The organism is Phormidium tenue FACHB-1052 (assembly GCF_014696675.1).
Classification (GTDB): domain Bacteria; phylum Cyanobacteriota; class Cyanobacteriia; order Phormidesmidales; family Phormidesmidaceae; genus Nodosilinea; species Nodosilinea tenuis_A.
This window is the reverse complement of record NZ_JACJQN010000008.1, coordinates 170887-228557: the sequence shown is the minus strand read 5'-3', so window position 1 is coordinate 228557 and position 57671 is coordinate 170887. Positions and strand designations below refer to the sequence as shown.

At 51.6% G+C, this 57671-nt stretch carries 33 protein-coding genes (2 of these 33 only partly in view); 16 read left to right on the top strand and 17 right to left on the bottom strand.

Annotation, left to right across the window (positions count from 1 at the left end; translation table 11 throughout):
• From H6G07_RS13140 to H6G07_RS13115, 6 genes are all read left to right on the top strand, one after another.
• Nucleotides 1-3020: the 3' portion of a helicase-related protein gene (locus H6G07_RS13140; protein ID WP_073608456.1), read on the top strand. It extends 145 nt beyond the left edge of the window; only the last 3020 of its 3165 coding nucleotides appear in the window; its start codon lies off the left edge, out of view; its stop codon occupies nt 3018-3020.
• Nucleotides 3021-4165: 1145 nt separating this feature from the next.
• The gene (locus H6G07_RS13135) at nt 4166-5767 is read left to right on the top strand and encodes a site-specific integrase (protein WP_073608458.1); all 1602 of its coding nucleotides are present in this window, start codon (nt 4166-4168) and stop codon (nt 5765-5767) included.
• On the top strand, nt 5760-7766 hold the full coding sequence (locus H6G07_RS13130; RefSeq protein WP_073608459.1) for an integrase: 2007 nt from the start codon (nt 5760-5762) through the stop codon (nt 7764-7766). Before H6G07_RS13135 ends, H6G07_RS13130 begins: the two co-directional genes overlap by 8 nt.
• Nucleotides 7747-8223: a bMERB family protein gene (locus H6G07_RS13125; RefSeq protein ID WP_073608460.1), complete on the top strand. Its 477-nt coding sequence runs from the start codon at nt 7747-7749 to the stop codon at nt 8221-8223. Before H6G07_RS13130 ends, H6G07_RS13125 begins: the two co-directional genes overlap by 20 nt.
• 481 nt (nt 8224-8704) lie before the next feature.
• Nucleotides 8705-10588 (top strand): AAA family ATPase, encoded by a 1884-nt coding sequence (locus tag H6G07_RS13120; RefSeq protein WP_073608462.1) that lies wholly within the window; start codon nt 8705-8707, stop codon nt 10586-10588.
• 301 nt (nt 10589-10889) lie between these two features.
• Nucleotides 10890-11753, top strand: coding sequence for a DUF3991 domain-containing protein (locus H6G07_RS13115; protein WP_073608463.1), 864 nt, complete (start codon nt 10890-10892; stop codon nt 11751-11753).
• A gap of 62 nt (nt 11754-11815) precedes the next feature.
• On the opposite strand, the gene H6G07_RS13110 is transcribed toward H6G07_RS13115, so the two are convergent.
• The 4 genes from H6G07_RS13110 to H6G07_RS13095 all read right to left on the bottom strand — a co-directional run bounded on the left by H6G07_RS13110 (nt 11816) and on the right by H6G07_RS13095 (nt 22501).
• Nucleotides 11816-15691, bottom strand: a complete 3876-nt coding sequence (locus H6G07_RS13110; protein WP_073608464.1) for an NACHT and WD repeat domain-containing protein — start codon at nt 15689-15691, stop codon at nt 11816-11818.
• Complete coding sequence (locus H6G07_RS13105; protein WP_190740712.1) at nt 15688-19419, bottom strand: nSTAND1 domain-containing NTPase; 3732 nt, start codon at nt 19417-19419, stop codon at nt 15688-15690. The genes H6G07_RS13110 and H6G07_RS13105 overlap by 4 nt, the downstream gene beginning before the upstream one ends.
• Complete coding sequence (locus H6G07_RS13100; protein WP_073608466.1) at nt 19416-20465, bottom strand: CHAT domain-containing protein; 1050 nt, start codon at nt 20463-20465, stop codon at nt 19416-19418. The genes H6G07_RS13105 and H6G07_RS13100 overlap by 4 nt, the downstream gene beginning before the upstream one ends.
• A gap of 482 nt (nt 20466-20947) precedes the next feature.
• Entirely contained in the window at nt 20948-22501 is a 1554-nt protein-coding gene (locus tag H6G07_RS13095) for a hypothetical protein (RefSeq protein WP_139297028.1), read from the bottom strand.
• Nucleotides 22502-22700: 199 nt separating this feature from the next.
• Here H6G07_RS13095 and H6G07_RS13090 point away from each other — a divergent pair, with 199 nt between their 5' ends.
• The 5 genes from H6G07_RS13090 (at nt 22701) to H6G07_RS13070 (ending at nt 36629) form a co-directional block, all read left to right on the top strand.
• The gene (locus H6G07_RS13090) at nt 22701-26429 is read left to right on the top strand and encodes a WD40 domain-containing protein (protein WP_084173124.1); all 3729 of its coding nucleotides are present in this window, start codon (nt 22701-22703) and stop codon (nt 26427-26429) included.
• A 103-nt stretch (nt 26430-26532) separates the two neighbouring features.
• Entirely contained in the window at nt 26533-30234 is a 3702-nt protein-coding gene (locus tag H6G07_RS13085) for an AAA-like domain-containing protein (RefSeq protein WP_073608469.1), read from the top strand.
• Nucleotides 30235-30418: 184 nt separating this feature from the next.
• Nucleotides 30419-30691, top strand: a complete 273-nt coding sequence (locus H6G07_RS13080; protein WP_139297029.1) for a hypothetical protein — start codon at nt 30419-30421, stop codon at nt 30689-30691.
• Between the two features lie 82 nt (nt 30692-30773).
• Nucleotides 30774-32930: an AAA-like domain-containing protein gene (locus H6G07_RS13075; RefSeq protein ID WP_073608470.1), complete on the top strand. Its 2157-nt coding sequence runs from the start codon at nt 30774-30776 to the stop codon at nt 32928-32930.
• Nucleotides 32931-36629 (top strand): AAA-like domain-containing protein, encoded by a 3699-nt coding sequence (locus tag H6G07_RS13070; protein ID WP_073608471.1) that lies wholly within the window; start codon nt 32931-32933, stop codon nt 36627-36629.
• Nucleotides 36630-36771: 142 nt separating this feature from the next.
• Here H6G07_RS13070 and H6G07_RS13065 read toward each other — a convergent pair whose 3' ends face one another.
• Nucleotides 36772-37290, bottom strand: a complete 519-nt coding sequence (locus H6G07_RS13065; RefSeq protein ID WP_073608620.1) for a helix-turn-helix transcriptional regulator — start codon at nt 37288-37290, stop codon at nt 36772-36774.
• A 551-nt stretch (nt 37291-37841) separates the two neighbouring features.
• Between H6G07_RS13065 and H6G07_RS13060 the strand changes: the two genes are divergently transcribed.
• On the top strand, nt 37842-39701 hold the full coding sequence (locus tag H6G07_RS13060) for an RICIN domain-containing protein (RefSeq protein WP_073608472.1): 1860 nt from the start codon (nt 37842-37844) through the stop codon (nt 39699-39701).
• Nucleotides 39702-39827: 126 nt separating this feature from the next.
• Here the strand turns inward: H6G07_RS13060 and H6G07_RS13055 are convergent, their stop codons facing one another.
• Nucleotides 39828-40223 carry a CU044_2847 family protein gene (locus H6G07_RS13055; RefSeq protein WP_073608473.1) on the bottom strand — a complete coding sequence of 132 codons (396 nt, stop codon included), beginning with the start codon at nt 40221-40223 and terminating at the stop codon, nt 39828-39830.
• Between the two features lie 1603 nt (nt 40224-41826).
• Between H6G07_RS13055 and H6G07_RS13050 the strand changes: the two genes are divergently transcribed.
• The gene (locus tag H6G07_RS13050) at nt 41827-43113 is read left to right on the top strand and encodes a DUF3095 domain-containing protein (RefSeq protein ID WP_073608474.1); all 1287 of its coding nucleotides are present in this window, start codon (nt 41827-41829) and stop codon (nt 43111-43113) included.
• A gap of 83 nt (nt 43114-43196) precedes the next feature.
• Here H6G07_RS13050 and H6G07_RS13045 read toward each other — a convergent pair whose 3' ends face one another.
• The 3 genes from H6G07_RS13045 to H6G07_RS13035 are packed head-to-tail and all read right to left on the bottom strand — an operon-like array spanning nt 43197 to nt 45013.
• Entirely contained in the window at nt 43197-43856 is a 660-nt protein-coding gene (locus H6G07_RS13045; RefSeq protein ID WP_073608475.1) for a pyridoxamine 5'-phosphate oxidase family protein, read from the bottom strand.
• Nucleotides 43857-43903: 47 nt separating this feature from the next.
• Nucleotides 43904-44518, bottom strand: coding sequence for a transglutaminase-like domain-containing protein (locus H6G07_RS13040; protein ID WP_199312063.1), 615 nt, complete (start codon nt 44516-44518; stop codon nt 43904-43906).
• A gap of 3 nt (nt 44519-44521) precedes the next feature.
• On the bottom strand, nt 44522-45013 hold the full coding sequence (locus H6G07_RS13035; RefSeq protein WP_073608477.1) for a GNAT family N-acetyltransferase: 492 nt from the start codon (nt 45011-45013) through the stop codon (nt 44522-44524).
• Between the two features lie 137 nt (nt 45014-45150).
• On the opposite strand from H6G07_RS13035, the gene pdxR reads away from it, so the two are divergent.
• Nucleotides 45151-46608 (top strand): MocR-like pyridoxine biosynthesis transcription factor PdxR, encoded by a 1458-nt coding sequence (gene pdxR, locus H6G07_RS13030; RefSeq protein ID WP_073608478.1) that lies wholly within the window; start codon nt 45151-45153, stop codon nt 46606-46608.
• Nucleotides 46609-46615: 7 nt separating this feature from the next.
• Here pdxR and H6G07_RS13025 read toward each other — a convergent pair whose 3' ends face one another.
• The gene (locus tag H6G07_RS13025) at nt 46616-47386 is read right to left on the bottom strand and encodes an SDR family oxidoreductase (protein WP_073608479.1); all 771 of its coding nucleotides are present in this window, start codon (nt 47384-47386) and stop codon (nt 46616-46618) included.
• Between the two features lie 111 nt (nt 47387-47497).
• Here H6G07_RS13025 and H6G07_RS13020 point away from each other — a divergent pair, with 111 nt between their 5' ends.
• Nucleotides 47498-47827, top strand: a complete 330-nt coding sequence (locus tag H6G07_RS13020) for a hypothetical protein (protein ID WP_073608480.1) — start codon at nt 47498-47500, stop codon at nt 47825-47827.
• Between the two features lie 21 nt (nt 47828-47848).
• Here the strand turns inward: H6G07_RS13020 and H6G07_RS13015 are convergent, their stop codons facing one another.
• From H6G07_RS13015 to H6G07_RS12990, 6 genes are all read right to left on the bottom strand, one after another.
• Nucleotides 47849-49621: an ABC transporter ATP-binding protein gene (locus tag H6G07_RS13015; protein ID WP_073608481.1), complete on the bottom strand. Its 1773-nt coding sequence runs from the start codon at nt 49619-49621 to the stop codon at nt 47849-47851.
• Between the two features lie 66 nt (nt 49622-49687).
• Nucleotides 49688-49879 carry a type II toxin-antitoxin system HicA family toxin gene (locus H6G07_RS27085; RefSeq protein WP_242026752.1) on the bottom strand — a complete coding sequence of 64 codons (192 nt, stop codon included), beginning with the start codon at nt 49877-49879 and terminating at the stop codon, nt 49688-49690.
• Nucleotides 49879-50079 (bottom strand): type II toxin-antitoxin system HicB family antitoxin, encoded by a 201-nt coding sequence (locus tag H6G07_RS13005; RefSeq protein ID WP_073608482.1) that lies wholly within the window; start codon nt 50077-50079, stop codon nt 49879-49881. Before H6G07_RS13005 ends, H6G07_RS27085 begins: the two co-directional genes overlap by 1 nt.
• Nucleotides 50080-50278: 199 nt before the next feature.
• Nucleotides 50279-51118 carry a hypothetical protein gene (locus H6G07_RS13000; RefSeq protein WP_139297030.1) on the bottom strand — a complete coding sequence of 280 codons (840 nt, stop codon included), beginning with the start codon at nt 51116-51118 and terminating at the stop codon, nt 50279-50281.
• 280 nt (nt 51119-51398) lie between these two features.
• The gene (locus H6G07_RS12995; RefSeq protein WP_171973009.1) at nt 51399-53294 is read right to left on the bottom strand and encodes a M10 family metallopeptidase; all 1896 of its coding nucleotides are present in this window, start codon (nt 53292-53294) and stop codon (nt 51399-51401) included.
• A 1138-nt stretch (nt 53295-54432) separates the two neighbouring features.
• Entirely contained in the window at nt 54433-56214 is a 1782-nt protein-coding gene (locus tag H6G07_RS12990; RefSeq protein WP_073608485.1) for an ABC transporter ATP-binding protein, read from the bottom strand.
• Nucleotides 56215-56565: 351 nt separating this feature from the next.
• On the opposite strand from H6G07_RS12990, the gene H6G07_RS12985 reads away from it, so the two are divergent.
• Nucleotides 56566-57024: a hypothetical protein gene (locus H6G07_RS12985; protein ID WP_073608486.1), complete on the top strand. Its 459-nt coding sequence runs from the start codon at nt 56566-56568 to the stop codon at nt 57022-57024.
• A gap of 90 nt (nt 57025-57114) precedes the next feature.
• Here the strand turns inward: H6G07_RS12985 and H6G07_RS12980 are convergent, their stop codons facing one another.
• Nucleotides 57115-57671 carry the 3' end of a phosphoketolase family protein gene (locus H6G07_RS12980; RefSeq protein ID WP_073608487.1) on the bottom strand. 1843 nt of this gene lie beyond the right edge of the window, so the window shows 557 of its 2400 coding nt (coding positions 1844-2400); its start codon lies beyond the right edge, outside the window; the stop codon is at nt 57115-57117.

Genomic DNA, 57671 nt, shown 5'->3' with positions numbered 1-57671 from the left:
GCCAGGTCGCTGGGGGGCTGGGGGCCTTCCTCCACAACGAGGGCCGCATCCGCCTGATCATGAGCTGCCACCTCAGCAAAACCGACCTCCAGGCCATTCAGCAGGGCTACACCCTCCGCGATGCCGTCGCCGCCCGCCTCGACGCCAACCTCACCCCACCCCAAAACTTCGCCCAGCTCAAACGCCTCGAAATTCTCAGCTGGCTAATTCAGAGCGATCGCCTCGACATCCGCATTGCCATTCCCCTGCGCCACGACGGGCAACCCCTCGACCCCGACGAGGCCATCAACACCCATTACATCTACCACGAGAAAGTCTGCCTCTTCACCGACGCCGACGGCAACCAGATCGCCACCACCGGCTCCAACAACGAGTCCAGCGGCGGCTGGAACTTCAATGTCGAATCGTTCCATGTCTTCTGCTCCTGGGAGGGCGATCGCGACCTGGCCCGCGTACAGGAAGAAACCCTGCGCTTCGAGCAGCACTGGTATAACCAGATCCCCAGCGTCCGCGTGTTCGAGGTGCCCGAAGCCGTCAAGCGCAAGCTGATCCGCTACGCCCCACCCCAAAAGCCCCTCTGGAACGCCGACGACGAATTCAACCAGCGCCCTCTCACAAAGCAAGAGCGAGAGCAGCTAGAAATACCTGACCCAGAGCCTGTTCAGGAGGATGAGCCAGAGGCCCAGATCGATGAAGCCACCTTGGCTAGGGAACGGGAGATGTTTCGGGCGATCGCCAATATCCACCAAGACCCCGGCTGCCTGAGCGCCTGCCTTAATTCCATCCCCATCCAGCCCTGGCCCCACCAGATCAAAATCCTCAAACGCGCCGCCGCCGAATTTCCTCGCAGCTTTCTAATCGCCGATGAGGTGGGCCTAGGCAAGACCATCGAGACCGGGCTAATCCTCCGCTACCTGCTAGTGTCCCAAAAGGTGAAGCGCGTTCTCGTCCTGGCTCCCGCCAGCGTGCAGCCTCAGTGGCACGAAGAACTGCGCGAAAAGTTCAACCTCCACTTCTGGAGCTACACCCAGGGCGAGTTCAAAGATCCCTACGGTCAAACCACCCAGCCCACCGGCAACCCCTGGAATAGCCAAAACCTGATCCTCGCCTCCAGCCACCTGGTACGCCGCCGTGAGCGGATGCAAGAACTGCTCGATGCCGAACCCTGGGATCTAGTCATTCTCGATGAGGCCCACCACGCCCGCCGCAAATCGCCCCAAGCCCGCAAAGATACCCCCAACCGCCTGCTGCAACTACTGGAGCAGCTGCGCGACAAAACCAAAGCGCTGATTTTGCTGTCGGCCACGCCGATGCAAATTGACCCCATCGAAGTCTTTGACCTGCTGCATGTGCTGGGGCTAAAGGGCCACTGGGCCTATGGCGACACCTTCTGTGATTACTTCTCATCGCTAGAGAGCAAACCCGATCGCCACCTGCTCAACTTCTGGCAAACCATGTCTGCCGACTACTTTGCCCGTGGCAGCCAGCCCTGCCCCCGCCTCCAGCAGCACCTCCACCAGCAAGACCGCATGCTGGCCAGCCAAGTCGAAGATGTCTGGCGAGGCCGCATCAAGATCATCAACGAGCGCCTCTACTTGCAAGACGAGGCCTTTATTGCCGCCTCCCTGCAATTCCTCTCCACCAATACTCCCCTCAAAGACATGATGTTCCGCCACACGCGGGATACCCTGCGGGAGTACTACCGCCTTGGCCTGCTGGAAAAAGACGTGCCCCGCCGTGAGGTGTGCGACAACGCCATCACCCTCGAACCCACCCGCGAAGCCGACCTCTACCGCCAGGTGAGCGACTACGTGCGCCACTTCTATCGCCTAGCTCAAAAGGAACAGCGCAAAGCCCTGGGCTTTTTGATGACCCTGTACCGCAAGCGGCTGACCAGCTCCTTCTATGCCATCCAACAATCCCTCCAGCGACGGCTCGATTCTCTGCTTACCCAGCAGGGCAGCGGCCTCACCGCTGATGACCTAGCGGATCTGGATGATGCCGACGATGCGGTGATCGAAGGGCTAGAGGGCTATATGGAGCCCGTAGACCCCAGGGAGATCGAACACCTAGAAGCCCTGCTGCGGCAGTTTGGGAACACCGGAGAAGACACCAAGCTGGCCCACTTCATCGCCACCCTGCGGCAGGAGTTGGTGAACCGAGAAAGTGCGATCGCCTTCACCCAGTACACCGACACTATGGATTTTCTGCGCGAGCAACTGCGAGAACTCTACGGCAACCAGGTGGCCTGCTACTCGGGGCGCGGCGGGGAACTGTGGCGCGATGGCCAGTGGGCGGTGGTGCCCAAGGAGCTGATCAAAACCCGGTTTCGCGATGGTGAAATCAAAATCCTGCTCTGCACGGAATCCGCCAGCGAGGGGCTGAACCTGCAAACCTGCGGCGTGCTGTTTAACTACGACCTGCCCTGGAACCCCATGCGGGTGGAGCAGCGCATTGGCCGCATTGACCGCATTGGCCAGCGCTACCCCACCGTCACCATCCACAACTTCTACTACGACGGTACGGTGGAAGCGAAGGTGTATAAGAAATTGCGCGATCGCATTGGGGCTTTTGAATCTGTGGTTGGCAACCTCCAGCCCATCCTGGCCCAGGTGCCCACTTTCATCGAACGGGCCACCATGAGTGTCGATGCTGAAGAAGAAGACGTGCTGCTCTCTGAGTTTGACACCGTTCTATCGGCTCCACCCCAGAGGCCAGCCCTCGATGACATGGTGAAGCGCGATGTCGAAGCCGACCTGCAAGAGATTCGGCGACCGCTGCCTCCCTCTGCAATCAGCCCCGAGGTTGTAGAGGCGACGTTCACTCAGTCGAACATCCTTAAAGCAAAAGGAATTCAATTTACCCAGTTAGATCAAGGTTTCTGGGAACTGGATTACGAGAGGCAAGTCTACCGGGTGACCTTCAAGCCAACAATTTTTGAAGAAACGTCATCTCTACGACTACTGCTCTGGGGAGATCCCCTGTTTGAGGAAATACTGACAGTAGCGGTGTCTTCTTAATAAGAGTGCTGGTACCACTCAACCAATAGTGTTCTACAACAGCTACAGCATCTATCCTCCGAAGCACCGAAGTTTTGAGCTTGGATTCGCACTAAAGGTTGAAATGATACTTCTCCCAGTCGACTACCACAGTCACTATGCCAGTCATAGTTCCTAACTTACCTGGTGTTAGATGGTTTCGCCCCTTAAACCGCCCAATTAATAGCTTAGGCTTTCTCTCGTAGGGTCTACTACAAACAACCATGACTGAATAGCTGCACTAACCGTCACTTGTACTCCTTGGATACCTCTTAGAGCACAGACTTTTCAATCTTCTTCAGCCCCTAGCTCAGAGCGCGAATCGTCGACTTCTGTAGCACCTCAACCACCCGACAAATGTACAGTTGAGTGTGTACTCTAGCCCATACTTTTTCAGCGAAATAGAATGGTGCAGAGCCAGGGCCACTGCCCATCGAACCTGGGGTGGACGTCCATAATGCAACGTGAGTAAGTATCAATAATAGTTGTCAGCCAAGGCCGCCTCAGAATTTCACGATACTGGTCAACCAGCATTGCATCAGTGCGACCATAAGCGCAGATATGAGGCTGTACTCGATCGAGAGATCTTGCCCTTCGCGAGTCTTGATCAACAGTGTTGCCCCCCTGCAGCCTGGGCTGCGAATGCTCCTAGCTTTTTCCTTCCGATCAATGATGGGCTTTAGCACCTGTAGCGCGGTTTTGTAGCTGGAGGGTTAGCATCCCCAATTTCACGCGCTTTAACCTGCACTTTGACGACATTTTTCTTGGGCTTCATGCGCTCATTGCCCTTGTTGCCGACCTCGTAAGTCTCAACGATAAAATCTTGTCAGAACTTGAATATTCGGTGCTTACCATAGTTAGATCTACCGAAGGTCGCCAGAACTGAAACCTCTTCTGTATCCCACCGCTTCACCGCTTGTCGGCGGTCAACATTTCTTGTCAAAAAAAAAAATTACACTAAAGGAGAAGCTTGTGGTACATTTGATCCACAAGCTTCTCCTTTGGCAAACTCCGTGGTTGACAAAGGATTGGATTAATAGTGTCTTTTGAGAATCTCTTCCAATAAAGACATTAGCTAGAGAGACATTTTCTGAAATCATCAAGACTTTTTGGCAAGAGATGTAAAGATGAGTAGCGTTCCAATTTCTTTAAAACGAGATTTTGAGGATGAATGGCCAGCAATTCAGAATCCGATTATTACTCGAGAGGGATATGAAATAGACACATCTACTTTGAGTTGGTCACTGCCATTACCTGAGGAAAGAGAATATATACTGAAGTTTGATAAGGTATTGGAAACTGGCCTCAGATGGGTATTGCAACGCTTCATCCAAACTCATTTGGAACAGACTTCCACGAGCTATGGCCATAATTTATTCAATAACATTCATCATAAGATTCTTCGTTATCAAGAAAAGTATGATTTAGGAGAAGAAACCAGCAAATATCTCACCAAAGAAAAGTTGATCTCTTTGTTTGAGATGGGAATCTTAGACGCTAGGAGTAAGCATAGACTATGGGGGATGTATGGACCTTCAAGATGGTATATATGGAGTGCAGAAAATTATCCCGAACTAGGCTTTTGCAAGTTATATGCGCAACAACTTCAAGCAATTACTTACGGAGGTCAGCCCAAGGGAGAGGCGGTAAGAACCCAAGATCCTGAAAAAGGTCCTATTCACCCATCACTCGAACTCCCGCTTTTACTAAAGGCATTAAGAAGTGACAACAGTAGAGAGTTTCGCCATCTACAGCAGAAAGTAGTTCTAGCTCTATCCTTAGCGTTTGGAAGAAACCCTAAAAATCTAACATATATTAAAGAAAAGGATCTTATTGATCTTACGCCCGATAACGACCAGCCATGTTGGATTTTGCGTGTGCCAAGAATTAAAAAACGGCAGCTACATCCGCGAGATGACTTTCAAAATGAGTATTTAGAGCCAGAGTTTGTTGAATACCTTTTAGATCTAATTGAAGCCAATAGAACTGTCAGTACCGAACTTCAACCTAACAACCAAATTATTTTTGTAGAAAAACCTTTGCTGATAAATGTCAAAGGTAATAAAGCAGCACTCTATACAAGTTTATTCGATGATGCCTTTAACTTTACAAGCGAAGATATTTATGATCTTTTAAAAGAATTTGTGAAGCGGCATCAAATAATTTCTCCGCTAACTGATAAGCTTATATCCATTTCATCAAGGCGACTACGTTACACTTTAGCTACAAATCTTGCCGCAGAAGGTATCAGCAAGCGTGAGTTAGCTAAGGTGTTAGATCACTCGGACACGCAAAATGTTGGAGTGTATTTTGAAGTCTCTGGCAGAATTGTAGAACATCTAGATAAAGCAATCGCGAAGGAGTTTGCTAGTTATCTAGACCTATTCAAAGGAAAACTAATTTCCGATCCCACTAAAGCTGCTAATTACCAGCGGCAAGACAAGAGTTTATTTTTCCAAAGTGAGTCCAATCCATCTGATCAAACAGAAATTGGCATTTGTGGTGAAAGTAAAATTTGCCACCTAGACCCACCATTTTCATGTTACTTATGCCCGAAATTTCAGGCGTATAAACAGGCAGATCATGAAAAGGTTTTGGATTTGCTACTTCAGGATAGAGAACACAAGCTACAAAAATACGAACAAAAAAGGCTTGGCATCCAGCTAGACCAGGTAATCTATGCTGTCTCTCAGGTTGTGGAATTGTGCAAAGGAGAAAAAAATGGCTGATAAACGCTCTCAGAGAAAGCCAAAAGTTGTTCCATTCCTGGATCAGGTTGATCGAGATATCCAACGAAATTTACAGGATTTGATCAAACTTGCCAAACAATTGAGCCCAGAGGGTTTTGAATCTGTAATTTGGGACAAGTCCATTTGGACAGTAACTGGTGGAAAGTTAATAAAACTATCCGGCAAAAATTTAAGCAAGGCAGATTTGGTCTTCCATTTCTCTCCTAAATTAGGTGGAGAACCTATTCCGTCGCCCTGGTCAGACTATATAAAAGCTCTCTTTTTACTTCGCTTCCATCAAAAGCAGCAATCCACGCCAAACCAACGTAACTTCATTACTACCCTTGGATATGTAGCTTATGCGATGACAAAGAAGGGACTTGATATTGCTAGGTTAACGCCAGAATATCTAGACCTAGCCTGTAGACTTCTTTCAGAACACTACTCTGAGAGTCTAGCTTATAACATGCATAAAGCAGTCAACGAATTTGCAGCATATTGTGATGCTAACAGGCTATGCAAAGCCTATTTGAACTATAAGTATCACAAAATGTCGCGACCTGATACAACAGGTGGCGTAGGATATAAGCGATTAGATGATCCTGAAGCTTTGGAAATACAGCATGAAAAGATGGTCGATCCAAAGATTTATCAGATTCTTGGCGAACTTTACCAGAAGGTGCCAAAAGATCATGATTACCGTTTTTACATACTCCTGTTAACATTAATGGCTTGTACGGGCCGTAGATATAGTGAGATATCTTTATTGCCATTACAACAAGTTAATCAAGATGATGAAGGAAGATCGTTTATCGAGTATTTTCCAAGAAAGACAAATAGAGGTAGTATAACTTTACCCAAACGCCAGTTATTTCTTCCCACCAAGGTGGTCGGTATTGTTGCATCAGTTATTGATGAACTTATTGAGTCCTGTGCCAGGACACGTGAAGTGGCAGCAGAAGTGAGAAGATGTAATGGCCCAGATATTCGCTTTTTGGCACACATAAAAGACGATGACAAGTTATACAAAGAAGATTTGGGAAATCTTGGAATAACAACTAGTCTGTTTGGCAGGCAAAATAGATTCTTCCAGGAAGGATGGGTTTTGCACGACAAGAAAAATTGCCATAGTAATGGCAAAACCAAACCTTATACAAACAAACAGAATCTAATTGAATTCTGTTATTTAGATTTTCGACAAGAATTTGTTTCCCCTATAGTCACTGACTTGCAAGGGAAAGATTACTTTCTTGAGGATATGCTGGCTATTCGCCATCCTAAGAAAAAAGAGAAATTTCACTTTTGGGTTGCATCTCAGTGTACGCATGCTATGTTGACAACTTTTCTTAGGTATTTTCCGGATCTGGCAAAAGAATATGCCTCCATATCAGCTTCCACTGACTTCACTAGCCATCATTTTAGACACACTCTCAACACGCTACTAGATGAAGGTGGTTTGACAGACTTATTGCAAACCCGATGGTTTGGTCGTGCTAATAGGCATGATACGAAAGCTTATCAACATACTAGTCGTGAGAAAAAAGCACTTTTGTTTCGTGAGGCAATAAAAGATGGCCAAGCTGGTGGGTTACTTGCGCGACAAGTTGTTAATCTTCCGATAGACTTGCAAGATGCTGTTTTAGAAGCTAGAGTCCAAGCTGTGCATGATGTTGGGCCAGGATTTTGTATCCATAACTTTGTGCAGACACCCTGCGAAAGGCATCTTCAGTGTACAGCAGAGTGTAAAGATTATGTCTGGATTAAAGATGACCCTGATCGTATAGAAGAGCTAAAACGGCAGTGGGCTATGGCTTGTATCTCTCGCGATACAGCAGAAAAACAGTCAAAGAGTAAGAAGCCTAAAAAGAGTATAGACTGGCTCACTCATAGTGATAAAAAGCTGCGCACTCTCGCTCAGCAGTTGGCGGATAACGACATAGAACCCTTTGATCCGTATGAGTATTTAGGTATTTCTCATTATGGCCAAGAAGTATCTTAGAATTTCTGAAAAGGATATAGATCTAATTGTCTCGGAATTAGATCAATGGGCAGAAGGCCAATTGGGGTCTAAGTTGACCTGGGCTCTTCTGGAGGAACGTTTCGGTTTTTCACGCCAGGCACTTCAAGCAAAGCCCCAAATAAAGGCTGCATATGATATAGCGAAATTAGCCTTGTCTAGCGGTTTAGTCAAAAGCCGTCAGCAAAATGATAAGGATATTGATAATCTCATCCAAGAAAATAGAAGACTTAAAGCTCAAATCGAGGAACACCAGCGTAAAGAATATCTTTGGAAGCAACGCTGGCAAAGAATTGCTTATCATATTCGGGAAAAAGGATCACATCTAAGTACTATTGATCAACCTATTCCACCCAATAAGAAGGTTCCTAATGAACGTGAAACTTTAGTTATCCTTCGCCCCTTCGATAATGAGATTCCTCCATCAGGGCGTATTTAGATGAAAAGCACAGATCAGCGAGACATCTATGCGGAAGCCCTTGACATCTTTAAGCGTGAAGTACCGATTAATCAGTGGCCACGGTACGGACAAACTCTAAGCAAATCGGGTTTAGAGCAAGCTATGAGAAAACGGGGGTATCCACGCTTTGAGAGAAAAAGACTGGAGAGCGCTGCTTGTAAGCCCATTTATCAGGAGATGTTATCTTGTCTAGCTGAGTGGCTATCTCAGCAAAATCCAGAGAAGGAAGTGGAGAAGCCTGCAGTCGAGCTCCGGACTGATCCTACACCTCGTCTCAGGAACACTGACGTAGAACGACTTCAAAGAGAAGTTAGTCGGCTTGAAAAAGAGCTAAAGAAATTACAAAGAAGTGAAAAAGTCTATCAGCAACGCTGTGCCTTGTTGGAGGAAAAGCTAGAGGCTCTCACACAGCAACATAGTGCCTTTGAGCAGCACTGTACTAGAAGTCTGAGAACGCTTCATGTATAAACTACCTAATCTCCATAAAGTACTCACTGGTCCAGACTTTGAGGGGGTAGGAAAGAGTACTGCTGAAAAGGCTATTACTGCCTTTGGCGAAGAACTCTATGAAATTCTTACTCAGAAGGATAGGAACCGTCTAACTCAGGTTTTGACCGTTAAAAAAACAGATTTATTGCTCTTTGGCTGGCGAAAAGTGCTTGCCCAACAAGAGATAATCCAATGGTTAGATCGTAATGAAATTTCACCTTCTGCAGGCACTGTTGTATTTCGTATTTGGGGACATGCCTCTTTAGAAAAGCTTAAAGCAAATCCCTATCGTTTGCTAGCTGTTGCTCCTTGGAAAAGCGTAGACAGACTAGCCAAACAGCTCAATATCCCGCCCGACCATCCCGTTAGGTTGATTGGAGCTTCGGAACAAGCTGTCTACTCCTATATTGATGAATCGGGTTCTACCTGGATCAATCAGAAGAGACTCAGAATTTCCATCGCGGATTTGCTCAAGCCTCGGTGGAATAATTCACTACCTAGCCTAAGCCAGATAGCAGAGCAAGCCATTGAACTAGCACTGAAGACTGGAGCCTTATTTGCTGTCGAGAATGGGTTTCAGGTTCCTGGAGCCTATTTCCTGGAAAGAGAAATCGAAGATTGGGTACTCAACCATTTGACTTTACCTAGCCTAGCCAGTCAGCCTGTCGAGCTAGTGAGTGCCGTCCAGCGTATTGAACACACTAACCTAACCCAGGAACAGTATAAGGTTGTCCTGAACGCCGCCGAAAAAAACGTGAGTCTATTTTATGGGGGAGCTGGAGTTGGCAAAACCTTTGTGATCAAAGCTATCTGTACGGCGGCAGAGATGGCTAACAAGCGTCCGGTACTCCTTGCCCTGGCTGCTAAGGCAGCCAGAAAAATGACGAACAGTACAGGAAGGGAGTCGATGACAATCGCTAAGGCGCTGCTCAAATTGAAGACAAACGATTTCGTGGATACCGTTGTCATCATTGATGAGTTCTCGATGGTGGACATGTTAGATTTTCGCCATCTGCTTAAGCGATTGCCTAAAAGCGCAAGTCTGGTTCTGTGCGGGGATGAGGCCCAGTTGCCCCCAATTGGCCCCGGTAAGCTCCTGCATAGTTTTATTCGGTGTAACCAGATTCCTTCACAAGAACTCACCGTTGTCCATCGCCAAGCATACGAAACAGGCATACCTCAAACGCTATCAGCTATCAGAAATGGAGTTCTACCGGATATAGCCTCGTTTGACTGGGAAAATTCATGGAAGCAGGGCATATCATTAATTCAGGCCGAATGGAAGGCAATTCCCTCGCTGGTAACAAGAGTATTGGATGCTCTTAACTTGGAAGCGCAGGTAATATCTCCTTTATCGGAAAGTCAGTTGGGTGCCAAAGCTCTCAACAGTAGAATCCATCAGCACAGTTATGGCACCAGTGACCTCCAACTGAGTACTCCAGTTGTTTTCACAGCCAATACAACCCTCTCCTCTGGAAAACGAGTTATTAACGGTCTTCAAGGAAGGATTGTCAATATCATTAATGCTGCCCCTAGAAATCCAGATTTGGCTCATGTAGAGATTGAGGCAGAGGATGAGCGTATTGTTTGTTCGTTAAGAGAGACCGAGTCATATATAGAAATGGCGTATGCTTTGACTGTACATCGGGCTCAGGGTAGCGATTGGGATACTATCATTGCTGTCTTGCCTCCGTCTCGACTTTTGGAAAGAGCAATGGTTTACACAGCCTTGAGCCGCTGCAGACAACGGTGTGTTCTCCTCGTTCCAGATATGGAAGCTCTAAGGGAGGCCGTTCACAACCCACCTAGCTATGAAGTCAGGGAAGATCGATTGTTCTTCACTAGGAACAAGTAAGCTGTTTTTCTTCTGAGATGATTGTGCTCACGTGTGATGATAACCCTCAGAGCAGGGTTGTTGTCTTCGATATAGAGTATTTGCGAGGGCTCTGGTACGCTGAACGGGTCGGTAGCACGAAAGGATTTGCTTGGAGATAAGCTCATAGTAATGGTTAAAGAGACACTCATTACGTGGTGCTATCAACAGCCGATGCATTCACTCTGTTGACCATGCTCAAGGCATACCGAGAGCGATCGCTATCCACCCTCATCAACTACCTGCAATCGCTACTGAAGAGCGAGAACCCAGGGTGTTGGAGATGCCCGCCCCAAATGAACATCGCTGGGCGGGGGTGCATGAGTATCTGGTGGAAACCCGCAAGCTACCATCGGTGTTAGTGGATCGGCTCCATGAGCGGGGCTTGATCTTTGCCGATGACCATCAGAATGCCGTATTTTTGCGGCATAAGTTGCAGGCCCAAACCTGGAGGCGGGGTGAGGTAATTGGGGCCAGTTTAAGAGGCACTTGGGGCGAGGAGAATCATTTCCATGGCCTAGCGCCGGGGTCGGCTAGAGACCAGGGGTGGTTTTGGATTGGTACGGGGCAGGGGCCAGTGCAGCGGGTGCTGCTGGTGGAGTCGCCCATTGATGCGATGTCGCTGGCGGTGCTGGATCGGGCTCAGCGGGGGCCGGAGGGAGTGTCGATTTATCTCTCAACGGATGGCTTTGGAGGGGTGCCAACGGAAGCGTTGAAGACGGTGCTGTGGAGTGGGGAACTGGTAGCGGCGGCGTTTGATGCGGATGTGGCGGGGGAGACAATGGCCTGGCGGGTGGCGCAGCAGGTGCCGGGAATTGAGCGGCTAACGCCGAACCAGGGCAAGGGCTGGAATGAGGTGCTGGTGTGCCCGGAGAGCATGGGGAACTCGTGGCAGCAGGGTCGCCCAGAACTGGGGCAGCTTTGGCGGTGGCATGGGACTGCGGTGGTGCTGGGTAGGCCGGAGGGATATTTAGGCCGGATTACGGAGGTGGCTAGGGAAGTGGCGAAGGGGGACCCACTGTCGGAGAAGGCAACAGCGGCTATGCAGCGAGACTTGGGCAGTGGCTCAAATTCGTTGATTCAAAAAGGTAGAGCCTCTGTCTCTATCCAAACAAATCAGAAGTCTAGGTTTGATTTAGGAAGATGAGCGGACGCAATTAGACATGAGGTCCAATTAAGACCAGAGCTGACATAGTCAAAAGTCGCAAATTATCTAGACGCTTGGCTAAGCAGCTTGGTAAGGTTGGCCCATACCTGATGCAACCTCACAGCCATGGACCGGTCAGTAATCGCTGACTGGCTGGTGGGTAAGGCAGCCTGGTTCCAGACTTTTTGTTCACAGGTTGCTTTGGCCCGTTGGGCTACCTGGAGAAATTCTGGATCATCGGTAATGACTGTTTCTGGTTGGTTGAGCAGCGGGTGATATCGGAGGCGATTGCAGGCTATGGTTAGCCAATCAGCGTTAGCATCCCACAGCCGCACTGTGTTATCCTCACTGCCGCTGATAATGTGAGTGCCATCGGGGCTAAACGCTACTGAAGTGACAAAATCTTCGTGGCCTTGCAGCGGTTGACCGATGGGTTGGCCGGTCTCGGCATCCCACAGTCGCACGGTCTTGTCATCACTGCCACTGACAATGCGAGTGCCATCGGGGCTAAACGCTACTGAAGTGACAAAATCTTCGTGGCCTCGCAGGGGTTGGCCAATGGGTTGGCCGGTCTCGGCATCCCACAGTCGCACTGTTGTATCGTCACTGCCACTGACAATGCGAGTGCCATTGGGGCTAAACGCTACTGAAGTGACCCAATCATCGTGGCCTTGTAACGGTTGACCGATGGGTTGGCCGGTCTCGGCATCCCACAGTCGCACGGTCTTGTCAGTACTGCCACTGATAATGCGAGTGCCATTGGGGCTAAACGCTACTGAAATGACCGGATTGTCATGTCGCAGCGGTTGACCGATGGGTTGGCCCGTCCTGGCATCCCACAGTCGCACGGTCTTGTCGTCACTGCCACTGACAATGCGAGTGCCATCGGGGCTAAACGCTACTGAATAGACAAAATTCTCATGGCCTTGCAGCGGTTGACCGATGGGTTGGCCGGTTTCGGCATCCCACAGTCGCACGGTCTTATCAGCACTACCACTGACAATGCGAGTGCCATTGGGGCTAAACGCTACTGAAATGACCGTACTGTCGTGACCTTGTAGCGGTTGACCAATGGGTTGGCCCGTCTCGGCATCCCACAGCCGCACGGTCTTGTCAAAACTGCCACTGACAATGCGAGTGCCATCGAGGCTAAACGCTACCGAATAGACCTTATTGTCGTGACCTTGCAGCGGTTGACCAATGGGCTGACCTATTTCAGCATCCCACAGCCGCACTGTTGTATCGTCACTGCCACTGATAATGCGAGTGCCATCGGGGCTAAACGCTACTGAATGGACCTGAGCGTCATATCGCAGCGGTTGACCGATAGGTTGGCCGGTCTCGGCATCCCACAGCCGCACGGTCTTATCAGCACTACCACTGACAATGCGAGTGCCATTGGGGCTAAACGCCACTGAACGGACCCAATCGTCATGGCCTTGCAGGGGGTGACCGATGGGTTGGCCGGTCTTGGCATCCCACAACCACACTGTTTTGTCGCGACTACCACTGACAATGTGAGTGCCATCGGGGCTAAACGCTACTGAATAGACCTTCTCGTCATGACCTTGCAGCGGTTGACCGATGGGCTGGCCCGTCTCGGCATCCCACAACCGCACAGTCTTATCGTGACTACCACTGACAATGCGAGTGCCATCCGGGCTAAACGCTACTGAATGGACCACATCGTTGTGACCTTGCAGCGGTTGGCCAATGGGTTGGCCCGTCTTGGCATCCCACAGCTGCACTGTTTTGTCGCGACTACCACTGACAATGCGAGTGCCATCCGGGCTAAACGCTACTGAATGGACCACATCGTTGTGACCTTGCAGCGGTTGGCCAATGGGTTGGCCTGTCTTGGCATCCCACAGCCGCACGGTCTTGTCGCCACTGCCACTAACAATGCGAGTGCCATCCGGGCTAAACGCTACAGACCGGATCAAATCGTCGTGACCTTGCAGGGGTTGACCGATAGGTTGGCCCGTCTCGGCATTCCACAGTCGCACTGTGTTGTCTTCACTGCCACTGACAATGCGAGTGCCATCGGGGCTAAATGCAACTGAAGAGACTATATCCTCGTGGCCTTGTAACCCATTGACTTCTTGCGATAGCTGCACTGCACTTAGCAGATTAGCTTGGGTACTCATCCTCAGGGCTGGAACCGACTGGCTCCTGTCTATGGCGTCGATCGCTAAAATCAAGCCTTGAACGGCATTAGCTGTGGGTAATAGGTTCAGCACCATTGCCGCCTGCTCTCGCAACTGGGCTACGGTAGCCTGCCGCTGGGCCTGTTGCCATTGATAGAGCGCAAAGCCAGATAGCGCCAGGGCAGCCATCGAAAAACCCGATAGCCCCAGTACAACACGCCGCCGCTGGGCTTCTTTGTCGTGTTCTCGGCGATCGCGCAACCCCACACTTGCCTCAATAAACGCCGTAGCCTCTGGGCTAAAGCCCCCCAAAATCTGGTTAAAGGCAAGGTCGTTTTTGAGATCTACCACCCTGGCTAGCTTTAAGCCGCTCCAGAGCTCGTCATCGGGTTTTGTGGTTTGCCACTGCCTGACGTCGTCGTTGAGGCGGTTCCGGAGGGCGATCGCCTGGCGGTTGTCTTTAATCCACTCATTCAGAGTGGGCCAGGAGGTGAGCAAAATCTCGTGGGCAATTTCAACCGTAGACTCTGGGGAAGCGCTAGCCGCTGCGGCCACCACGTCGCTCACCAGCAAATTTTGGTTGATCAGCTGCGTCAGCACGGCTTGTTCTTGCACATCGGCAAACTCAGCACGATGGGCTCGCCGTCGCACGGGTCTCCACTCTGTACCCGACTCGACATCGCCACCAATCTCTACCAGTTTGAGAAAAATGCGCTGGGTCGCCAATTGTTCTGGCTGAGAGAGCCCCTGATAGATCTCATCGACCCGCTGCTGGAGCGCACCGCGCACCCCACCCAGCCGCCGATAGGAGCTGATATTTAAGGTGCGATCGCGAATGCCGCCATCCTGCACCTCGGTTTCCCATAGCAGGTCTAGGGTGTATTGCAACAGCGGCAGATAGCCCGCCTGCCCCTGCACGTCTTTGATGATGTCTTCTACCAGCCCGGTTTCAAACACTATGCCATGGTGGGCGGCGGGCTGCTCGATCGCCGATCGCAGCTCATCTGGCTGCATTTGGGTAATTAGGGGGCGGTGGCCCTGGGTGGCTTTGGCGACCAGGTTGGCGGGGGCGGGGTCGAGCCGATCTAAAAAGTCGGCGCGCATGGTGGCTACGATCTTGAGCTGCGGATCGGTGGCTCGTTGGGTGCTGAGTTTGGCTAGACCTTCTAGGAAGCGATCGCGTTTTTCGGGGGCGCTAACGGTAAACAGTTCCTCAAATTGGTCAATGACGATCAGCCAAAATTCGTCGGGTTGCTTGAGGGTTTTGACGACCTGGCTCAGGGTGTCTACGTTGCCCGCTCGCGCCAGTTGTGCCTGAGATTGGCTAAAGCCCCGGCTTAGCAAATTGCCGTAGAACGACTCAAAGGGGTCTTGGTCTGGGGTGAAGATTAGGCTCAGGAATGATTTGCCCAGTTTTTCTGAGAGCAAGGGCACTAGCCCGGCCCGCACGACCGAAGACTTGCCGCTGCCGGATGCGCCGAGTAGCAAGGTTAAGTTGGTTTGCTTGAGCTCGTTGACTAGCTCAGCTAAAAATTGATCGCGCCCAAAGAAGTAATCTTTGTCGGTCGATTCAAACTTTTTTAGCCCTTTGTAGGGGGATGTGGTGTTTAGCTGGCGGGTTTTGATCTCATCGACTGAGATCTGAATAATTTTGGTTTGGGTGAGGTTGATGATGTGGGCCTGAAGGGCGTTGAAGATGTTGTCATTGCCCTGTATTTGCACAGTCTCAAAGGATTGGTGCTGGTTGGGGGGTGGGTCTTGCTCAGGGTTTGGCGGCTGGGGGTGGTTCATGGCAGACCTTTCCAGAGGTTGGCCAACTGTGTCACCAGGGGGAGATTGCGAACTAAGGGCCAATCAGCGATCGGTGAATGGCTGGTGGGTGGGGCAGTCTGGTTCCACACTTTTTGCTGACAGGTAGCTTTGGCCCGTTGGGCTACCTGGAGAAACTCTGGATCGTCGGCAATGACTGTTTCTGGCTGGTTGAGCAGCGGGTGATATTGGAGCCGATTGCAGGCTATGGACAGCCAATCAGCATTGGCATCCCACAGCCGCACTGTCTTGTCCTCACCGCCGCTTACAATGCGGGTGCCATCCGGGCTAAACGCTACGGAAAAGACCCAGCCATCGTGGCCTTGCAGCGGTTGACTAATGGGCTGGCCCGTCTTGGCATCCCACAGTCGCACGGTCGTGTCGCCACTGCTACTGACAATGCGCGTGCCATCAGGGCTAAATGCTACGGAATTGACCCAATCGTCGTGGCCTTGCAGCGGTTGGCCGATGGGTTGGCCGGTCTTGGCATCCCACAGCCGCACTGTGTTGTCGCCACCACTGACAATGCGAGTGCCATCGGGGCTAAATGCTACCGAAGAGACCAAATCGTCGTGACCTTGCAGCGGTTGACCAATGGGCTGTCCGGTTTTGGCATCCCATAGCCGCACTGTCTTGTCCTCACTGCCACTGACAATGCGCGTGCCATCAGGGCTAAATGCTACGGAATTGACCCAATCGTCGTGGCCTTGCAGCGGTTGACCGATGGGTTGGCCGGTCTTGGCATCCCACAGCCGCACTGTGTTGTCGCCACCACTGACAATGCGAGTGCCATCGGGGCTAAATGCTACCGAAGAGACCAAATCGTCGTGACCTTGCAGCGGTTGACCGATGGGTTGGCCCGTCTTGGCGTCCCACAGCCGCACTGTGTTGTCAAAACTGCCGCTGACAATGCGAGTGCCATCGGGACTAAACGCTACTGAAAAAACCTCAAACTCATGGCCTTGCAGCGGTTGACCGATGGGTTGGCCCGTCTCGGCATCCCACATCCGTACTGTGTTATCCTCGCTACCACTAACAATGCGGGTGCCATCCGGGCTGAATGCCACTGAATAGACCCTATAGTCGTGGCCTTGAAGGGGGTGACCGATAGGTTGGCCCGTCTTGGCATCCCACAGACGCACGGTCTTGTCGCTACTGCTACTGACGATGCGAGTGCCATCGGGGCTAAACGCCACTGAGTGGACATAACTCTCATGGCCTTGAAAGGGGTGACCAATAGGTTGGCCTGTCTTTGCATCCCACAGCCGCACGGTCTTGTCGAGACTACTACTGACAATGCGAGTGCCATCGGGGCTAAATGCGACGGAACGGACAGCATCCTCATGGCCTTGCAGCGGTTGACCGATGGGTTGGCCTGTCTTTGCATCCCACAGTCGCACGGTCTTGTCGCCACTGCCACTGACAATGCGAGTGCCATCGGGGCTAAATGCGACGGAACGGACAGCATCCTCATGGCCTTGCAGCGGTTGACCGATGGGTTGGCCTGTCTTTGCATCCCACAGTCGCACGGTCTTGTCGCCACTGCCGCTGACAATGCGAGTGCCATCGGGGCTAAATGCGACGGAATTGACCCTATGGTCGTGGCCTTGCAGCGGTTGACCGATGGGTTGGCCTGTCTTTGCATCCCACAGTCGCACAGTCTTGTCCTCACTGCCACTGACAATGCGAGTGCCATCAGGGCTAAACGCTACTGAACTGACCCATTCGTCGTGACCTTGCAGCGGTTGACCAATGGGTTGGCCCATCTCGGCATCCCACAACCGCACCGTGGTGTCGCCACCGCCACTGACAATGCGGGTGCCATCGGGGCTAAACGCTACTGAAGCGACAAAAGCTTCATGGCCTTGCAACCGATTGACTTCTTGCGATAATTGCACTGCACTTAGCAGATTAACTTGGGCGTTTATCCTTAGATCTGGAACCGACTGACTCCTGTCTATGGCATCGATCGCTAAAATCAAGCCTTGAACTGCATTAGCCGTGGGTAATAGGTTCTGCACCGTCGCCGCCTGCTCTCGCAACTGGGCGACGGTGGCCTGCCGCTGAGCCTGCCGCCACTGAAAACCCGCAAAACCCGCCAACGCCAACGCCACCATAGAAAACCCAGACATCCCCAGCAGCACCCGCCTGCGTTGGCGCTCCCGCAGTTCCACACTCGCCTCAATAAACTGGTTCGCCCCAGCGCTAAAGCCTCCCAACACCTGGTTAAACACCGCATCTCGCCGCAGCTCCACCACCCGCGCCAGCTTTGACCCACTCCAGAGGTCACTATCCGCCTTCTGGGCCTGCCACAGCGCCACATCATCATTCAGCCGATTTCGCAGCGCAATCGACTGCCGATTTTGCTTAATCCAGCCATGCAGCGTTGTCCAAGACGTCAGCAAAATCTCATGGGCAATTTCAACCGTCGCCGCCTGCCCCGCTGCCTGCCGCTGCCCCACAGATTCAATGGTTGCATCACTCACCAGCAGATTGGCATTAATCAACTGAGTCAGCACCCGTTGCTCCGCCTCATCCGCGAACTCAGCGCGCGCCGCCCGCCGCCGCACCGGCTTCCACCCCGTCCCCGCCGCTTCATCATCCCCAATTTCTACTAGCTTGAGAAAAATGCGCTGCGCCGCCAACTGCTCTGGCTCAGACAACCCCAGATAAATCTCATCCACCCGCTGCTGTAGCGCACCCCGCACCCCACCCAGCCGCCGATACGCACTGCTCCGCAACGTGCGATCTTGCAGGCCACCATTCTGCATCTCGCTTTCCCAGAGCAGATCCAGGGTGTACTGCAACAGCGGCAAATAGCCCGCCTGCCCCTGCACATCTTTGATGATCTCTTCCACCAGCCCCGTTTCAAACACCACCCCGTGGTGGGCGGCGGGCTGCTCAATTGCTAAGCGCAGCTCATCCGGGTGCATCTGGGTAATCAGCGGGCGGTGCTTCTCCGTCAGCCGCGCTAGCCGATTCGCCGGGGCCGGGTCGAGCTGGTCTAAAAAGTCGGCCCGCATGGTGGCGACAATTTTGAGCGTGGCGTCGCTGGCCCGGTCTTTGCTTAGCTTCACCAGGCTGTGAATAAAACTGTCTCGCTTTTTGGCCTCACTCACCGTAAATAGCTCTTCAAACTGGTCGATAAAAATCAACCAGTACGCCTCGGTTGGCTTCAGCGTGGTCACCACCTGGTTCAACGTGTCTGCTTTGTCTATCTTGGTCGCCTGCGCCTGCGCCTGGCTAAAGCCCCGGCTGAGCAAACTGCCATAGAACGATTCAAAGGGGTCGCTATCGGGCGTCAGCACCAGACTGACAAACTGCTTGCCCCAGGTCTGCTGTAGCCAGGGCACCAGCCCCGCCCGCACCACCGATGACTTGCCGCTGCCCGAAGCCCCCAGCAGCAACACAAAATTGGTCTGCTCCAGCTCATTCACCAGGCCACCGATGAATTGATCGCGACCAAAAAAGCGATCGCTATCTTCAGGCTCAAACTTTTTCAGCCCCTTATAGGGCGAAGCCGCGATCAGCTCACGGGTCTTAATCTCATTCACCGAGATCTGAATGATCTTGGTTTGAGTCAGGGTGACCACCTGAGCCTGAATCATATTCAACTGGTTGTCATTGCCCTGTACATGCACATCGCTGAAGGATTGCTGCTGGTTGGCGGGTGGCTGTGGCAATGGGTTTTGGGTATCGTCTGGGTTCATGGCAGACCTACCCAGGCTTTTGCCAATAGGGCAGCTACCTTCGTCACCGGCTCGGCCAGGGTCAAAACTCCGCTCAACCCCTGCTGTAACGCCTGCACCACCTCATGCACAAAGCCCTTATCAGGCTCTGGCTTCTGCAATTCTTCCTGGAGCATACCGATTTTAGACTCCGTATCTTTTTTGGCAAAAGTACTGAGGTCAGCCGTTGCCGCCACCTCCTGCCTGAGCTTTACCAATAGGTCTAATGCAGCTTCTAAATCAGCATTGCCACCGCTACTCTGGTCGCTTGTTTGGTTCAGGTTGACATTGCTCCCCGCCTGCACCACGTTAAGCGGGTTGTGGCTACCGGTAATCGAAATCGTGCCAATGGTTTGAGATTGGGAAGGGCGTACAGGTGCTTCTACGGTGGGTTGCCTCTCTGACGCCACCTCCATTGGTTTAGCAGATTGATCAATGGGTAGTGCTCGATTAGGGCGCGATCGGTATTTCAAGACCGGCTTCAAATACTCCGCACTGCCTGCCAAATCAATTGCACTACAACCGATCTTAAATGCTTGGTCGTAGGGGCTACCGGCCCCCAGCGCATCATAAAACCCCTCAGCAAACTGCACTGCCGCCTGGTCACCAATCGGCTGATTCATCCCAATCACGCAGTCTACAGACTGATGAATTGCGGTAGCCTGCACCTCTGAATAACAGGCATTGAGCAAGACACAATCAATCTCCCCCGGCTCTAGAGCCGCAAATAATCGAGCTAGTGCTTCGGTACTAACAAACTGCATTTTTCCGGCATCATTTTCCAGCACAAGACCATTCTCTCCAGCGCCATGGCCCGAAAAGTGAACGATTTGTGGGCGGTGATCGAGCAACGCCCGCCGCAAATCTGTCGTCCCGATGGCGAGCTTGGCGATCACCTGAAAGCGATCGCGGTACTGCGATCGCTGAATCGCTTCCTCTATCCGCCGCACCTCGGTATCCAAGCCCAAGGGGTTGCTACCCGTATTACTCGGATTCGCTGTCAAAATGAGAATCTTAATCGGATTCATACGGCATCCCATACAAATGAAGTACAGCAGAAGCCTTGCATGCCTAGGGTTTCAACCTTTGGCATGCACCAGACTAGATAAAGAACCACTGCAATAGCCTTCCGCAGAGTAGGTATGGTTCGTGAGTCGGCTGACGATACGGCTGGTTGCCTGTAGTATCCAATAATTCGGATAAGCTAGCAGGATCGATTGGTAACAACTTTAGTAAAGTCAACATTTTATGCGATCGCCCAACTCAACTCTACGTACCTAAAATGTGCGATCCAATAAACTGGTTTGGCCAATCAGTTTCAATCCAGGTTAATGCACTGCTGAGGCGCTCGGGGTAGCGAAAGTGGGTGAATTCGAGGTTGAAACTTCGGGTTTCGAGGACTGAAAAGAAGGGACTCAATGTCTCACTTTAAGAGGTAATCAGCGGGTTCGGCTACTGAATATCAAAGAGAACCCTTCATGTGCTGAAGGGTTCTCTTTGTCAATACTTTCTATGCCATTACCACCTCAAAGTCCAGCATGCGAATGCCAACAATTCGAGTGTCGTCCTTGGGGTTGTTATCGTCGCTGATGTCGTCACCTCCAGTGTCACCAACAATTGCGAAGAATAAAACAGGGCCATCAGTAGAAACGACTGTCGAGACCTGATTACCTGAGAAACCAACCACTTTCAGCCCTTCAAGGAATGCTGACAAGGATGCGTCAACACCCTTGGCAACTTGACCAGCCATTGGCACAAATTGCAGAATAGAGGTAATGCTGCCAGAAACTGCCTTGATAAGAGCTGTCACATCTTTCAAGTCTTCGCCAGGGAAAAGAATCTGGAAGCCCGCTCTAGGGCTGATAAATCGAACCTCCGAGCTTGCTGGGGATGCAAGCGAGAGGATACGTCGACCAGCAGGGGCGGTATAGACAATCTTCTCCCAGGTCGCCTCGGTAGTTGACGAGTCAGGCCTGGTTTCGAATGCCAGGAAGTAAATTTTGGCGATCACGTGCCGGCCATCTGGGCTGACAACCAGTTTTAACCGGGCAGTGATGTCTGGGCCGTTGCCGTCGAACTCGCGATCGCCCCGCAGCACAGCAGTTGGTACCAATGGTTCAGTGATGTTATCAGGGCGGACAAGTTGTCCCTCAGGAAACAAGAAACCTTCCTGCCGATATTTTTCCCAAGCGGGTGTCAAGCTTTTGATGTCACCAGGTTTAGCCGTTGTCGCCGCGTGATCTTGCACCGTTTGGTTCCAATAGCTCACCAATTCAGATTGGCCTGGTCCAGGGGTGCTGTATAAAAACCCTTCGAGTCGGTATCGAGTATAGCCTTCCCGAGAACGAGATCGTACCCACTTGGACCGAGTGGTTAGAAAGTTGTCTCCCGTAGCAGGATTCCAAAAGCTCCAGAGAGCCCTGGTACCCTTCGGTTGTGGTAAATCAGGACTAAACACTCGTCCTTCAATGCGCACAAGCTCGTAGTCAACTCCGCTCACGCGACGGTCGCCAACCACCCCAGCCCAATTGGGGTCTGTAGTTGTGAAATGATCACCTCGGTCGTGGCCATACCAGGTATACAGCGGGGTAACTCGTTGAATTTCTGGTAGCAAATAACCTTCAGTGCGGTACTGGCCCCAGTTGTCATCGAATGAATGCAATTCGCCGCCTATAGCTGTTGTGGCCAAGTTGTCCTGAGTGCGAGCATTCCAGAAACTATTCAGAGGCAATCGATCCTCACCCGCAGAGGTGTAAAGATACCCTTCGAGCCGAAATCGGGTATACCCCTCACGCTGGGGCAATCGCACCCAGTCGGCTTGGGTTGTTAGGAAGTGGTCCCCTGCGGTAGGGTTCCAAAAATTCCAGAGTGGAACAGTACTAGGTGGCTGGGGAAAATCAGGGCTAAACACTCTCCCCTCAATGCGCATCAATTCATAGTCAGCACCCTTGTTGCGTATTTGGCCAACTCGTCCAATCCAGATTGGGTCAGAGGTTGTAAAGTGATCTCCCCGGCTGGCAGAGTACCAAGTGTAAAGAAAACAGGTTCCAAGCTTAGCAGCCATAACTTAATCTCCAAAAGTTGATTTATGCTCAGCGTCATCTTTATCCGACGCCTTGAAACCACTCTCGTTAGGGGACCTGCCCCATAGCTAATCGTTGACGTTTTTAACTGAAAGCCTTGTTGAGTAACAACCAGAGCTAAAAAAACTGTGCAATAGTTTGGGGATTCCCCAAACTTCCTGGCTGTTTTAAGCAGGTCACATGGCAAGACCCAACTACGGACCTCAGGCAAAGCTGCGAACAAAACGCCTATTGGCCGCGCTGCTGGCCTACGCGAACTACGACTGGGAGGAGTCTGCCAATGTACGGCTGCAAGTGAACTGGCAAACTGAGAAGCAACTGGTTGTCAGGACTAAAGTGCGGCACTTGGCCTACTTAACCGTGCACGACGCATGGGAGGGGCAACTTACCCCTGATCAAATTCGAGAAGCGTTGAAGCGGCTGCAAGATTTTCTCGGCATCCTGGAGGATAACCGTCCCGCGACCCAAGGTTCCGAGGACTGGCACTTTACCCTCAAGCTGTGGCATCGACGGCAGGATGTGGCGACCAATCTAGCCAAGCTTGACGAAGAATGGGAACGCCTCCGCCCGCTCAAATCTCACCAGGCGACCCAAACCTCACCGCCGCCACCATCTTCTATCTCAGAAGCATCTGTAGCCCGGCAGGACTGGGGAGATGCGCCAGAAATTCCGCCGATCTACGGGCGCGATGATGAGTTGACTGTGCTGACGGACTGGATTTTGAGAGATAAATGCCGCTTGGTTGGGTTGCTGGGTATGGGGGGCATGGGCAAAACGACCCTGGCGGTGAAGCTAGCTGAGCAGCTTAGCGGTGAGTTTGAGGCTGTGATGTGGCGATCGCTCCGCAATGCCCCCCCTGCTGACCCACTGCTAGCTGACCTGATCCGCTTTCTGTCCACCCGTCAGGACGTACACCTAGCTGAGACCTGGGATGGTCAATTGTTGCAGCTGATTGGCTGTCTGCAAACGGCTCGCTGTTTGCTCGTTCTAGATAACGTTGAGTCTGTGCTTCAGGGCCAGGATGGCACCGGGGCTTATCGCCCTGGCTACGAGTCCTACGGCCAGATTCTGCGGTGCATTGCTGAGAGCCGTCACCAGAGCTGTTTGGTCTTTACCAGTCGAGAGCAACCCCTGGGGCTTTTCTCCAGAGAAGGGAGTGGGCTGCGATCGCTCCGGTTGCAGGGGTTGACTTATCAACAAGGCCAGCAGCTTTTAACGGCGAGAGGGCTAACTTCATCGGTGCAGGAAGCCCAGGTTTTAGTGGAGCAGTATGCGGGCAATCCGCTGGCTTTACGTATTGTCTCGACCACGGTGCAGGAGCTGTTTAATGCCAGCATTCAGCAGTTTTTAGCCTGCGGTACCCCCGTTTTCGGTGATGTCGCCAATTTGATCGATCAACAATTTAGCCGGTTGTCACCGCTGGAGCAGCGAGTGATGGAGTGGGTTGCAGTACATCGCGAGTGGGTGCTGCCCCAGGAAATTCGAGCGGGGTTGATGCCGCCTACGTCTCAGTCAGAATTGCTGGAGGCGTTGCTGTCATTAGAGCGGCGATCGCTGATTGAAAAGTCCACGAGCTTACCCCTCGACGACCATCAGGTGCGGTTTTCGCAACAGCCAGTGGTGATGGAGTATGTGGTCAACCACATGATTGACCGGCTCTATCAAGAGATTTGCGCCCTTGAGGTTGACCTGCTCAACCATCAGTTTTTGGTCAATGCTCAGGCCAAAGACTATATTCGAGAGGCCCAAATTCGCCTGCTGCTGAAGCCCTTGGCGGCTAAGCTGCTAGAGACCTTTGGCAGTCGCAACTTTGCCCAGGCTCACTTCAGCCAGCTCTTGGCTCAGCTGAAGGCCACGCTGAGGGATAAGCCAGGCTATGCCGCCGGAAACCTGCTCAATCTGCTGTGGCAGATGGGCATTGACCTGAAAGGCTACGACTTTTCTCATTTGGCGGTGTGGCAGGTCTATTTGCAGGGCATGGCGCTGCATGAGGTTAACTTTGCCTATGCCGATCTCACCAAGTCAGTCTTTACCCAAGTTCTAGGCTGCATTCTATCGGCCACCTTCAGCCCAGATGGGGCGTATCTGGCGGTAGGGGTCGATCAAGCCATTCTGCTGATCCAGGTGGTGGATGGTCGCCAGGTGCTGAGCTTTAAGGGGCATACGGCCTGGGTCACGGCGCTGTGTTTTAGCCCCGACGGTCAAATGCTGGCCAGTGGTAGCCATGACCAGACGGTGCGGCTATGGGAGGTGAGTTCTGGGGCCTGCTTGCGCACGTTGACGGGTCACAGCAGTTGGGTGCAGACGGTGGATATTAGCCCCGATGGGGGAACCATCGCCAGTGCTGGCAATGAAGCCGAGATCCGGCTTTGGGATGCCCAAACGGGGGATTGTCGCCGAATTTTGCGAGGGCACACCAACCGGGTGCTCTCGCTAAAATTTCATCCCACCCAGCCGATGTTGATTAGCAGCGGTGACGATCGCACCGTTAAGCTCTGGGATCTGCAATCGGGGGATTGTCTGCGATCGCTGGCTATTGACGTGGGTTGGGCGCTGGGGTTAGCCATGCACCCAAGGGGCCAGGAAATTGCGGCTAGCCAAAGTACCACGGTTGTTGAGCGTTGGGATATGAAGACGGGCGATCGCCTAGGCACGCTGCCCGACTATGCAATCAAGGTTTGGGCGGTAGACTATAGCCCCGATGGTGAGTTGCTGGCCACCGCTGGAGAAGACCATACGGTGCGGCTTTGGAGTACCCAAACGAACCAGTGCCTTAAGACGCTGGAGGGACATTCGGGACGGGTGTGGCTGGTCGAGTTTAGCCCGGATGGCTACACCCTGGTTAGCGCCAGTGATGATCAAACCGTTAAGCTGTGGGATATCCGCACGGGGGACTGCCTGAAAACTATCAAGGCCCACAGCGATTGGATTGTGGGGGTGGCGGCTAGCCCGATCGCACCATTGATAGCCTCAGGAGGCGAAGACAAGATGGTGCGGCTATGGAATTTGGAGACGGGAACGTGCGATCGCACCCTGGCAGGCCATACCAATCTGATTTCTAGCGTTGCCTTCAGCCCGGATGGTAGCTGGCTGGCCAGCGGCAGCGACGACTGTACGGTGCGCCTGTGGGATGCCCAAACGGGGGACTGTCGCCAAGTGTTGATGGGGCATACAGATTGGGTGCAGTCGGTGTGCGTTAGCCCCAGTGGGCAGCAGGTTATCAGTGGTAGTCATGACAAGACGATTAAGCTGTGGGATGTGGCGACGGGGCAGTGTTTGCAGACGTTGCAAGGCCACGAGGGGCGGGTTAAGGCGGTGGCCGTTAGGCTCCAAGGCGGGTTGATGGCCAGTGGGGGGGATGATTACACCATTAAGCTTTGGAGCGTTGAAACGGGGGCTTGTCTCGCTACGCTGGACGGGCACCAAGATTGGGTGCTGGCTCTGCAGTTTAGCCCCTGTGGTCAGTTTTTGGCCAGTGGCGGCGGCGATCGGACGCTGAAGCTTTGGGATGTGGCGACGGGCCAATGCCTGTGGTCTCAACCGGCTCACGGGGGGCGGATTCGGGCGGTGGCGTTTAGCCTGGATGGGCGCTGGGTGGCCAGTGGTGGCGAAGACTTTGCCGTTAAGCTGTGGGATGTGGCGACTGGGGATTGCTTGCAGGTTTTGGAGGGCCATAGCCAGATTGTATGGTCGGTGGCGTTTGGCGACGATAGGCAGATGCTGGCAAGTTGCAGTGAAGATGGCACGATTAGAGTCTGGAATACTGAAACGGGGGACTGTTTAAGGGTATTAAGAAGCAATCGCCCCTACGAAGGCATGAATATTATGGGGGCTACGGGGTTAACCGCTGCCCAGATTGGGGTTCTGAGGGCGTTGGGCGCAGTGGAAGTGGAGGTTGAAGAGGGCTAGCGATATTACCCACGAGGGTCTAGCTGCCCCAGGAGAAAGGTAGATATTCTATTCTTTCTTCGCCTACGGATAAAACTCTAGAGACAGGTAGGGAGCGCATTAGATGAATCAGCCCTCAGGTGCAAATGCCTCTGCTCTGTTTCAAACCGGGGGTACCCTGCCCATTTATGCCCCTACCTATGTTGAGCGTGATGCTGATGCTGCGCTGTATGCGGCTATTCAAGCAAGAGAGTTTTGCTATGTGCTGAATTCGCGCCAGATGGGCAAGTCTAGCCTGCGTGCACGAATTATGGGGCGGCTGCAAGCTGAGGAGGTAGCCTGTGCTGCGGTTGACCTGAGCGCTCTGGGTGGTCAGCAGGTGAATGGCAAACAGTGGTATGGCGGGGTAATTCGCAAGCTGGTGAGCGGGTTTGAGTTAACCCAGCGGTTTAACCTGCGAAGCTGGTTACGAGACAATGCCGATTTACCCCCAGTACAGCAGTTGGGGGAGTTTATCGAGTCAATTTTGCTAACCCAGATTGCTCAGCCTATTGTCATTTTTATCGACGAAATTGATAGCGTCCTCAGCCTAAATTTTTCGACGGATGATCTGTTTACGTTTATTCGGGCTTGCTACAACCAACGGGTTGATGACCCAGCCTATGGCCGTCTTACCTTTGTGCTGCTGGGTGTGGCTACCCCAGCTGATTTAGTGCGTGACAAGAGCCGCACCCCGTTTAATGTAGGGCGCTCTATTGAGCTGTCGGGGCTGACGTTTGATCGGGCGCAACCCCTAATAGAGAGCCTGGGTTTAACCTTAGCTAATCCGGCGGAGGTCTTGCAGACTATTTTGGCTTGGTCTCAAGGGCAACCTTTTTTGACCCAAAGGTTGTGTCGCTTGGTGGTAGATCAGTGTGCGGCTGGGGCAATGCTTTCGGTAGAGGCTATCAACCAACTGGTGCAGAGCCGAGTGATTGAGAACTGGCAAACTCAAGATGAGCAAGATCACCTGCGCACGATTCAAGATCGGGTTTTGCAGGATGAGCGAAAGGCTGGGCGAAGGTTGGGGATTTATCAACAGATTTTGCAGCAGGGGGCAATGCCCTATGATGGCAGCCCGGAGCAGATGGAGTTGCGATTATCGGGATTAATTGTGGCTCGCGGCGGCGAGCTAGAGGTTTACAACCAGATCTATAAGAGTGTTTTCAATGCTGAGTGGGTAAACCAGTCACTTACTCGATTGCGGCCCTATTCAGAAGCAATATTGGCGTGGCTAGATTCAGAACGGCAGGATGATTCCCGGCTATTACGGGGAAGAGCATTAATTGAAGCGCAGGGCTGGGCACTAGGGAAAAGCCTGAGTACTCAAGATTATGAGTTTTTCGCCGCAAGTCGAGAATTAGATCTGCAAGAAATACGAGAGACACTAGCAACTCAGCAAGAAGCAAACCAAATTTTAGCAGAGGCAAATGCACAAGCGACTAAGCTGTTGACCTTAAGCGCTCGTGCAAGTGAGCTAGAGCGACAAGGAGCAGCACTATTAAAGTATCAACCACAAAGGTTCTCACAAATTGAGGTTTTACTAGCCGCAGTCAAATTGGGTCACGAGCTTAAAGAACTCTTAAAAGCTAATACTAAAATTCAATCTCCTCTCACCCTGGGATTAGATCAGATACCCGGCCCAGAACTGGCGCTTAGAATTGCTGTCAATCGCATTATTGAAGTAAATCAAGTGAAAGGGCGGGCTCGTTTTAGCAGTGATGAACAACGGATTCTCTCGCAGATATCTCAAGAAAACCTAAGTCTTGTTTACAATCCTAACGGCATAGAATTATTTCAACTAAAAGGTCGATACATTACTGATAGTGAAGATGGGGCACGCATCTTTACTACTGTAGATACTGACAATATAAGTTTTGTATATAACCAAAGTGGGCAAGAATTATTACAACTAAAGGGATGCTGTCCTCGTGAATACAACGTACAAAAGCGAATTTTCACTGACTCGGGCTGCTATCAGATTGATGATGTTTATGACGAAATCACCTATGTCTACGATCAGACTGGGAAAGAACTATTTCAGTTGAAAGGAAACTGTCCATTTATCAGTGACGATGGGAAAATAATCTATACCTCTTCCAATAAAGATAATTTGAGCTTTGTGTACAACAACTATGGTGCAGAGTTATTGAGGTTAAAAGGACAGAATCCCAAAATCAGTGATGATGGGCAACGCATAGGCACTTCTTCTGACCAAGATGAAATGAGCTTTGTGTATGACAGAAATGGTATGGAGTTGTTTCAGCTGAAAGGGAATAAAGTCGAATTTAGCACTGATTGCCAGCGCATTCGAACCTGCTCAAGCAATCGCTATCTAAGCTTTATATATAATTGGAATGGCAAAGAACTGTTCAAGTTAAGAGGATGTTGTGCTTACATCAGACAAAACGAGCCTAAAATTATTACATATTTAAATACAAGCAAAATGAGCTTTGTATATGACAAGAGTGGTCAAGAGATACTCCAGCTTAAAGGTCATTATGAAAGCACCAGCTACACCAAGCAAAATATATTTACTAGTTTGCTAGAAGGAAATAATTCTTTAAGCTTTATTTTCAGCCAAGATGGCCAAGAAGAATTTCAAATCCTAGGAGGTGCTCCTCATGTTAGTGAAGATGAAAAATATATGGTTACTTACTCTTATGACGAGAAGATCAGCCATATTTATGATCTGATTGCTCAGCCACCTAAACTGAAAGGCGAGCAACCAATTGTCATTTCTGATAAACATCATATCTTTACCCAAATAAAAAGCTTAGATTTAAGCTATATGTATGATAAAAAAGGCAATGAATTGCTTCAATTGCCTGGAAATTTTCCAGGCATGAGTGCTGATAAGCAAGGCATTTTTACCAGTTCTGTTAATCTAAATTTAAGCTATTTTTATGATCAAAATGGCAAGAAGATATTTCAGGTTGAGGGTGTTTTCCCCGAGTTTAGCAATAATGGGCAGTATTTTGCAACCAGCTTCCTTAGAGATGATTCAAGCTCTGTATATAGCAGTAGAGGAGATCGAAAGTGTCATCTCAAAGGAATATTTCCAACTATAGGTAGTGATGAGAAGCGCATTTTTACCATGTCAGGCAAACATAATAAGTATCTAACCTATGCCTACAGCTTAAACGGAGAAGAACTATTCAAGCTTAAGGGAGGAAGTCCAAACATCAGCACTGATGAAGAACGCATTTTTACTTCTATGGGTGGCGATAATTTGAGCTATGCCTATGACATGAATGGGAAAATACTATTCGAACTTAAAGGGATAAGTCCATCAATCAGGCATGATGGAAAATTTGTCACAACTCATTCATATAAGGATAATCTAAGTTATGTTTACAACCTTAACGGCGCTTTGCTATGTCAGGTAAGAGGAAGCATATATAGGATCTATGCTGAGCTACAACGCATCTTTCTTCGCCCAGACAAAAAAGTAATTCGTGTGTGTGATTTAAGTGGTAAAGAGTTCTTCTACTTTAAGGGAGATACTATCGATATTAGCACTGACGAAAATCGTATTGCAATTTCCTCGGGTGACGACAGAGTTAGCCGTATCTATAGTCTCAACGGTGATTTGATCGCAGAGTATCCTGGCTATGAGGCCACTTTCTTGGGCCAAAGCCACTTGATTTTAAGATCTTCTATCAATGATGTACTTGAAATTTGGCCGATCGACGACGGTTTAGATGATTTGTTGCAGAAAGGCTGTTACTGGCTTAGGCACTATTTTGCCAGTCATCCCGAAGAAAGGCTTGAATATTGCTCTTAGCTTTGAAATTATCTGAAATACCAATATTTGGCAGTGTTTAGGGGTATTGCCGAGCGTGCGCTCCAACAACAAGCACAAATATTATGAGGTTTACAAAATAATCGCGGCTTTAGTTAAGGGATTAGAGCATAGAGGCTGATAAAACTCACAAATCTATTAACAGTACATTCAGGAGCCAACAACTATGTCAGAAGAAAATCAGCTATCACAAGACGCTGGAACAGTTAGAGACTTGGTTGTTCCAAGTTCACAACAAAGTGGTGAAGAAAATGGCGATCGCTCCCCCATTAAAACCGAACACGATATTCTTGCACAGCCTGAAAAAGATGGACAGCAACCCTCTTCTCAACCACCCTATGCAGATCGAGATTTAGTCGTCCCAATCTCCGAGGAGAATGCAGCATCTGAGGATGATGATCGCTCGCCTACAAAAACAGAGAGAGGCTTGCAAGACTAATCTATTGCTCGACCAGCTACGTCTTGTAGCTGTACGCCGCACTCACTTATCTCAAAGCTAGCCCCTTCTTTGAGTCGCCCCCATGAAAAAAATTCTGATTCTCGCTGCTAACCCAAGGAACACAGACCGACTTCGTTTAGACGAAGAAGTTCGGGAGATTACCGACGTTCTAGAACACTCAAAAAGTGGTCAGCCGTTTCAGATCATCCAGTGCTGGGCCGTGCGGGTTAACGACCTGCAAGAAAAACTGCTCGATCATCGGCCTCACCTCATCCACTTCTCTGGTCACGGGGGCGGTAGCCAAGGGCTAGCCCTTGAAAATGATCTCGGCCAAATGCAGTTGGTCACCTCCTCTGCCCTGGCGGGGTTGTTCAAGTTTCTTAAGGGCGACCTAGAGTGCGTTTTTCTCAATGCCTGCTACTCCGAAGACCAGGCTAAGGCCATCTATCGCCATATCGATCATGTGGTAGGCATGAACCACAAGATAGGAGACAGAGCTGCAATCGAGTTTGCCAAGGGCTTCTACCGGGGGGTAGGGGCCCAAATGGCCTATAAAGATGCCTTTGCCCTTGGCAAAAATCAAATTGACTTACAGAGTATTCCAGAGTCATCAACTCCAGTTCTAAAAGCCAGAATCCAAACTCGTCGTCAAGCAGCCAAACCTTCACGGCCCAGTCCACAGCCACCTCCCACTTCGCCTCCTTCAGCGGCGGCTCAAATTTTTATCAGCTATCGCAGTCAAGCGCCAGATATAGACTTGGCACAAGAGTTCCACGATGCGCTCAAAGCCGCTGGGCACAATGTCTTCATGGCCAGTAAAAGCATTCGTTTGGGAGAAAACTGGCCCCAGCGCATTGATGCGGAGCTAAAGCAGGCCGATTACTTTTTGCTGCTGCTGTCTCACCAGTCGGTTACCAGCGAGATGGTGACTGAAGAAGTGCGTCAGGCAAAACATCTGCAAGATACTCGGCAAGATGGACGACCGGTCATCCTACCCATCCGGGTTAACCTGCCAATGGATGTGCCGCTGAACTACGACCTGCGAGGCTACCTCCAGCGCATTCAACAGGGCCAGTGGGAATCGCCCGCAGATACGCCTCAACTGCTAGGCGATATTCTCGAGCTAATCGCCGAGGGTAAGCCTCAACTACCGGTTCAAGCTCTAGAACCCATTGCCCCACCGCTAGAAATTCCTGACCATCCCCCCCTGCCTGTCGCTGAGCCAGAGCTACCCGGAGGGCAGGTAGACTTGGCATCGCCTTTCTATATCGAGCGGCCCAATATCGACAGCCGTTGCTTCGAGGCCATTGTCAAACCCGGTGCGCTGATTCGCGTCAAGGCTCCTCGGCAAATGGGTAAGACTTCTCTAATGGCCCGTACCCTTCACCACGCCGAGATGCAGGGCTGCTTAAAGGTGCCCTTGAGTTTTCAAATCGCCGACGGCAAAATTTTCACCGACCTCGATCAGTTCCTCAAGTGGTTTTGCGCCAGTGTGGGCCGACGGCTGCGATTGCCCAATAAACTCAGTGACTATTGGGATGACTTCTTTGGCAGTAAAGACAACTGTACGGCCTACTTTGAAGAATATCTGCTGGCTGAGATCGACCAACCCCTGGCCCTGGGGCTAGACGAGGTCGATTTAGTCTTTCAGTATCCAGATATTGCCTCAGACTTCTTTGGTCTACTGCGAGCCTGGCACGAAGACGGCAAAAGCCGCGATATTTGGAAGAAACTGCGGCTGATCGTGGTGCATTCAACTGAAGTGTACATTCCGCTGAATATCAACCAGTCGCCTTTTAATGTGGGCCTACCTATCGATCTACCAGAGTTTACCCTGCCCCAAATAGCAGACTTAGCCCATCGCCATGGGCTGGCAGATACTGCCGAACACCTTGTTCCTCTAGAAGAGATGATTGGTGGGCACCCCTATTTGGTTCGCGTGGCCCTCTACAACCTGGCTCGCCAAGACATGACTATGGCAGACCTGCTAGCCAATGCCCCGACAGAGGCTGGCCCCTATGGCGACCACCTGCGGCGGCACCTGTGGAATTTAGAGCAGCGTCCAGAATTGGTAGAGGCGGTCAAGCGCATTGTGGCTTCATCAACTCCAGTGCGGCTAGAGTCGGTGCAGGCGTTTCAACTGCGCAGCATGGGGCTAGTGAACCTACAGGGCAACGATGTAACGCCCCGCTGCGAGCTGTATCGACAATACTTTAAGGATCGATTGGGGGTGCGCTAAATGAATCAGCCTTTAGATGCCAGTGCCGCTGATCTCTTTCAAACCGGAGGTAGTCTGGCGGCTGATGCCCCTACCTACGTTAAGCGCGACGCCGATGATGAGTTGTATGCCGCCATTAAGAAAGGTGAGTTTTGCTATGTGCTGAACTCTCGCCAGATGGGCAAATCGAGCTTGAGGGTGCAGATTATGCAGCGGCTTCAGGCTGAGGGGGTGGCCTGTGCTGCGATCGATATTACTCGCATTGGTAGCCAGCAGGTAGAGGCTAGCCGCTGGTATGCGGGGCTCATTCGCAGTTTGGTCAGTGGCTTTGAGTTACCCGAAACCTTTAACCTGCGCAGTTGGCTGCAAGAGCACGAGTACCTCACCCCAGTGCAGCAGTTGGGAGAGTTTATCGAGTCGGTGCTGCTGGTACAGATTGAGCAGCCCGTGGTGATTTTTGTCGATGAGATCGACAGCGTACTGAGTCTGAAATTTCCGACGGATGATCTATTTACGTTTATTCGGGCTTGTTACAACCAGCGGGTCGATAACGCCGCCTATGGCCGGCTAACGTTTGTGCTGCTGGGAGTCGCTACCCCTGCCGACCTGGTACGTGATAAGACCCGCACCCCCTTTAACGTGGGAAAGGCCATTGAGCTATCGGGCCTACAGTTTGACCGGGCACAACCTCTGGTCGAAGCGCTCTCCCAAAAGCTGGCGAACCCCGCAGAGGTGCTGCAATGCATTTTGGGCTGGACGGAGGGGCAGCCCTTTTTGACCCAAAAGCTGTGTCGGTTGGTGGTAGAGCAGAGTGAGGCCGGGGCCGGCCTGAGCAATGAAATGGTGGATTGTCTTGTGAAAACGAAGGTGATCGACCATTGGGAAACCCAAGACGACCAGGATCACCTACGCACCATTCAAGCGCGAATTTTGCAGGATGAGCGTAAGGCGGGGCGACGACTGGGGATTTATCAGCAGGTGTTGCAGCAGGGGGCAGTGCCCTACGATGGCAGTCCAGAGCAGATGGAGCTACGTCTGTCGGGGCTGGTGGTGACGCACCGGGGCCAATTGGAGGTGTATAACCAGGTGTATGCGCGGGTGTTTAATGCTGAGTGGGTGAACCAGGCTTTGGGGCGGTTGCGGCCCTATGCAGAGGCGATTACGGCTTGGTTAGCCTCTGAACAGCAGGATGACTCGCGGCTGCTGCAGGGGCAGGCGTTGATCGATGCCCAGGGCTGGGCGCTGGGGAAGAATTTGGGCACGCAAGATTATGAGTTTTTGGCTGCCAGCCGAGAACTAGACTTAGGAAAGGTAAAGGCGGCTCTAGTAACTCAAGAGAAAGCAAACCAGATTTTAGAAGAAGCAAACCAAAAAGCAGCCCGACGGTTGAAATTAAGCGCTGGTGGGGTGGTTTTTGCTTTAAGCTTTGCTTTGATAGCCAGCGGTTGGGGATGGTCTACTTTAAATTGGGCAAAAAAAAGTAGTGAGTTAGAACGACGAGGAACAGCACTACTTAAATACCAGCCAGAGCGTTACACAGAGATTGATGTGCTTTTGGCAGCGATTCAGCATGGTCAAGACTTACGCGATTTCCTAAAGCCAAGAGCAAAGATATTGAACGAAGATATCACGAATAGCCCAGCTTTTGCACTAGTAAAAAGTGTCAATAATGTAATTGAAGTAAATAAAATTAGAGGAGATAACGTCATCTTTTTTGAGGATGAAAATCAGATTTTTTCTGCTTCATTTTCCGAGGATATAAGTTACTCATATGATCAGAATGGAAAAGAGAATTTTAGAGTGAAGGGAGGAAATAACATCAGATTTCTTTTGAGTAAGAAACGTATCCTTGCTGCCTCGTTCAGAGAGAATATGAGCTATGTGTACGACCGTAGTGGAAAAGAACTATTTCGACTGAAGGGAGGAGGTGAGATTGGTGTTAGCAAAGACGAAGAAGTCATAGTCACTGCTTCATTCAATGACAATATTATCTACGTGTATGACCAGAATGGTAAGGAACTATTTCAGCTTAAAGGAGGAAGTGGCATCGCTATCAGTGCTGATGGACAGCGTATTGTTGCTACTTCGTATGATGAAAACTTGAGCTATGTGTATGACCAGAATGGCAAGGAACTATTTCAGCTCAAAGGAGGAAGTGGCATCGCTATCAGTGCTGATGGACAGCGTATTGTTGCTACTTCGTATGATGAAAACTTGAGCTATGTGTATGACCAGAATGGCAAGGAACTATTTCAGCTCAAAGGAGGAAGCGGCATTGCTATCAGTGCTGATAGACAGCGTATTATTGCCGCTTCGTATGATGAAAACTTGAGCTATGTGTATGAACAGAATGGCAAGGAACTATTTCAGCTCAAAGGAGGAAGTGATATTGCTATTAGCGCTGATGGACAAAGCATTGTTGCCAATTCAAATGATGAAAATCTGAGTTATGTGTACAACAAGGAAGGACAAGAGATATTTCAACTTAAAGGAGGATCTAGTAGTGTCATCAGTTCCGATGGGCAACGAGTTATTACCAGTTCATATGATGAAAACTCAAGCTATATTTATGATTTGAAAGCTGGATTACCTCGCTTGAAGGGAAGTAACGCTCGTATTAGTGAGGATGAAAAATACATCTTTGCTGAGTCAGAGAAGGATAAGTTGATTTATGTGCATGACCAAAATGGTCAGCTCCTCTTCCACCTTCAAGGAAATAGATTTTTATCTAACATAAAAGAGACAAGGCGTATTATTGTTGGATCGTATGAGGACGATTTAAGTTATGTATATGACCAAAGCGGCCAAAAACTATTTCAACTTCAGGGAGGTTTGTTTGCTTTTACTAGTGAAGATGGTCAACACATCTTAACTAACTCATATAAGAGTAACGTAGGCTATCTATATGATCAGAAAGGAGTGGAGTTGTCTAAAATTGAAGGTTTTATCCTCTCGTCTAGCGAAGATATGAAGCAGATTCTGTCTTATGATGCGGATAAAGATAGAATTTTTATGCACAACCAAGCTGGTAAGCAATTGTTAAGCCTTGATGGAGAAAGATATGCAATTCTTAGTAGAGATGAAAAGCGTATATTTACCGCAGCAACAGCAGAAGATGGCTTGATCAATATATACGATCAAGATGGCAAGAAACTCTTTCAAATTAAGGGTGACTTTGCGATGCCTAGTGAAAATGGGCATCGTATATTTGCTGAGATATATACTGAAAATATGAGTTATGTGTATGACCAGAATGGTAGAGAACTCTTTCAGCTCAAGGGGGTATTTTCGGATCCTAGTGGGGAATTGTTTTTGCCCCCCGGAGAAGGAGGAGAACGTATCTTTACGCAGTCGCATACTGATAGTGTGAGTTATGTGTATGACCAAAATGGTAAAGAACTCTTTCAACTCAATGGAACCCACCTTCGCCTGAGTAAAGATGGGCAAATTATCGTTACTGGCTCCAGGAAAGATGCTGCTACACGTCTCTATGATCTCAATGGCAACTTGTTAGCTGAATTTCCTGGTTATGAGCCTGAGTTCCTTGGCAATGATCGCCTGATTTTTAAATCTACTGTGGATGATTCCTTGGAGATTTGGCCAATAGAGTATGAACTAGACGATTTGCTGGCTAGGGGTTGCTATTGGCTCCGACACTATTTCGTTAGCCACCCCGAAGAAAAACCTGAAGTTTGCTCTCAACTCGCGTCTACACCCTAAAATCTCCTCTCACACTTTGGGAAAAGACCGTGACCAGGTTCTCTTATTCTAGTTCCCCCTTTCACATGAAAGGAGAAGGAATTAGGAGATGAGGGTCTTTAGCTATCCGTTAACTAAATACGTAAGACCACCCGATCGCCCCTTAACCCTCAGTCAACAGCATACGCTTGGCAGAAATACTCTTAAGATGGCGCTTCACCGTATTGACGCTAACAAACAACTTTGCCGCAATTTCCTTATAGCTACAATTCGCGTGCCGCAGCAGCCAAACATCCTTCTCCCGAGGCGTCAGCTTATACCGCACCGCTTCCAGCAGCGCCGTTGCCTGGGCTGACCGAGACTGATCTTCCAACAGCACCAGCAGGTAAGCGTCCGAGTCAGGCGGCACACCTAACCACTGCACCTTAGCCCGAACTAGCTGGTTTTTAGTCCCTATAAACGTCTGAGTTGGCACCAAAGCTAGACCTGCAAAAAGACTACGACTTTCGATCATGTGCCTACACATCAGCCACACCCCCAGAGGCACAGCATCGGCAGAATGCTGACCATCCCTCAAGACCTGGCAAAGCCTCCGCCCCTCCCGATTGCTATAGATACAGTTGCCCTCTTGGGTCAGCAACAACACACCATCTGCAAACCCCTCAAAAAGACGGCTCAGCATAGCTAACTCCGCTTCTCTAGGTTGCTCCTGGCTTTCAGAAAACTTGGCTGGGGGGGCGTCTGCAACGGTGGGTAATAAACTTAAAGTCACCATGGGGGCACCTGCGTAACTCATAGGTAGGTTTGCTTTGAGCCCAGTTTCACCAAGCTATCTGCCCCAAAGCTAGTGCCCCTACGCGATCGCCCAACGCCCCGCCACACCGAGGTAACCAGGCTCAGCTCATGCCCCCACCTCGGGGATTCCCCAAACCTTTCTACACCAATTGCACACTAGAACTCGCCACGGTCATTAGATCACGGCAGCCTCGATAGCGGCTATTTACACATCGGTTGAAAAGGCCAGCAGAGCTTCTAGCAAGCTTTGCGTCTTTGGAGCGTGCCCTGCAAAAACGCAATCTTTTCTCCTCAAAGTTTGGGGACTCCCTAAACTGACCTTCCTACTTTGAGCGCTTGAAGGTGATTCTACGGGAACTTTTTCAAGCTCCAAGGGCGATTGGCTTTGGGGTAGTTTCTTCAACGACATTAAATACATCATTTTTTGAGGAAACTCCCATGCCTGATATCACTCAAGGACGTTACTACATTCTTCTCGAAACGGGTCGAGCCTTAGAAGTTTCAAGCGAAACACTAAAATCCAATGGTGCAAAGGTTGCAACCTGGAAACTCTATCACGGCCTGAATCAATTATGGGATGTGAAGCCAGCTCAAAATGGAGCATTTTACCTATTCAATGTTGGCGGTAATCGAGCACTGGATGCCCACGATGTAGATGTAGATCGCAATGGTGGTCGAGTTCAACTCTACGATTTTTATCCTGGTAATGGAAACCAGCAATGGATTCTTCAGCCTCTAGGTTCAAGACGTTACTCCATTCGTTGCGCAGCGAGCCGTTCTAATAAGGTTATTCAGATTAAGGGTAATGTGATCGATCGCAGTGGAGAAGCTGAACTAGCAGATTTTGTTGGCGCTTCCAGCCAAATTTGGAAGTTTATATCGGCAAGTGATGCTGCCATTGTTCAACCCAACTGCGTAGACCTGCGGCCAAATCAGACAGCTATTAAAGATCAGGGAGCACGAGGAAGCTGTACCTATTTTGGGGCAACCGCCGCCCTTGAGGCAGCTTATAAAAAAGCTGGCTATGGAGATGTAAACCTCTCAGAAGAGTTTTGGTCAATCATGGGTAAAGCTCTATATATTCATCCCAAATGGGCTGAGATCCGTAATGCAAACCATCTCGAAAATCAGTTTGCGACTACTCAAGGCGGAGGATCACTTCTTTGGTACAAGACTGGATTTCGGATTTCTAAAGAGTCTGATGTTCCTTACCGATTGGAGGACTACACTTTCCCAAGCTTTGAAAATCGAAGTCAAAAAGATGCTAACGACTTCAACTTCCCCTTATTTACTCGCAATGTCTTGAGTGCTCCGCGTTATTATGGGGCTGGCTCAGTCGTAAATTTTACGCCCGATCAACTTCGCAATGCTGCAGAATACGAGCGAGTACTCAGCTTAGGTTTTGAGATCAGTATCGGAACTAGCAGTTATGGCGGTGGCCATAACGTTCTCATCGTCGGGTTTGACAAAACCAATGCCGCAGAGCCAGCCTTTTTCATCAAAAACAGCTGGGGGCCACTAGGGGGTGATCCTAAACTTCATTGTGAGCGTCGCCCCTATAAGTGGGTGCTCGACGGAGTTTATGCCGCCGAATATCTCACAGATATAGTGGAACCGGCAGAATGGCCAGAACTGGCTTTCCTCGGTCGTTGGAATTTGAATTTTGATGGCTTCAGGGGAACCCTTGACATCTATCACCTACCGGGTGTTGGAAATTTGCCTGTCGATCTCCCAAATGTAGTAGATCGTCGTATAGGGGTGTTCTATGACTCGTCCGGCAAGGCATTTCGTGTCAACGGCCAGATCTCTGGAAATAAAATCGAGTTTTGGTTTAATGGCAACAAGCCTAATCTTCCTTGGGATGAGTTAAGCGGTCGTCGCTTTGTTTACTATCTCGAACCCACCTTAGATATAATGACTGGAACTCACTATGACGAGGATGGGCGTAGCTATGGGGGCTATGCAACTAAGAGGAACTATATTGTACATGGCACTCCCCCGGCCAATACCTTTTCGGCCCTTGCCAATACCATATGGAACGTCTTGATTGGCAATAGACAGGGTTCAGTTCGATTTGGCTCCATGATTGGCTCTAGTATCAAAGGAGTAATATCATTTGGAGATGGTGAGCAGCAAAATGTTGAAGTCAATCTGCTTGCCCAGAATAATATTATGTTCTGGCCCGAAGGTAGTCTTTCAATAGCCACTGCACGCCTTCTTAACCATGAGCCTGGGTTAATGTGCGGAAGCACAAATGATGGCTTAGCATTCTATGCAGCCTATGCAGCCAACCGATAGGATCTACTGAAGGGATGTTGCCTGGCAAACAGCTTGTCAGGCAACCATCGAAATAGCGGGCCTTGGTGTTGGATGAACTAAGGTTGTGACAACTCTTCGAAGAAAGACAATTCCTATGGCAATGTCCTAAACTGTGCTCTTAGACTTAGGAAAAGTACACTTCACCTCGATCGCAAAATCTGACTCCGCTTTGCCGCTGGCGAGCATGGGCAGACCACCCTCTGCCGTGATTTTGAGATTGAAGCGCAGGGTAATTTCTTCGACCTCTGCGATCGCCAAATCCTTAAATGCTCCAATGGCATACTGCGTATAACCTTGGATCGTGCGATGCACGTCTGCCAGCTTGACCCTTAGCTCAGGCGTAATTTGAGGCTGACGGATTCCTGGAACACCTCCTCTAGGTGTATTCGGATCGTAAGAATCGAAATCCTCATCAACACTGCGCACAGGAGACGATGAGGTTGACTCAACCAAAACGCTATAAGTGTTTGCTTCATCTTCGAGAATAAGCCGTTGAATCATTGATTAGCTCCTTGATCAATGTACGGGGACAAAAGTTGAATGAGGAAAGTAAGAAAGTCGGCGCTGGAAGGGATTTGACAGCGTGGCTTTCCCAATTCTGTGGACGATGCTGTATAAGCGAGGTAGCCGCAACAGTGACGAGCGAATTGAGTTGTTGAAATACTTTGGACGAGTCTTTCCATAAGACCGAAATCCGCTGCCTAACAGTCGACCGAAAGTTTGTCGATCGAGAGTGGTGTAGATTCTCGATGATGCTAAATGCTCTGCCCTTGCAACTTAGGCTGCGCCAGAATGATAGCATTAGCGCTCGTTTTAGGAAAAATTGTCAGAAAGGTAAATGGGTCCTTTGCCAAGTTAATTGTAGGCACTGTCCAGATTTATCAAGCCAGCGCTGGGTGTGTACCCAGCAATTTTACGTCGTCGCGATGGTGAACTCCTGATTTTAGCCACTAAGTATCGCCCGCAGACGGCATGGGCGGATTATCGGTTGAGGTGGAGAGAAAACTCTTTTACACGAGGATTCAACCTCGAATCGACCCATTTCTGCCACGACTAAGACCTCAGCAAGTTGATGGCGCTACTGGATCTGGCCTTCTGTCGGGCATGCTCACTGGGCTCTGGCAACACTAGCAGCATCCGATTCCGCTCAAAGCTTATGGTCACAGAGCAAAGAGTCTATTCCGCTCGGACGTGGCTTTTTGCGGCGCACGTTCTCTAATTTCTCCCTGCGCCGCTCTGAGTCCAATCAGGCGCTACGATTTTTGTCCTTGTACTGAGGGTGTTCTTACTGAAAGCCTAAAAATAGGACTGCTTGTTTTCTATACGTCTCCTCAAATAGGTCCCTCATGGATTCATGCGAACGGGTTTGCCTGAAAAAGAATACTGCCATTGGCTGAGGCGATAACTTTACACTTTTGGGTTTAAGCCATGTCGGACAATGCCCAAAATTCCCTTCAGGAAAGGCTTTCAACTAACCCACCCAGCTTTGTTTTGGTAGTTTTATGAGAATTACCTTTTTAAGGAACATAAAAGAGGAAATGTAAAGTTAGAGAGTAAAGATAAAGCCTCAAACACCGGTATGCACCCAGTTGAGGCTTGAAAGAGTCGTTTGCAGACTTACACTCTGCAAACGACTCTTTCAAACCATAATTTTGTGCAATATTTTTTTAAAGTTATGCTGCGCTCGAACCGAATAGCCTCGATTTCACCTAGACCAAACTGTAGGGGCAAAGGGTATTTGCTCTGAGGAAGCGGAGGTAACCAAACAGGATTTGGTGTTAGACCGCAAAGACGTTAGGCGTGAAGGTTTGACCAGGGAATACATCACAACCAAATTTTTGTCATGATTTAGGGTTCTTCCCTAGGCAAGTTGATACCATTCCTCCTCGATGCGGCGACCCACTGCCAACGGCGTTAGCGGGAGATGAGTTGCCAATTTTCAGCCCCAATTAATATGTTCTGTCTCCGACTCAACTTGGCGATTAATAAACTTGGGGGTGATGGGAGAAGAGAGGTTCTTGTCGTATAAATGGGCACAATTAACTAGTTAACCTAATAGAGCGCTTTTCCGGAACTTCTGTTCACGTAACAGCGGCCCAAACCTATGTCTACAGAACGCTTCTACGCTGATCTACCTGCAATAGATAATCTGCTCAGTGCGATCGACGCCAATAATCTGCTTGCCGTACCGAATGACTGGTACATCGTCATCGCAGATGTTAGGGGTTCCACGGAGGCCATTGAGGCAGGGCGCTACAAGGAAGTCAATCTCTTAGGCGCTGCTTCCATTGCAGCAGTGCTCAATGCCGTTAAACCGCTTGAGATTCCCTATGTGTTTGGTGGAGATGGGGCTTCTCTTCTAGTTCCCTCTACTGTGTTAGGAAAGGTAAAGTCGCCGCTGCTAGCCCTGCAACAGTTAGCCCAACGAGAATTCAACCTTGAGCTGCGGGTGGGAATTGTTCCGGTGACAACGGCTAACCAAGCAGGGTTTGAGGTGAAGCTGGCAAAGCTCAAGATAGCAGAGCAGTATCACCAGGCTGTCTTCGTCGGCGGCGGACTAAACTACGCCACAGAATTAGTCAAATCTTCTGACACGGCTGATCGCTATCAAATCAGGGATGTCAAGATTTCTCAAGCAAATTTGGCGGGGTTAGAGTGCCGCTGGCAGGATATCGCCAGCAGGCATGGGGAAACGGTAACGCTGCTAGTACTGGCAACTGCCCATAGCCCCGCAGCGAATAATGCCCTGTATCAAGATGTGCTTGAGAAAATCCAGGAGATCTATGGTACTGAGGATGACTTTCACCCAGTTGGGCTGCAAAATCTCAATCTATCTCTAAAAACTGAGAAACTGCTCCCCCAGGCCAAACTGCACGCGCAGCCCTCTCGGTGGCTATCTCGCTGGCGCTACATCTGGAACCTTAAGGTGAACAACATTTTGGGTTCGCTCTATATGAGGTTGAATCTCAAAGTCGGTGGTATCAGCTGGGGTGCCTATAAGCAGGTGGTGCAGGCTGCCAGTGACTACAAAAAATTTGACGACATGTTGCGGATGATCATCTCAGGCGATGCCAATCAGCGAGAAAAGCTGACCGATTACCTGGAGAGGCGATCGCACGAAGGCAACCTGGTCTACGGCATGCATGTTTCAGATCGCGCGTTGATGACCTGTCTGGTGTTTGAGCGCAGTGGCCATGAAGTTCACTTTGTCGATGGGGCGGATGGCGGTTACACGCTAGCAGCTAAGCCGCTCAAGGAAAAGCTAAAGCGCAAAGCAGCTAACTGGCAAGCCTATGCCCGCCTGGTCGGGGTTCGCGAAAAGCTCTCTAACCAAGTAGACAACTCAAATCTTGGCTCTCAGGAAAAGGGTGAGGCAGCGTGTATTGATTAGGCCGCGTGATGGCAGGTAATTGATTGATCTGCCTAAGCTGCGGCAACAGTTCTATCTACAAGGTCACCCCTGCTTTCGCCCTATCATCCTCGCCAATAGCGCTGGGCATAGTCGGGAATCGTGACTTCTGGCAGACATTGGGGGTCGGCGACAGCAGCGGCAGCGGTAACTGCCAGGGGAATTTCCCCGGCCCAGACCGGCAGAGCATAGTCGGCGGCGGCATCGAGGGGTGGGCCGCTGCGCACCTTAACCGAGGCCTCGGCAATGGGCAGGGCCAGCACCAGGGTACCCGCCAGTTCTGAGGGGGTAGGCGGGCGTACGTCATCCCAACGACCGGGCACAACGTGGTCGGTAAAGGCTTTGAGCGCCGCCAGTTTTTCGTCGGCATCATCCACGCGGGTGGCGGTGCCAAACAGCACCACTGAGCGGTAGTTCATGGAGTGGTGAAAGGCCGATCGCGCCAGCACCAGCCCGTCAAGCAGGGTAACGGTGAGGCAGACCTCCACCCCTTGATCCAAGGTGGTCAACAGGCGGCTGGCGGGGGAGCCGTGGATGTAGACGCGATCGCCCAGGCGACCGTAGGCAGTGGGGATGACAAAGGGTTGTCCATGGGCGACAAAACCCAGGTGGCAGACCAGCCCTTCGTCGAGAATGGCGTGAACCTGGGTGCGATCGTAGTTGGCCCGCTGGGGGAGGCGATTGACCTGGGTGCGGGGGGTGGGAGAGAGGGGAGTTTGGGACATAGGAGTGGATGGGTGAGGGGGTGGGGAGTAGGGGGTGAGGAGATGAGCTAGAGGGTGGCGGGCAGGTGGGCAATCAGAGCGGCGGCGGTAAGGTGGGTTTGTAGGGCGGTGACGACGAGAGGGTGGGGTTGGGTGTAAAGGGTGGGATAGTCGACTTCGCCGAGGTTGGGGCGGATGGGGAAGGCGAGCTGTTCGCGAGGGGTATCGCCGTTAAACTCGGCCTGCACTCCAGGCTTATTGCCTCGCGCGTCGAGCCGCACCCAGCGGTTTAGCTCGTTGAGGTAGACGGCGTTGAGGCCGTGCAGGGTGTGATGGGTGGGCTGGGCGTCGTCAAAGACGAGCCGCTGGTAGCAAAACCCGGTGGGAATGCCGCAGTGGCGCAGCAGGGCCGCCAGCAGGTGGGCTTTGGCAAAGCAGAAGCCGTGGCCCTGGGCCAGCACCTCGGATGCAGAGCAGGTGACGGCGACGGCTTGAATGTCGCAGGTGTGGGCGATCGCATCGCGTACCCATTCGTAGACAATTTTGACCTGCGCCATGGATGAGGTAGCCCCTACGGTAAGCGATCGCGCCAGGGCAACAACCGTGGGATGATCGGCATCCACCACCGCTGAGGGCATGAGATAGTCCGCGATAGAGGCCGACTCTGGGGACAGCAAAAGCATCATTTAGACCTCCTGGGATGTGAAATTTAATTCCATCAGGTTGCTCTCGCTAAAGCCCAGCTTTTGGTAGAGCGATCGCGCTTTGGGGGCGGCATTGAGCACAACTTTGGTGCAGCCCATGCCCTGGAGATAATCCACCATTAGCTGGGTTAGCCGGGTAGCTACACCCTGATTACGGTAGGCAGGTTCCACGTAAACGCCCCAGATGTAGCCGTATTGGCGGTGGTCTGGGGACACGATCCAGGGATACAGTCCAGCAAAGCGCTGACCACTGACTGAGCCGACAATATTTCCCTCAGCCTCAGCGACAAAGGCCTGGTAATTTAGGGTGCGTCGGGCCTGCTCGATAAACTCCAATCCTAGGGTTTGCCAGTTGGGTTGAATGTGGGTTTCATCTACGCCTAGGTCGCGCCACATGCGGTAGAAATGCTGGGCGATCGCCGCATCTTCCTCGGGTGTGCCAGGGCGAAAGAGTAGGGAAACAGGGACAGCCATAGCTGGGTTCAAACTCCGGGCAAACAATCCAAAACCGCAGTCGTGGACTTAGCATAGACAGAGAATTGGAGCGTCACAAGAGCCAATTTTGGCTAAACTGGCCAGTCCACTTTAACTATCTCCATAGGCTCACCCCGATGGATTTTGCCATTGCCCTTGACCCACACAGCCCAGATCCCGTCTACCAGCAGATCTACGCCGCTCTGCGGGCCGGGATTCTTAAGGGGCGGCTGGCCCCTAGGCAGCGCTTGCCATCAACTCGCGCCCTAGCCCAAAGTCTAGGCGTATCACGCGCCACGGTGACCCAGAGTTATGACCAATTGTTGAGCGAGGGCTATCTGCAAACGGTGACGGGTTCCGGCACTTACGTCTGCAACCAACTGCCCGACGACCTGCTGCAATCGCTCCCGTTAACGGCAATCCCACCGGGGCCAATCCCCACCGTGTCGCTGTCAGATTACGGTCGTCGCTTGGAGCAGATCGACCCTAGCCCCAGCCCCGAACCCACTGTGCCTCTGAGCTTTCGCTATGGTCGCCCGGCCCTCGATCGCTTTCCGTTAGAGCTGTGGCGGCAGCTACTGTCTCGCCACAGCCGCCGCACGGAATGGCTCGACTACGCGACCAATCCTCTAGGGCATGGGCCGCTGCGAGAGGCGATCGCCACCTATCTGGCCCAGGCCCGCGCCGTGCACTGCCACCCCGACCAAATTTTGATCACCAACGGCACCCAACAGGCGCTTTCCCTCGCCACGCGCCTGCTGCTGTCGTCCGGCGATCGGGTGGCTTTAGAAGAACCCAGCTACCTCAGTGCCCGCCGCGTTTTGGCCAGCCAGGGAGCCACGCTGTGCCCGATTCCAGTAGACGCGGCGGGTATGGATGTGGCGGCGCTGGCGGCTACACCCGGCCCAATTCGCCTGGTGTATGTCACCCCCTCGCACCAGTTTCCGACCGGGGCGGTGCTGTCTCTGCCGCGCCGGCTGGCCCTGCTGGCCTGGGCAGAGCAGAGCGGCAGCCTGATTTTTGAAGATGACTACGACAGCGAATACCGCTACGGGGGCCGCCCGATTCCGGCGCTGCAAGGGTTGGGGGATGGGCAGTCGGTGCTGTACGTGGGCACGTTTTCGAAGGTGCTGTTTCCGTCGCTGCGGGTAGGCTACATGGTGCTGCCCCCGGCCCTGGTGGCGGTGTTTAGCCGCGCCAAGTGGCTGGCCGATCGCCAGGGACCAACCCTGGAGCAGGCGGTGCTGGCCGATTTCATTACCGAGGGCCATCTAGAGCGCCACATTCGCCGCATGCGAGGCATCTACGACCAGCGACGGCAGGCCCTGGTGGCGGCCTTGGGCAAGTACTGGGGCGATCGCGCCACACTGCTGGGCGAAAATGCCGGGCTGCACGTCATGGTGCGCTTTGCGACCGAGATTGCCGACGACCTGCTAATGGCGAAAGCCGCCGAGGTGGGTGTTGGGCTAATCTCCGCCAACCCCCAGTACCTCGGCCCCAGCCCAGGGCACGAGTTCATCTTTAGCTACACCGAACTGGAGGAGGACGCGATCGCCCTGGGGCTCGAACGATTGGCCGCCCTGAACCTGATCTAGTTCTGGCCTACTCCTCGTAGATCATCTTGCGGCCCATGCCGCCGTCCATCACGATATTCTGCCCCGTGATAAAACCGGCTTTATCTGACAGCAAAAAGTAGGCCATTTCCGCAATGTCTTGGGCTTGACCCACGCGCCCGACTGGATGCTGAGCGTGGTCCGTTGGGCTGAGGTGCGACTCCTGGGGGGGATGTTTCAGGGCGCTGACATCAATCCAGCCGGGGCTGATGCAGTTGACGCGGATGGCCGGGCCGAGGCTCATGGCCAGGGCGTGGGTCAGCGCCACAATGCCTCCCTTAGAGGCGGCATAGGCTTCGGAGTCGGGTTCAGACTGAAGGGCGCGCACCGAGGAAATGTTGACGATCGCACCCTGAACCGCCCGCAGATGACGAACGGTATGCTTCACCATCAAAAAGTACCCCGTCAGGTTAGTGCCAATCCAGCGATTCCAGTCTTCCAGGGTCAGGTCTTCGACGGGGCCGCTGTAGGGGTTGGCAATGCCAGCGTTGTTGACGAGCCCGTTGAGCTGGCCAAACCAGTCTAGGGCAGCCCCGACACTGCACTCCACTTCACGCTCCTGAGATACATTGCAGGGCAAAAAGATAAACGACTCGCGAAACTGGGGCAGCGTGTCTTGGAGAGCAGCGCCAGCGGCTGTGTTCATATCGGCGATCGCAACGCGCCAGCCCTGATTGAGCAGGAATTGGGTAATACCCAGGCCAATCCCTTGGGCACCTCCAGTTACCAGAGCTACAGGGGACTGATCGACCTGACTCATCGGCGCACCTCCAGATGGGTTTATGCGGAGGCATTGGGCAACCTAGGGTGTCCCTCCGCCCAGCCAGCGGCTTTCACTGTAACAAACCCTATGCGCCGGAAAACCGCTCTAATGGTTCTTTTTATTGCGACAGTTCTGTTAGTCATTGGTGCGATGGCCGGGTTGATGCCCGCGCTCATGACGGCGATGATGTTTGAGGACCCCAAGGTTCTCGAAAGCCCTGTCGCGGTGACCCTGGTTCTCAGCGTTGTCACCTTTCCTATTGTTTGCATCGTGGCGGTGCTGCTGAGCTGGCTGGTGTTTTTGCTGCCGGTGTTTGCCAATTTGCCCTATCGCTACCTGCTGGCCTGTGGGGTCACCGCCCTACCTCTGATCAACCTGACCACTGCGGCAGCCACCCTAGGCTGGATCTTCTATTTCAACGATGGCCTTTCTTGGTGAAGTCTGAGTTAGGACAGCTCCTCAGTCAGTGCCCAGCTGCAAGCTGTAGAGGTTGGCATAGATGCCCTCGCGGGCCATCAGCTCGGCGTGGGTGCCCTGCTCGACAATCTCGCCCTGCTGAATCACCAGCACCTGGTCGGCCTGGGTGACGGTGCTGAGGCGGTGGGCAATCACAAAGCTGGTGCGGTTGTGCAGGAGGCGGGCGATCGCCTCCTGCACCAGCCCCTCAGTGCGCGTGTCAATGCTGCTGGTGGCCTCATCCAGCAGCAAAATGCGCGGGTCAATCAGCACTGCTCGGGCAATGCTCACCAGCTGCCGCTGCCCCTGGCTGAGGGGCGCGCCGCGTTCCCCCAGACGGGTGCTATAGCCCTGGGGCAGCGAGGTGATGAATTCATGCACATTTGCCGCCTGGGCCGCCGCTTCAATCTCGGCCTGGCTGGCGTGGGGAGCCCCAAAGGCAATGTTTTCGGCCACGGTGCCCGTGAAGAGTAAATTGTCTTGCAGCACAATGCCAATCTGGCGGCGCAGGCTGGCCTGGGTGACGCCGCGCACATCCACCCCATCGATGCACACCGCCCCTGCCGACACATCGTAGAACCGCATGATCAGGTTGATGATCGTGCTCTTGCCCGCCCCGGTTGGCCCCACGAGCGCAACCATCTGCCCCGGCTGGGCGCAGAGGTTGACCTCCTTCAGCACCCGCTGGTTGGGGGTATAGCCAAACCCCACCGACTCAAACCGCACCTCGCCTTTGATAGGTGGCATCTCGGTGGCATTGAGGGCATCTTGCAGGGTAGCAGGCTCGTCGAGCAGCAGAAAGATGCGATCGAGCCCCGCCAGCGCCGACTGGGCCTGGGTATAGAACTGGCTAAGAATTTGGATCGGGCGAAAGAACTGCTGCACGTAGAGCACAAAGGCCGTCACAGTGCCCACCGTCATCACCCCCGTCACCGCCAGATAGCCACCGTAGGCCGTCACCCCTGCCGTAGCCAGGGTATTGAGCAAGTCGATGGAGGGCAAAAACGCCGCCGTCACCGCCACCGCCTGCACATTGGCCTTGCGGTTCGCCGCGTTGAGACTGTCAAACTCTTCAATGTTGAGCTGGGTGCGGTTAAACGCCTGGGCCTCTTTGACGCTGCCAATGTCTTCTTCCAGCTTGGCCGACAGGTCGCCGATGGTCTGCCGGGTGAGGCGAAAGCGGCTTCTCGCCCAGCGGGAGAAAAACCCCGTGGTAAAAATCATCAGCGGCACCACCAGATTGCTCAGCAACCCTAGCTGTAGATTGATGGAAAGCATGGCGATGATGATCCCCACCAGACTGAATGTCTGGCCCAGCACTTGGGGAATGGTGAGGCCAAAAGCCTGATTCACCGTATTCACGTCATTGAGCAGGCGACTCATCAGGTCGCCCGCCTCGCTGCGATCGAAAAAGCTCACCGGCAAACTCTGGATTTTGTCGAAAATATCCTGCCGCAGCTGCCCCAGCAGTCGCTGCACGATCGCCCCCATCCGCCAGATTTGCCCGCGAATCGCCCACACCCCAACGAGATAAATCACCGTCAGGGCCGCCAGCATCCACAGCAGCCCCGGCAAATTGCCCTGCAAAATCAGGTTATCGATCGCCCAGCCGATCAGCAGCGGCCCGATCGCCTGGGTTGTTGCCCCAAGGGCGACCAGCAGCAGTGCGATCGGCAGGTCTTGCCGGTAGGGCGCAAAATAGCGCAAGAACCGGCCCACCGTTGAAAGCTTAGGTTTGGTGTCTGCGGTCGGATGGACGGCTGTAGCGAGGGTCATCGGTAGTCGTTCCTTAACGCTTTAGCCGATAAGAGCTAATCGGATTTCCATTCTGCTTCTGGAATATCAGCACTGGTCATAATGCTGCGTAGTGTCCCAGATGGAGGTTTTACCTTTATGGAAGGGAACCACAACCTGTAGCTTTCTCTCCAAATTACGCCATTTTCGGTGGCTGCCCTTCTGCGACACCAATTCAAAACCATAGCGTTTAATAATCTTTTCGGCCTGTTGAGCAGTTAGTTGGCGCAACCGACTCATTAAACTAGAACCTCGCGCAATACCGATCCGGGCTCTAAATCAATGGATTCTGCCTCAAGGTAAAGCTCAATGGCCTCTCGAATGTTGTCTAGATCTTCCTGCTCGGTTTCACCAGCAGAAACGCAGCCCGGCAGCTCTTGACACCAGATGCCCCAATCACCAGTTTCTGTATCAGGTTCGAGCACCACACGCCATTTCATCGCATTACCTCTCCCATGGTCAAATGCTGGCATCATGCTAGCACTCAAGTTTCAACAACCGAATGCCAGGTTGGTCGGCATTAGCACTGCTCAATTCCTTTCAAATGGGCAAAGTGCTCTACGCCAGGATGTGATTCCTCCGCTCCCCATCAAAAGAGACAGCGATGTCGCCGTCACCTAGTCAAAGCGATCAGTTTAGCTAGTGATTAGCAGCGATCGCTGGAGCTAGCCGAATCTGCCAGGCAAAATTAACTTCATATGCCTCAATTGGCTCTTGATTAGTATCGTCAACGGCATCTCCAGGCTCAGTGGGAGGAAAGGGTTGAGTTTGCTGGCATAGCCGCGTTAGGTTGACGACTAGGAAAGTCAGCTGACCAGCAGAATTGTAAGTTGCTTCAGAAATTTTCAACTCTCCACGTCCCCAAACCTCGCATCCCAATTGACCATGGGATTGATCTGAGTAAAGCTGTCGAGAGTAAAGCATAATATCGTCTGCCGAAATCAACTTTTCAGGGGCTATCTGCCCCGCTGCTGCGATGGGATAGGTATCTGGGGTAAGATTTCCTTTAGGTAACAGAATCTCAACAGCAGCTACATTACCTCTGGCTGATGCAGCACTCTGACCGCAGGCTCGCTCTACAGTTGATTCACAGTCTTGGTTCAAGATTTCAGAAAATTTAAAAACATAGTTAACCGAGTCCCCCTGATCAATGAGAGTAACGTCAACCGCTGTATTGGGGCCATCAGTCAACTCCTCCGAAAAAATAGCTGGGTCAGTTTTTATAGACTCAGCAAAGTTAACGGCAAAGGAAAAGTCAAAAGCCTCCCCGATCAGATGTTGACTTGGCAATTCTAAATAAGGAGAGTCTACCGCTTCTGCCATGGGTTCCTGGAGAGAAAGGCTTGTGGATGCAAACGCGGGGGTATCTGAGGTGGATTGGTCATTTGTTGCAGCTAGACCACAAGAGACAACGGAGGTCAATGCACCACCTGCAACCAAAACTACAAGGGCGTTTCTCAATGCCTGTCGATAGTTCATTGTTTTTTCTCCGTGTGCCCTAAAAGGTCAAATAATTGAAGCTAAACTCAGTGACTAAAAGCACTCTGGGATTTTTTCACTCTGGTACTAGGAGTAGTTGACGCTTTGATAATGACCAAGTTCCTTCAAAGACCATTAGGTTAAACCCAAAAGCAGGCATCCTCCGCTCGGATAAATTGAATTGCCGTTTTAAAAGTAACCCCGGTGTAATGCCCCCAATTGGGATTATTACACCAGGAAAATCACAAGTTAACGATTAAAGTCGCTCAGCTCAAAAGACCTAAACCAGCACCACGTCAAGGTTCACACTAAAACCTGCTGGTTTATTTTCTATGATGGCAAACACAGTACCTAGGAAGGAAAGTCCACCATTAGTCGCATTGTAGGCAATCTGGCTTAGAGAAGTTGCCCCAAACCCAGTGCTGTTAACGTGTATCTTATCTACTCCTCCTAACGATGGACTCCACTGGAAGTCCTTGATTAGGTCAGTGCCCTCGAAGCGGTTGTTGAATACAAAGGTGTCGCTTCCAAATCCACCATAGAGGGTATCGCTACTGATTCCCCCTACCAGAATGTCATTGCCGTTGCCGCCGCTGAGTAAGTCATTGCCAGCACTGCCTACCAGGGTGTCATTGCCATCTTGACCGTACAAATAGTCAGCGCCAGCCTCTCCATAAAGCGTGTCGTTGCCGCCGTAACCGTAGATATAGTCATTGCCGCTGCCGCCGCCTAAGACGTTATTGATCTGGTTGCCGTAGATATAGTCGTTGCCTGAGCCACCAATAGCATTGTCAATGAGCGATCGCAGATCATTTTGGTATAGCAGAGCATTGAATAGGTGACCCCGGGCATAGATGCTGTCTCCAAGCTGTGCCTTTTGAAAAGTACCCCCGCGGCTAAAGTCAGACCAGCTCCCTGGGCTTAGATCTAGAGTTAGATTGGTGGTGTAATTTGATAAGTTGTAGGTATCAATACCATTACCGTCCCATACCGTGCGAAATACGCGGTTGGCCCCCGGCGTGCCCTGACCTACACCATTAATAAACATTTCTCCAGTGGTGGTTGAAAAGGTGTAGTTGGTGTTGCCAGCGTTGTGCCCAAACCAGGCCCCGTACATGTGCTGAAGCGCAGCGATGTCATACATCATCAGCGATTGAGCATAACCCCAGGTTTCGTTGGTATAGCCCCCCGTTGTAGGTGCTCCAACATAGGATCGATAGGTCATGATCGAAAACTCCATTGAGTCTCGATTGGGGTTCATGCTGACATTGGCCGGACCGTCAGTTTCATGCCCGTGCTTGAGCCCCATAGAGTGACCAAATTCATGGCCAAAGGTGTGATAAGCATAGTTACCAATCTTCGGACTGTTGTAGTCAACTCGGTTAAACCAGGCATCTCCTGCTTGCACCGTCGAGTCTGGGTAGTAGGCATAGGCAGTGGTTGGATCGTTAGACATCGCGATGCGAATGGTGGCATTGCGATCGTCTGCACCGGTTAGCTCAAAGGGGGACAGCAGCGATACGTTATAAAAATCTCCCCTAAGCCATTGGCGGGCCGCTGCCCGTTGGGTAACATTTAAGGTCAAAAAGCTTGCGTTATGGCTTGTCCGGTCAGGGTAGAAAAACTCATAATCGGTCATGCTACTGGTGAAGCTAAAGGAGACTGAGCTAGACGCCCACTTCACCCCCGACAGCAGACCATTAATGTTTCTGTCGTTGGTAGCTAGAACCGATACAAAAGGAACCGTCACCCCAAAGGCATTGTTGCGATCGGGTAGCGTATCTGATAGCTGAGCCCGTTGGTTGCAGTTACAGTAAGCGTGGTAATGAGGCGTTGTTGTTGCCTGACCCACGATGGCTGAACCCAGGGGGGCTAGCGATGCATTGGCATCAGGAGAAGTGGCTAACTCGATTACAGGTGAGGGGACAGTCTGTAAACGTGAGCCTAGGAAAATTTTAGGGTTTAACTCCTCTAAAAAGTTATAGACACTCCTACCTAATTCCGAATTGCCGACGAAGCCCTTAATCATTTGAGAAAACTCAGCCTCAAGACTAAAAGCATTAACTATGGCCTGATCCAGCTCTGTCTCCAATAAAGGTTTGAGCCAATTTGGGGTTGATGAAAGAGCTTTTAAGTTATTTGGTTCTGTGTCTTGAATACCAGCAGATACAGCCATGGATCTATGCTCATAAATTAAGGACAACATGCCAAAAGTGAACCACTTACCCCTCTAGATGCAGTACTGTTGAAGCCAATGACACAACGTCATAGACCTCTAACCGACCTAGTGACTCAGCGGCTTTAAAAAACCAAAACTTCTAATCGATAGCGTGTCAATTCGCAGCTCAAAACAAGCAAAGCTATCGTGCTTTTTAATTCACACGTGCTTTCTAATCGCGTAGCGGCGAATTAATGCAAAGAAACCAGTTGAACCTTCTATACCTACACAGAGCGAAGGACGACCAATTCGAAAATTTGGGAACGTTAAGCAATTTCTTCATCTATATGGCAGCTCTAGCAAAGCCATCTGCTCGCTCAAAGCAGAGGTTTTAGCTACCATTTAGGGCACACTCTGGCAAGTATATAATCAATGACTCAATATTCAAGCGATTCTTAAACTAATGTTAACGTTGTATAGTCCTGAAGCAAAAAGTCTCCGCTGACAGGACTTTCACAGCGGCCCAATAGCTCCATGTCAATTGGCAGTCCTCAGCTACCAGAGACCGCACTCAATTGGCGCAGCTTTACCCCACACCCAGCCTGTCATGGTTGCCTTAGTAGACTGCTGGCCTCAATAATCTGGCCTTGCTCTACCATATTCCCAAACCACTCTACCTGTAAATTATTAGTGGAACGGTCGCTTTCTCAATGGTTTCGCTACGTTCCGCGTTAGCAATGTCTCACACTATATTGCGGCCTCGTAGGGTTAGTGTGTCACCGCACAATGTTTCTGTTGTCGGCTGCGCCTTTGCTGTTTTTCCCCACTCCTTTAGTGCGACAACGCAACTCTTTAATGTCACGGCTCAATGCTTTAGTGCAGCCGCACAACTCTTTAATGTCATAGCTCAATCCTTTAATGTCACGGTGCAATACTTTGATGCAGTAGCGCAACTTGCTTGAGCGTCAGGTCACAATGCTGCTGCATTGGCTCAATCCTTTAAGTCACCAATGCAATACGCTGCCGTCATAGAGCAACTTCGAATATTTGCTCCTTACACTCGGATTTACTCAATGGGCACCGCCGCTGTCATGACTAAACATCAATCATTTATGCCCTGCACTAAGCTTGCTGGCTCAACCGTATCTTCTGACCGCTAGCGCTGCTTGACCGTAGCTGCACCAACCTGAGATTCTAAAATTGCGCCGTAGAGCGAGCTATGGGCCATCAAATATTCGTGGGTGCCCTGGGCCACCAGTCGTCCCTTATCCATCAGCAGAATGCGATCGGCGGTGCGCACGGTGCTGATGCGCTGGGCTACCACAAAGGCGGTGCAGGTGCGGCGGCGCATCAGGTCGTCGAGGGCGGCCTGAATTTGGGCGGCGGTTTGGGCATCGACGGCAGAGGTGCTGTCGTCGAGAATCAACACCTTGTAGTCGGTCAACAGGGTGCGAGCGATCGCAATTCGCTGCTTTTGCCCCCCTGATAGCCCTACCCCGCGCTCACCCACCAGCGTGTCGTAGCCATCGGGCAGGGTCATCACAAAGTCGTGAATCTGGGCCGCTTTGGCGGCTTCGACCACCTCGTTTAGAGTGGCTTCGGCCTTGGCGTAGGTGATGTTAGAAAAAATCGTGCCCGAAAATAGGGTGGTCTCTTGGAATACGGTGCTGATGTGCGATCGCAGACTTTCTAGCGTAAAGTCGCGCACATCGCGGCCATCGATGCGTACGGCCCCGGCGGTGACATCGTAAAAGCGGGGAATCAGGTTGGTGACGGTGCTTTTGCCCGAGCCAGTCATACCGAGAATGGCGATTAGCTCGTTGGGCTTAGTTTCGAAGGAAATGCCGTTGAGGGCCGGGGCAGTGGTGCCGGGGTAGCGAAACGACACATTCTCAAAGGTGATGCGACCGCCGCAGGTGGTGAAGGGAATGGCGTGGGGGCGATCGCGAATTTCGACTGCGGCATCGAGCACCTCGTAGACCCGCTCGGCGGAGGATGAGGCCCCAGCGATCGCCGGAGCGGCAAAGCCAATCAGCAAAATCGGCTGCAAAATCAGCAGCAGGTAGGCGTTAAACGCCACCAGCTCGCCCACCGAAAAGCGCTGGTCGATCACCGCCACGCCGCCATAGCCCACCACCACCACAATCACCAGGTTGCTGACCAAAAAGATGAAGGGGAACGTATTGCGAATCGCCCGAATCGTTTTCATGTTGGCGGCCACCAGCTCGTTGTTGAGCTGGGTGTAGCGATCGCACTCGGTCTCCTCTCGCACAAAGGCTTTGACCACCCGAACGCCGAGCAAGTTCTCCTGCAAGACCGCGTTGAGGTCGCTGAGCTGCTCCTGCACCTGGCGAAACAGCAGGTTGTTTTGGCCAAAGAATCGCGCCATCAGCCACCCCGCGATCGGCACCACCGTCAGGCTAATCAGCGCTAGCTGCCAGTTCATGATTAGGAGAATGGCTGCGATCGCCACTAGCGTCACCACCCCGCTAATCACCTGCACCAGGCTAGTGCTGAGGAAGGTGCGTACCTGCTCGATATCGCTGGTGACGCGGGTGAGCAGTTGCGAGGTTTGAGCCTGGTCGTGGTAGCTAAAGCTGAGGGTTTGAATTTTGCTGAAGATGCGATTGCGCAGATCGTAGACCACGCTCTGGGACATCGCCTCGGCACAAAAGCTCTGGCCAAAGTTAAACAGCCCTCGGGCCAGGGCGGCCAGGACTAACCCCGCCCCGCTTTGCAGCACCACCGTCAGGTTATTTTCGGCAATGCCGTCATCAATGGCCCAGCGAAATAGCTGCGGCGTCGCCGCGTAGGCCGCCACCAGTAGCAGGGCGCTGACTAAGGCTCCCAGGGTAAGCCAAAGGTGATTGCGTAGACTGCTCAAAACCCGCAGCAGAGGCTGTTGCGAAGAGACGTCGTGGGGCTGAGACTGAACCAATCGCCTGCTCCTAATCACATCTCAGCATTCTAGACGGTGTTTTAGGCCGACCGGCGAGTATTGGCGTGCTGATGTTCATGGGTGTGATGGGGAGATGAGGGAGAAAGTAATTAACCCACCTTCATCCTCATCCCCTCAACATACCGCTACCGACTCTTCCATCGCCGCCATGCCAAAGGTCGCATTCAAGCCCAAGGCGATTTGCCCAAAGACCTGGCTTAGGGGGCATCGGGCAGCTTCATGGGTAGGGGTACGCCCTCGCAGATGCGGAGGCAATAGACACCTGACCCCACAGGTGCCACAGAGTAGGTAGAGCAATTACGATAGTTCACTGTAGCCAGGTACTTTCAGATGACTAAAAGCCATTGGCAAACCGTAAGTGGCCTTGTAGAGCATGGCCACCAAGTAGCGTCCGGCTCTGCTGCGGATGGCCCTTACCCTAGCGGAACGATTGAAATGCAAATGCCGTTCTTTCAAGCGTTAGGGTTGAATCTAACAGACTACTTCAAAGGAACGCTCAACCTTTCCATTAGTCCCAGCACCTTTCAGCTCACCAATCCTGAACTCACCTTTCACCAGGTCGAGTGGACCGATCGCCATCCCCCCGAAGACTTTTCCTTCTCTCGCTGTCGGCTTCTGTTTGAAAACTCAATCTACAACGGCTGGATCTACTACCCTCATCCAGAAACCAAGAAACGAAACTTTCAAAATTCATCCATCATCGAAATAATTGCGCCACCAATACCAAATATCAAATACGGTGACCCGATTGAGATCGAGTACAACCCATTAGAGGTCTCCATAAACTAGTAATTTAGTGAGGTGAAGCAATCCATCAGACAGCCTATTAGGCAGCACAGGTGGGCGGTAACCCCCGCCCACCTGTGGGGATCGCCGCTACTAGTAGGGCCACTGCCAGTTGACAATTTCATCCTGGTCTTTGCCCTCGGTGTGGGCATAGGTGAGGCACTCGATAATCTTATTTTTCATCTTCTCCTTCACGTGGGCCGCCGCCGAACCCAGCTTGGGCACCCGATCGATCACATCGATAACTAGGTTGAAGCGATCGATCTCGTTGTTGATCGCCAGCTCTAGCGGGGTGTTGATATTGCCCTGCTCCTTGTAGCCCCGCACATGAATGCGATCTTGGTTTGAGCGGCGATATACCAGCTTGTGAATTAGCCAAGGATAGCCGTGGAAGTTGAAGATGATCGGCTTGTCAGGGGTAAACAGCGAGTCAAAATCGCGGTTGCTGAGTCCGTGGGGGTGCTCCCCAGATGAAATCAGGGTAAACAGGTCAACCACGTTGACAAACCGCACCTTTAGGTGCGGAAACTCTTCCCGCAAAATAGCGGTCGCCGCCAGCGACTCTTTGGTAACAATATCGCCGCAGCAGGCCATCACCACGTCGGGGGCATCGGGCTCAGTGCCGCAGTCGTCGTTGCTGGCCCAGTCCC

Excerpts from the sequence above, each read along its gene's own strand:
- H6G07_RS13135 (WP_073608458.1), top strand. The coding sequence starts at position 4,166 with ATGAGTAGCGTTCCAATTTCTTTAAAACGAGATTTTGAGGATGAATGG.
- H6G07_RS13130 (WP_073608459.1), top strand. The coding sequence starts at position 5,760 with ATGGCTGATAAACGCTCTCAGAGAAAGCCAAAAGTTGTTCCATTCCTG.
- H6G07_RS13125 (WP_073608460.1), top strand. The coding sequence starts at position 7,747 with ATGGCCAAGAAGTATCTTAGAATTTCTGAAAAGGATATAGATCTAATT.
- H6G07_RS13120 (WP_073608462.1), top strand. The coding sequence starts at position 8,705 with ATGTATAAACTACCTAATCTCCATAAAGTACTCACTGGTCCAGACTTT.
- H6G07_RS13115 (WP_073608463.1), top strand. The coding sequence starts at position 10,890 with ATGCCCGCCCCAAATGAACATCGCTGGGCGGGGGTGCATGAGTATCTG.
- H6G07_RS13110 (WP_073608464.1), bottom strand. The coding sequence starts at position 15,691 with ATGAACCACCCCCAGCCGCCAAACCCTGAGCAAGACCCACCCCCCAAC.
- H6G07_RS13105 (WP_190740712.1), bottom strand. The coding sequence starts at position 19,419 with ATGAACCCAGACGATACCCAAAACCCATTGCCACAGCCACCCGCCAAC.
- H6G07_RS13100 (WP_073608466.1), bottom strand. The coding sequence starts at position 20,465 with ATGAATCCGATTAAGATTCTCATTTTGACAGCGAATCCGAGTAATACG.
- H6G07_RS13095 (WP_139297028.1), bottom strand. The coding sequence starts at position 22,501 with ATGGCTGCTAAGCTTGGAACCTGTTTTCTTTACACTTGGTACTCTGCC.
- H6G07_RS13090 (WP_084173124.1), top strand. The coding sequence starts at position 22,701 with ATGGCAAGACCCAACTACGGACCTCAGGCAAAGCTGCGAACAAAACGC.
- H6G07_RS13085 (WP_073608469.1), top strand. The coding sequence starts at position 26,533 with ATGAATCAGCCCTCAGGTGCAAATGCCTCTGCTCTGTTTCAAACCGGG.
- H6G07_RS13080 (WP_139297029.1), top strand. The coding sequence starts at position 30,419 with ATGTCAGAAGAAAATCAGCTATCACAAGACGCTGGAACAGTTAGAGAC.
- H6G07_RS13075 (WP_073608470.1), top strand. The coding sequence starts at position 30,774 with ATGAAAAAAATTCTGATTCTCGCTGCTAACCCAAGGAACACAGACCGA.
- H6G07_RS13070 (WP_073608471.1), top strand. The coding sequence starts at position 32,931 with ATGAATCAGCCTTTAGATGCCAGTGCCGCTGATCTCTTTCAAACCGGA.
- H6G07_RS13065 (WP_073608620.1), bottom strand. The coding sequence starts at position 37,290 with ATGCTGAGCCGTCTTTTTGAGGGGTTTGCAGATGGTGTGTTGTTGCTG.
- H6G07_RS13060 (WP_073608472.1), top strand. The coding sequence starts at position 37,842 with ATGCCTGATATCACTCAAGGACGTTACTACATTCTTCTCGAAACGGGT.
- H6G07_RS13055 (WP_073608473.1), bottom strand. The coding sequence starts at position 40,223 with ATGATTCAACGGCTTATTCTCGAAGATGAAGCAAACACTTATAGCGTT.
- H6G07_RS13050 (WP_073608474.1), top strand. The coding sequence starts at position 41,827 with ATGTCTACAGAACGCTTCTACGCTGATCTACCTGCAATAGATAATCTG.
- H6G07_RS13045 (WP_073608475.1), bottom strand. The coding sequence starts at position 43,856 with ATGTCCCAAACTCCCCTCTCTCCCACCCCCCGCACCCAGGTCAATCGC.
- H6G07_RS13040 (WP_199312063.1), bottom strand. The coding sequence starts at position 44,518 with ATGCTTTTGCTGTCCCCAGAGTCGGCCTCTATCGCGGACTATCTCATG.
- H6G07_RS13035 (WP_073608477.1), bottom strand. The coding sequence starts at position 45,013 with ATGGCTGTCCCTGTTTCCCTACTCTTTCGCCCTGGCACACCCGAGGAA.
- pdxR (WP_073608478.1), top strand. The coding sequence starts at position 45,151 with ATGGATTTTGCCATTGCCCTTGACCCACACAGCCCAGATCCCGTCTAC.
- H6G07_RS13025 (WP_073608479.1), bottom strand. The coding sequence starts at position 47,386 with ATGAGTCAGGTCGATCAGTCCCCTGTAGCTCTGGTAACTGGAGGTGCC.
- H6G07_RS13020 (WP_073608480.1), top strand. The coding sequence starts at position 47,498 with ATGGTTCTTTTTATTGCGACAGTTCTGTTAGTCATTGGTGCGATGGCC.
- H6G07_RS13015 (WP_073608481.1), bottom strand. The coding sequence starts at position 49,621 with ATGACCCTCGCTACAGCCGTCCATCCGACCGCAGACACCAAACCTAAG.
- H6G07_RS27085 (WP_242026752.1), bottom strand. The coding sequence starts at position 49,879 with ATGAGTCGGTTGCGCCAACTAACTGCTCAACAGGCCGAAAAGATTATT.
- H6G07_RS13005 (WP_073608482.1), bottom strand. The coding sequence starts at position 50,079 with ATGAAATGGCGTGTGGTGCTCGAACCTGATACAGAAACTGGTGATTGG.
- H6G07_RS13000 (WP_139297030.1), bottom strand. The coding sequence starts at position 51,118 with ATGAACTATCGACAGGCATTGAGAAACGCCCTTGTAGTTTTGGTTGCA.
- H6G07_RS12995 (WP_171973009.1), bottom strand. The coding sequence starts at position 53,294 with ATGGCTGTATCTGCTGGTATTCAAGACACAGAACCAAATAACTTAAAA.
- H6G07_RS12985 (WP_073608486.1), top strand. The coding sequence starts at position 56,566 with ATGACTAAAAGCCATTGGCAAACCGTAAGTGGCCTTGTAGAGCATGGC.